This is a genomic window from Ruegeria sp. HKCCD8929 (assembly GCF_013031405.1).
GTDB lineage: Bacteria > Pseudomonadota > Alphaproteobacteria > Rhodobacterales > Rhodobacteraceae > Ruegeria.
This window is the reverse complement of the sequence record NZ_WPZY01000015.1, coordinates 55,561-111,356: the sequence shown is the minus strand read 5'-3', so window position 1 is coordinate 111,356 and position 55,796 is coordinate 55,561. Positions and strand designations below refer to the sequence as shown.

The 55,796-nt window shown below is 62.6% G+C and carries 56 protein-coding genes and 3 tRNA genes (2 of these 59 only partly in view); 23 read left to right on the top strand and 36 right to left on the bottom strand.

Annotated elements, in window-relative coordinates; all coding sequences use genetic code 11:
• Nucleotides 1-3,374: the 5' portion of a DUF3971 domain-containing protein gene (locus GOX53_RS20005; protein WP_254446650.1), read on the bottom strand. Its footprint begins 16 nt before the window's first position; only the first 3,374 of its 3,390 coding nucleotides appear in the window; its start codon is at nucleotides 3,372-3,374; its stop codon lies off the left edge, out of view.
• A 60-nt stretch (nucleotides 3,375-3,434) separates the two neighbouring features.
• On the opposite strand from GOX53_RS20005, the gene GOX53_RS20000 reads away from it, so the two are divergent.
• The 7 genes from GOX53_RS20000 to GOX53_RS19970 all read left to right on the top strand — a co-directional run bounded on the left by GOX53_RS20000 (nucleotide 3,435) and on the right by GOX53_RS19970 (nucleotide 8,298).
• Nucleotides 3,435-3,899, top strand: coding sequence for a peroxiredoxin (locus GOX53_RS20000; protein ID WP_171179481.1), 465 nt, complete (start codon nucleotides 3,435-3,437; stop codon nucleotides 3,897-3,899).
• 90 nt (nucleotides 3,900-3,989) lie between these two features.
• Nucleotides 3,990-4,808, top strand: a complete 819-nt coding sequence (locus tag GOX53_RS19995; RefSeq protein WP_171179499.1) for a ferritin-like domain-containing protein — start codon at nucleotides 3,990-3,992, stop codon at nucleotides 4,806-4,808.
• Nucleotides 4,809-4,992: 184 nt separating this feature from the next.
• The gene (locus GOX53_RS19990; RefSeq protein WP_171179479.1) at nucleotides 4,993-6,321 is read left to right on the top strand and encodes a DUF5930 domain-containing protein; all 1,329 of its coding nucleotides are present in this window, start codon (nucleotides 4,993-4,995) and stop codon (nucleotides 6,319-6,321) included.
• Entirely contained in the window at nucleotides 6,311-6,817 is a 507-nt protein-coding gene (locus GOX53_RS19985) for a polymer-forming cytoskeletal protein (RefSeq protein ID WP_171179477.1), read from the top strand. Before GOX53_RS19990 ends, GOX53_RS19985 begins: the two co-directional genes overlap by 11 nt.
• Before the next feature lie 279 nt (nucleotides 6,818-7,096).
• Nucleotides 7,097-7,555, top strand: a complete 459-nt coding sequence (locus GOX53_RS19980) for a MarR family winged helix-turn-helix transcriptional regulator (RefSeq protein WP_171179475.1) — start codon at nucleotides 7,097-7,099, stop codon at nucleotides 7,553-7,555.
• Complete coding sequence (locus tag GOX53_RS19975) at nucleotides 7,552-7,929, top strand: hypothetical protein (protein WP_171179473.1); 378 nt, start codon at nucleotides 7,552-7,554, stop codon at nucleotides 7,927-7,929. The genes GOX53_RS19980 and GOX53_RS19975 overlap by 4 nt, the downstream gene beginning before the upstream one ends.
• 51 nt (nucleotides 7,930-7,980) lie before the next feature.
• Complete coding sequence (locus tag GOX53_RS19970; RefSeq protein WP_171179471.1) at nucleotides 7,981-8,298, top strand: monooxygenase; 318 nt, start codon at nucleotides 7,981-7,983, stop codon at nucleotides 8,296-8,298.
• Between the two features lie 58 nt (nucleotides 8,299-8,356).
• On the opposite strand, the gene GOX53_RS19965 is transcribed toward GOX53_RS19970, so the two are convergent.
• Entirely contained in the window at nucleotides 8,357-9,331 is a 975-nt protein-coding gene (locus GOX53_RS19965; RefSeq protein WP_171179469.1) for a DUF3179 domain-containing protein, read from the bottom strand.
• A 464-nt stretch (nucleotides 9,332-9,795) separates the two neighbouring features.
• Here GOX53_RS19965 and GOX53_RS19960 point away from each other — a divergent pair, with 464 nt between their 5' ends.
• Nucleotides 9,796-10,650, top strand: coding sequence for a sulfotransferase family 2 domain-containing protein (locus tag GOX53_RS19960; RefSeq protein WP_171179466.1), 855 nt, complete (start codon nucleotides 9,796-9,798; stop codon nucleotides 10,648-10,650).
• Nucleotides 10,651-10,698: 48 nt separating this feature from the next.
• Here the strand turns inward: GOX53_RS19960 and GOX53_RS19955 are convergent, their stop codons facing one another.
• From GOX53_RS19955 to GOX53_RS19945, 3 genes are all read right to left on the bottom strand, one after another.
• The gene (locus GOX53_RS19955; protein WP_171179465.1) at nucleotides 10,699-12,375 is read right to left on the bottom strand and encodes a Hint domain-containing protein; all 1,677 of its coding nucleotides are present in this window, start codon (nucleotides 12,373-12,375) and stop codon (nucleotides 10,699-10,701) included.
• Nucleotides 12,376-12,576: 201 nt separating this feature from the next.
• Nucleotides 12,577-13,152 (bottom strand): peptidylprolyl isomerase, encoded by a 576-nt coding sequence (locus GOX53_RS19950; protein WP_171179463.1) that lies wholly within the window; start codon nucleotides 13,150-13,152, stop codon nucleotides 12,577-12,579.
• Nucleotides 13,145-13,651, bottom strand: coding sequence for a peptidylprolyl isomerase (locus GOX53_RS19945; protein ID WP_171179461.1), 507 nt, complete (start codon nucleotides 13,649-13,651; stop codon nucleotides 13,145-13,147). Before GOX53_RS19945 ends, GOX53_RS19950 begins: the two co-directional genes overlap by 8 nt.
• A 135-nt stretch (nucleotides 13,652-13,786) precedes the next feature.
• On the opposite strand from GOX53_RS19945, the gene pgk reads away from it, so the two are divergent.
• The 6 genes from pgk (at nucleotide 13,787) to GOX53_RS19915 (ending at nucleotide 19,621) form a co-directional block, all read left to right on the top strand.
• Entirely contained in the window at nucleotides 13,787-14,983 is a 1,197-nt protein-coding gene (gene pgk, locus GOX53_RS19940; protein WP_171179460.1) for a phosphoglycerate kinase, read from the top strand.
• A gap of 202 nt (nucleotides 14,984-15,185) precedes the next feature.
• The gene (locus GOX53_RS19935) at nucleotides 15,186-15,485 is read left to right on the top strand and encodes a septum formation initiator family protein (protein ID WP_171179458.1); all 300 of its coding nucleotides are present in this window, start codon (nucleotides 15,186-15,188) and stop codon (nucleotides 15,483-15,485) included.
• Nucleotides 15,486-15,662: 177 nt separating this feature from the next.
• Nucleotides 15,663-16,652, top strand: a complete 990-nt coding sequence (gene pdhA, locus GOX53_RS19930; protein ID WP_171179456.1) for a pyruvate dehydrogenase (acetyl-transferring) E1 component subunit alpha — start codon at nucleotides 15,663-15,665, stop codon at nucleotides 16,650-16,652.
• A gap of 15 nt (nucleotides 16,653-16,667) precedes the next feature.
• The gene (locus tag GOX53_RS19925; RefSeq protein ID WP_171179454.1) at nucleotides 16,668-18,044 is read left to right on the top strand and encodes a pyruvate dehydrogenase complex E1 component subunit beta; all 1,377 of its coding nucleotides are present in this window, start codon (nucleotides 16,668-16,670) and stop codon (nucleotides 18,042-18,044) included.
• 4 nt (nucleotides 18,045-18,048) lie between these two features.
• Nucleotides 18,049-18,309 carry a hypothetical protein gene (locus GOX53_RS19920; RefSeq protein WP_171179452.1) on the top strand — a complete coding sequence of 87 codons (261 nt, stop codon included), beginning with the start codon at nucleotides 18,049-18,051 and terminating at the stop codon, nucleotides 18,307-18,309.
• A 1-nt stretch (nucleotide 18,310) separates the two neighbouring features.
• Nucleotides 18,311-19,621, top strand: a complete 1,311-nt coding sequence (locus GOX53_RS19915; RefSeq protein WP_171179451.1) for a pyruvate dehydrogenase complex dihydrolipoamide acetyltransferase — start codon at nucleotides 18,311-18,313, stop codon at nucleotides 19,619-19,621.
• A 45-nt stretch (nucleotides 19,622-19,666) separates the two neighbouring features.
• Here the strand turns inward: GOX53_RS19915 and GOX53_RS19910 are convergent, their stop codons facing one another.
• Nucleotides 19,667-20,356, bottom strand: coding sequence for a winged helix-turn-helix transcriptional regulator (locus tag GOX53_RS19910; protein WP_171179449.1), 690 nt, complete (start codon nucleotides 20,354-20,356; stop codon nucleotides 19,667-19,669).
• Between the two features lie 96 nt (nucleotides 20,357-20,452).
• Here GOX53_RS19910 and GOX53_RS19905 point away from each other — a divergent pair, with 96 nt between their 5' ends.
• On the top strand, nucleotides 20,453-21,259 hold the full coding sequence (locus GOX53_RS19905; RefSeq protein ID WP_171179447.1) for a class I SAM-dependent methyltransferase: 807 nt from the start codon (nucleotides 20,453-20,455) through the stop codon (nucleotides 21,257-21,259).
• Between the two features lie 48 nt (nucleotides 21,260-21,307).
• Here GOX53_RS19905 and cysE read toward each other — a convergent pair whose 3' ends face one another.
• Nucleotides 21,308-22,117, bottom strand: coding sequence for a serine O-acetyltransferase (gene cysE / locus GOX53_RS19900; RefSeq protein ID WP_171179445.1), 810 nt, complete (start codon nucleotides 22,115-22,117; stop codon nucleotides 21,308-21,310).
• Between the two features lie 85 nt (nucleotides 22,118-22,202).
• Between cysE and GOX53_RS19895 the strand changes: the two genes are divergently transcribed.
• Nucleotides 22,203-22,541, top strand: a complete 339-nt coding sequence (locus GOX53_RS19895; protein ID WP_171179443.1) for a TraR/DksA C4-type zinc finger protein — start codon at nucleotides 22,203-22,205, stop codon at nucleotides 22,539-22,541.
• Here GOX53_RS19895 and GOX53_RS30320 read toward each other — a convergent pair.
• The 20 genes from GOX53_RS30320 to hemA all read right to left on the bottom strand — a co-directional run bounded on the left by GOX53_RS30320 (nucleotide 22,522) and on the right by hemA (nucleotide 39,658).
• Nucleotides 22,522-22,710: a hypothetical protein gene (locus GOX53_RS30320; protein WP_371810368.1), complete on the bottom strand. Its 189-nt coding sequence runs from the start codon at nucleotides 22,708-22,710 to the stop codon at nucleotides 22,522-22,524. The two genes, GOX53_RS19895 and GOX53_RS30320, sit on opposite strands and share 20 nt — an antisense overlap.
• A gap of 115 nt (nucleotides 22,711-22,825) precedes the next feature.
• Nucleotides 22,826-26,764 carry a glycoside hydrolase/phage tail family protein gene (locus GOX53_RS19885; RefSeq protein ID WP_171179441.1) on the bottom strand — a complete coding sequence of 1,313 codons (3,939 nt, stop codon included), beginning with the start codon at nucleotides 26,762-26,764 and terminating at the stop codon, nucleotides 22,826-22,828.
• Nucleotides 26,764-27,207, bottom strand: coding sequence for an NlpC/P60 family protein (locus GOX53_RS19880; RefSeq protein WP_171179439.1), 444 nt, complete (start codon nucleotides 27,205-27,207; stop codon nucleotides 26,764-26,766). The genes GOX53_RS19885 and GOX53_RS19880 overlap by 1 nt, the downstream gene beginning before the upstream one ends.
• Nucleotides 27,207-28,094 (bottom strand): DUF2163 domain-containing protein, encoded by an 888-nt coding sequence (locus GOX53_RS19875; protein WP_171179437.1) that lies wholly within the window; start codon nucleotides 28,092-28,094, stop codon nucleotides 27,207-27,209. The genes GOX53_RS19880 and GOX53_RS19875 overlap by 1 nt, the downstream gene beginning before the upstream one ends.
• A complete protein-coding gene (locus GOX53_RS19870) occupies nucleotides 28,094-28,726 on the bottom strand; it encodes a DUF2460 domain-containing protein (protein ID WP_171179435.1) in 633 nt (210 codons plus the stop codon). The genes GOX53_RS19875 and GOX53_RS19870 overlap by 1 nt, the downstream gene beginning before the upstream one ends.
• Before the next feature lie 15 nt (nucleotides 28,727-28,741).
• Nucleotides 28,742-29,404, bottom strand: a complete 663-nt coding sequence (locus GOX53_RS19865; protein ID WP_171179433.1) for a phage tail tape measure protein — start codon at nucleotides 29,402-29,404, stop codon at nucleotides 28,742-28,744.
• Nucleotides 29,391-29,600 (bottom strand): rcc01693 family protein, encoded by a 210-nt coding sequence (locus GOX53_RS19860; RefSeq protein ID WP_171179431.1) that lies wholly within the window; start codon nucleotides 29,598-29,600, stop codon nucleotides 29,391-29,393. The genes GOX53_RS19865 and GOX53_RS19860 overlap by 14 nt, the downstream gene beginning before the upstream one ends.
• A complete protein-coding gene (locus tag GOX53_RS19855; protein WP_171179429.1) occupies nucleotides 29,597-29,917 on the bottom strand; it encodes a gene transfer agent family protein in 321 nt (106 codons plus the stop codon). The genes GOX53_RS19860 and GOX53_RS19855 overlap by 4 nt, the downstream gene beginning before the upstream one ends.
• 6 nt (nucleotides 29,918-29,923) lie before the next feature.
• A complete protein-coding gene (locus GOX53_RS19850; RefSeq protein WP_171179427.1) occupies nucleotides 29,924-30,337 on the bottom strand; it encodes a phage major tail protein, TP901-1 family in 414 nt (137 codons plus the stop codon).
• 24 nt (nucleotides 30,338-30,361) lie between these two features.
• Complete coding sequence (locus GOX53_RS19845) at nucleotides 30,362-30,775, bottom strand: DUF3168 domain-containing protein (RefSeq protein ID WP_171179425.1); 414 nt, start codon at nucleotides 30,773-30,775, stop codon at nucleotides 30,362-30,364.
• Nucleotides 30,772-31,110, bottom strand: coding sequence for a phage head closure protein (locus GOX53_RS19840; protein ID WP_171179424.1), 339 nt, complete (start codon nucleotides 31,108-31,110; stop codon nucleotides 30,772-30,774). The genes GOX53_RS19845 and GOX53_RS19840 overlap by 4 nt, the downstream gene beginning before the upstream one ends.
• Nucleotides 31,107-31,706 (bottom strand): head-tail connector protein, encoded by a 600-nt coding sequence (locus tag GOX53_RS19835; RefSeq protein ID WP_171179423.1) that lies wholly within the window; start codon nucleotides 31,704-31,706, stop codon nucleotides 31,107-31,109. The genes GOX53_RS19840 and GOX53_RS19835 overlap by 4 nt, the downstream gene beginning before the upstream one ends.
• A gap of 174 nt (nucleotides 31,707-31,880) precedes the next feature.
• On the bottom strand, nucleotides 31,881-33,059 hold the full coding sequence (locus GOX53_RS19830; RefSeq protein ID WP_171179422.1) for a phage major capsid protein: 1,179 nt from the start codon (nucleotides 33,057-33,059) through the stop codon (nucleotides 31,881-31,883).
• Nucleotides 33,060-33,094: 35 nt separating this feature from the next.
• Nucleotides 33,095-33,652 carry an HK97 family phage prohead protease gene (locus GOX53_RS19825; protein WP_171179421.1) on the bottom strand — a complete coding sequence of 186 codons (558 nt, stop codon included), beginning with the start codon at nucleotides 33,650-33,652 and terminating at the stop codon, nucleotides 33,095-33,097.
• A gap of 28 nt (nucleotides 33,653-33,680) precedes the next feature.
• Nucleotides 33,681-33,905 (bottom strand): hypothetical protein, encoded by a 225-nt coding sequence (locus tag GOX53_RS19820; RefSeq protein WP_171179420.1) that lies wholly within the window; start codon nucleotides 33,903-33,905, stop codon nucleotides 33,681-33,683.
• On the bottom strand, nucleotides 33,898-35,070 hold the full coding sequence (locus GOX53_RS19815) for a phage portal protein (protein ID WP_171179419.1): 1,173 nt from the start codon (nucleotides 35,068-35,070) through the stop codon (nucleotides 33,898-33,900). Before GOX53_RS19815 ends, GOX53_RS19820 begins: the two co-directional genes overlap by 8 nt.
• A gap of 343 nt (nucleotides 35,071-35,413) precedes the next feature.
• A complete protein-coding gene (locus GOX53_RS19810; RefSeq protein WP_171179417.1) occupies nucleotides 35,414-35,881 on the bottom strand; it encodes a GNAT family N-acetyltransferase in 468 nt (155 codons plus the stop codon).
• Nucleotides 35,882-35,884: 3 nt separating this feature from the next.
• Entirely contained in the window at nucleotides 35,885-37,018 is a 1,134-nt protein-coding gene (ispG, locus tag GOX53_RS19805) for a flavodoxin-dependent (E)-4-hydroxy-3-methylbut-2-enyl-diphosphate synthase (protein WP_171179415.1), read from the bottom strand.
• 70 nt (nucleotides 37,019-37,088) lie between these two features.
• Nucleotides 37,089-38,303, bottom strand: coding sequence for a RodZ domain-containing protein (locus tag GOX53_RS19800; protein ID WP_171179413.1), 1,215 nt, complete (start codon nucleotides 38,301-38,303; stop codon nucleotides 37,089-37,091).
• Between the two features lie 131 nt (nucleotides 38,304-38,434).
• Nucleotides 38,435-39,658 (bottom strand): 5-aminolevulinate synthase, encoded by a 1,224-nt coding sequence (gene hemA, locus GOX53_RS19795; protein WP_171179497.1) that lies wholly within the window; start codon nucleotides 39,656-39,658, stop codon nucleotides 38,435-38,437.
• Between the two features lie 346 nt (nucleotides 39,659-40,004).
• On the opposite strand from hemA, the gene GOX53_RS19790 reads away from it, so the two are divergent.
• Nucleotides 40,005-41,390: a M20/M25/M40 family metallo-hydrolase gene (locus GOX53_RS19790; RefSeq protein ID WP_171179411.1), complete on the top strand. Its 1,386-nt coding sequence runs from the start codon at nucleotides 40,005-40,007 to the stop codon at nucleotides 41,388-41,390.
• 35 nt (nucleotides 41,391-41,425) lie between these two features.
• On the opposite strand, the gene GOX53_RS19785 is transcribed toward GOX53_RS19790, so the two are convergent.
• The 3 genes from GOX53_RS19785 to GOX53_RS19775 all read right to left on the bottom strand — a co-directional run bounded on the left by GOX53_RS19785 (nucleotide 41,426) and on the right by GOX53_RS19775 (nucleotide 42,781).
• Nucleotides 41,426-42,451 carry a hypothetical protein gene (locus GOX53_RS19785; RefSeq protein ID WP_171179409.1) on the bottom strand — a complete coding sequence of 342 codons (1,026 nt, stop codon included), beginning with the start codon at nucleotides 42,449-42,451 and terminating at the stop codon, nucleotides 41,426-41,428.
• Between the two features lie 124 nt (nucleotides 42,452-42,575).
• Nucleotides 42,576-42,652: transfer RNA gene (locus tag GOX53_RS19780), tRNA-Asp, on the bottom strand.
• Between the two features lie 52 nt (nucleotides 42,653-42,704).
• Nucleotides 42,705-42,781, bottom strand: a tRNA-Asp gene (locus GOX53_RS19775).
• 453 nt (nucleotides 42,782-43,234) lie between these two features.
• On the opposite strand from GOX53_RS19775, the gene GOX53_RS19770 reads away from it, so the two are divergent.
• Nucleotides 43,235-43,765, top strand: a complete 531-nt coding sequence (locus GOX53_RS19770) for a hypothetical protein (RefSeq protein ID WP_171179407.1) — start codon at nucleotides 43,235-43,237, stop codon at nucleotides 43,763-43,765.
• 90 nt (nucleotides 43,766-43,855) lie between these two features.
• Here the strand turns inward: GOX53_RS19770 and GOX53_RS19765 are convergent, their stop codons facing one another.
• Entirely contained in the window at nucleotides 43,856-44,323 is a 468-nt protein-coding gene (locus tag GOX53_RS19765) for a hypothetical protein (RefSeq protein ID WP_171179406.1), read from the bottom strand.
• A gap of 246 nt (nucleotides 44,324-44,569) precedes the next feature.
• Complete coding sequence (locus GOX53_RS19760) at nucleotides 44,570-45,412, bottom strand: MurR/RpiR family transcriptional regulator (RefSeq protein ID WP_171179495.1); 843 nt, start codon at nucleotides 45,410-45,412, stop codon at nucleotides 44,570-44,572.
• 211 nt (nucleotides 45,413-45,623) lie between these two features.
• Between GOX53_RS19760 and GOX53_RS19755 the strand changes: the two genes are divergently transcribed.
• From GOX53_RS19755 to GOX53_RS19735, 5 genes are all read left to right on the top strand, one after another.
• Complete coding sequence (locus tag GOX53_RS19755) at nucleotides 45,624-46,142, top strand: TRAP transporter small permease subunit (RefSeq protein WP_171179404.1); 519 nt, start codon at nucleotides 45,624-45,626, stop codon at nucleotides 46,140-46,142.
• On the top strand, nucleotides 46,142-47,467 hold the full coding sequence (locus GOX53_RS19750) for a TRAP transporter large permease subunit (protein WP_171179402.1): 1,326 nt from the start codon (nucleotides 46,142-46,144) through the stop codon (nucleotides 47,465-47,467). The genes GOX53_RS19755 and GOX53_RS19750 overlap by 1 nt, the downstream gene beginning before the upstream one ends.
• A 61-nt stretch (nucleotides 47,468-47,528) precedes the next feature.
• The gene (locus GOX53_RS19745) at nucleotides 47,529-48,560 is read left to right on the top strand and encodes a TRAP transporter substrate-binding protein (protein WP_171179400.1); all 1,032 of its coding nucleotides are present in this window, start codon (nucleotides 47,529-47,531) and stop codon (nucleotides 48,558-48,560) included.
• 247 nt (nucleotides 48,561-48,807) lie between these two features.
• A complete protein-coding gene (locus tag GOX53_RS19740) occupies nucleotides 48,808-49,530 on the top strand; it encodes a porin (RefSeq protein WP_171179398.1) in 723 nt (240 codons plus the stop codon).
• Nucleotides 49,531-49,669: 139 nt separating this feature from the next.
• Nucleotides 49,670-49,744 (top strand) — tRNA-Val (locus GOX53_RS19735).
• A gap of 319 nt (nucleotides 49,745-50,063) precedes the next feature.
• On the opposite strand, the gene GOX53_RS19730 is transcribed toward GOX53_RS19735, so the two are convergent.
• The 4 genes from GOX53_RS19730 to GOX53_RS19715 all read right to left on the bottom strand — a co-directional run.
• Nucleotides 50,064-51,161, bottom strand: a complete 1,098-nt coding sequence (locus tag GOX53_RS19730; RefSeq protein WP_171179395.1) for a hypothetical protein — start codon at nucleotides 51,159-51,161, stop codon at nucleotides 50,064-50,066.
• Nucleotides 51,162-51,464: 303 nt separating this feature from the next.
• A complete protein-coding gene (lon, locus tag GOX53_RS19725) occupies nucleotides 51,465-53,876 on the bottom strand; it encodes an endopeptidase La (protein WP_171179393.1) in 2,412 nt (803 codons plus the stop codon).
• A 260-nt stretch (nucleotides 53,877-54,136) separates the two neighbouring features.
• Entirely contained in the window at nucleotides 54,137-55,267 is a 1,131-nt protein-coding gene (gene tgt / locus GOX53_RS19720; protein ID WP_171179391.1) for a tRNA guanosine(34) transglycosylase Tgt, read from the bottom strand.
• Between the two features lie 72 nt (nucleotides 55,268-55,339).
• Nucleotides 55,340-55,796, bottom strand: partial view of a nucleoside hydrolase gene (locus GOX53_RS19715; protein WP_171179389.1) — the 3' portion only. The gene runs 455 nt beyond the window's last position; only the last 457 of its 912 coding nucleotides appear in the window; the start codon falls outside the window, past its right edge — the gene reads right to left on this strand; it ends in the stop codon at nucleotides 55,340-55,342.

Genomic DNA, 55,796 nt, shown 5'->3' with positions numbered 1-55,796 from the left:
CTCGGGGTCACTCTGGGTTTCTCGCGTGGCGCGTCAGGGATGATGATGTCCGTTGTCCCTCCCGGCACCTTCGGCGGCGGCGCGCGCAGCAGGTTGCGCAAGAAAGCGGGCGCCAGCCCAGACAGCGGATTGACGTTGACCTGCGGATTATCGAGCGGCCCTGTCAGCGTATAGTTGAAACCGATGATCCCCTCGCCTTTGCGCGTAAGCACCGCACCGATGGCGTTGACCAGATAGATCGGCGACACCACCCCGCGCAGGTTCAGCCAATGCCGCTCGGTATCCACGCGCCCATCCACCGACAGCCCGATAGAGGGGCCAACCGCGCTGCCGCTCAGCACGGTGATCTCGCTGGGCGACACCCGCATGCGGCTTTCGATCTCGTTAAAGACAATGCCCTGCCCCGACATCTCGTCGAGCAGCCCGACCAAGCTGATCGCATTCAACAACGCAGCCATTGCAGGCGCGTCCCGCACCCGGGTGTCGCGGATTTTCAACAGCGCGTCATAGTTCCCCGGTCCGCCCACCGGTTCCAGCGCCAGCCGGAAATCGCCGCCGCGCGCCTGATTCAGCACTCGGGCCGAGCGCAACACGCCGCCCGCATCATCGGATTGCAAAAAGACCCGGCTGCGATTGCCGCGCGGCGACACCTCGCCATTGATCGCCGTCGCACCGTTGACGCGCCCGGTGAACGTCCCCTTCAGGCCGCCCGTCGTCGTAAAGCCGCCCTGCACACCAGTCAGCGCCACAGTGTCGGTGATCTGCAACCGATCCAGCCGCATGTCGATTCGGGGGCTGCCACCGCCGCCGCCTCCACCGCCGGCCCCGAAGGTCGACTGACGCATATCCAGCACGCCGCCCAGCACCCGGATATCCGGCACCGCAGCACCGCGCCCGACCAGTTCGGCGGGCACCGCCAGCCAGTTGCCCAGCTCGAACGAGGAAAACCGCAGCCGCTCAAGATTTTCGTCAGCGGTGAAACTGGCCGAACCCTGTGCCCGCAGGCCTGCAGCGTCGATGGAAAGCGCGTCTATCCGACCGGGCTTGCCCAGCGTCGCCTCCATCTCAAACGTTCCGGGGGTTGAGGCACCCTTGCTCCAGCCCAGCTCGGGCACGGAAAGGCGCACACCGGTCAGGTCGGAACGTGCGACAAGCGCCGGTGGGTTCCCACCGCCGAGATCCACCGTCACGTCGGCCACGCCCTCGCCGGTGACCATTCCCCGCGGCAGCCCGGCGCGGATTTCCTGCAGCAGCCGCGGCGACAGCTCGATCTGCCCGGTCAGGCGGCTGCGGACCGGCTGCGGACCACCAATCGGTTGGCGCCAGCTTGCCTGCATTGGCACTGCCCCGAACAGCCCCTCACCGCTGAGCGTGAGCTGCTTCTGATCCCCGACGACCCGCAATCGCTCGGCACTGACCGTGACATCGGGCACCAGCCCGTCGCTGCGCAGGTTGCTGAGATTTCCGGTCAGATGGAACGTCATATCCTCCAGCTTGACCTTGTCGCGCAGAGGCAGCGCCAATGTGCCCTCGATCCGCGCCGCGCCCTCGGCGACATCAACCGGCAGGTTCGCCTTGGTCAGCAATTGCAGCGGCGGTCGGTCCAGCAACGACAAGGCCGCCGTCACGCTGCCCTTGGCCCGGATGCGGGCGATGCCGGGCGCGGCCTTGGGGATACCGATATCGGGAATGATGAACGAGGTGCCAGTCGCGTCGACCGGCCCGCCGGCCTCCGGAAAAATCTGCCCACTTTGTGCGACGACGGCAAAGCGGCGGTCGATCAGGCTGGCTTGCCCTTGCGCGTCAACCAGCGGCGGCAGGGTCTTGGCAAACTTGATCCGTGCCTTGTCGAAATCGAAATCGGCGTAGAGGTCGGGCGTACTGCCCGGTTGCAAACGCAACGCCAGATCGAGATCGGTCAGTTCCCCTTCGGTCAGGTTATCGCTGACCCACTCGCGGGGTTTGATTGCCGCCCCCTCGGGCCAATACTGCAACAACTGCGCCGGGGTCAGCCGGTCCATCTGCGCATCCAGGCTGACACCCCAGCCCTCGGGCAGCCCGGTCAGATTGCCCGACAGGCGCAGCCTGCGGTCCTCGTGCTCGACCACCATCTGCCCCAGTTGCAGGCGGAACGGAACCAGCTTCATCTGGAAATCCACCTCGGCCCCCGAGAGTGCCAGAGGTTCGGGATAGGCATCTGCCGGGTTCACCCGCAGCCCCGACAGGCGGAACTGCGCGGCCAGGTTCTGCAACCGCCCGGTCTCGACCCCGTCCAGATAGGCCCGCCCCTCAGCCGTGGCCGAGCCCCAGGCGGAATCGATAGAGACCTCGTTGAAATCCAGAAGCTGCTGCGCCGGATCATAGGTGAAGTAGGTCCGCGCCGAGTGGAACGGAACCGGGCGGGTTTCCAGGTTGGGCTGCAGCACACCTTCGTCAATCTGCAAGGTGGCAAAAACCGGCCCCAGCGCGCCCTCGGCATCGATGCCGCCGCGCAAAGCACCCGAGATCGGCGCGCGCAGCACCTGCAGCCAGGCCAGTGCCGGGCTTTGACCGGCGATATCCTCGGCGGCCAGATCCGACACGGTGATGCCGAACTGCGCAGCAGGCGAGCCCAGCTGGCTGGTGTAATTGGCCTCAATCGTGCTGGCAAAGTCCCGCCCGCCCAGCAGCGAAAACCCGGTGGCGATGCGGATCTCGTCCTGGCTGCGGGTGACCTGAAGATGGCCGCCATCCAGCGTCCAGGACCGGCCCTGTCGCTGGTCCTGGTAGTCCAGCGTGATGGCGTCCAGCTCGAACGATGTCAGCGCCGACAGCAACGGTGCCAGAAACAGACCGTCGGCGCTTTCGATCAGGCGGGCCATGTTAGGCGCCTGCTCGACCGGTGCGCTTTCCGGGCCGACCGCCAGGGAAAACGCCCCGTCCTCGCCCCGGCGCAGGGTCACATAGGCCCCGCTGAGCATGATACGCTTGGGCCGGACCTGCCCCCGCAATAGCGGGCGCATCGCAAGACTGGCGCGCATCTCGGAGAGCTGGGCAATCGCGCGCCCCTCGGCATCGCCCAGCGTCACATCCTGCAGCCGCAGACGGGGCCGCCAGCCCTCATGAATGATAAAACTGACCTCACCGAAATCCAGCTGCAGCCCGCCCAACGAGCGCTCCAGCCGCGCCTCGATCCGGTCGCGCAGCCAGGCCGGCGCGTGCAGCCTCTGGCCGATCACCATCAGCGCCGTGAGTGCGGCCATAAACAGCAGGATCAGCGTCCCCCGCATCGCCCACAGGCTGGCCCTGCGGCGGCGCGAGCGGCGCGGCGGCGCATCCTTGACCGGGTCTTCCCCGGCCCCCTGCGCCTGGTTTTTTTCCTGTGCGTCTTTCAACTTGCCGGTCCCGGCCTATGTTGCGGTTCGTCTGATTTCAAACTTCGCCGGAGTAAGCCCATGCCCGAGATTTCCGATACTGCCCCCGACTTTACCCTGCCCCGCGATGGCGGCGGCGAAGTCACCTTGTCGGACCTGCGCGGTGGTGCGGTTGTTCTGTTTTTCTATCCCCGCGATGATACTCCGGGCTGCACCAAGGAATCCATCGGATTTTCCGAACAGTTGCCAGCCTTTGCCGATGCCGGGGCGCAGGTCTTTGGCATTTCGCGCGACAGCGTGGCCAAGCACGACAAGTTCGTGGCAAAGCACGGGCTGACCACACCGCTTCTGTCCGACGAAGGCTCGACCGTGTGTGAGGATTATGGCGTGTGGGTGGAAAAAAACATGTATGGCCGCAAGTCCATGGGGATTGAGCGCTCGACCTTCCTGATCGACACTGACGGCAAAATCGCGCGCGTCTGGCGCAAGGTGAAGGTGCCCGGCCATGTGGATGAGGTGCTCGAGGCGGCGCGTGCGCTGACCTGAACCGTCCCTCGACGCCCGGCAACAACCGGTCTATGACCCACACGGACGACATCCGAACGGAGCAAACGTGTGAGCCAGACCCTGACCCAGATGGCGACCGAAGTGCTGGAAACCGCCGACGGGCGCGCCAAAACCGCGCTGTCGCGAAGGCACGCCGCCACCTGGTTTGCCGCGCGCAAGGGTGAGGCGCCTGCTATCGAGATCGGCATCGCTCGGCCACCGATGCATCCCGCCCGCCCCGACCAGCCTGAGCTGTTGTCGCCGCGCGACGTGCCCAAACGCCGCCCGGGCTCTGAGGCTGGGCGGATCGCTTTGCTGCATGCAGTGGCGCATATCGAGCTGAATGCGGTCGATCTGCACTGGGACATCATCGCGCGGTTCGGTCATGTGCCGATGCCCATCGGGTTCTACGACGATTGGGTGAAATGCGCCGAAGAGGAATCGCGCCATTTCGAGATGGTCTGCGATTGCCTTCAATCCATGGGCAGCCACTATGGCGCCCTGCCCGCCCATGCGGGTATGTGGCGCGCCGCCGAGGATACCGCCGAGGACCTGATGGGCCGTCTGGCCGTGGTGCCCATGGTGCTTGAGGCGCGCGGGCTGGATGTAACCCCGGGCATGATCGACATCTTCCGCAAGGCCAAGGCCGAGCAGGCGGTCGCCGCGCTTGAGGTGATTTACGCCGAAGAGGTCGGTCATGTGGCCTACGGCTCGAAATGGTTCCACTTTCTGTGCGGGCGCGAAAACGCGGACCCAAAGGATGTGTTCCACACGCTGGTGCGCCGCTATTTCCACAGCGCGCTGAAACCGCCTTTCAACGAGGAGAAGCGCGCCGAAGCCGGGCTGCCGCCGGATTTCTACTGGCCGCTGGCCGAGGATTTGCCCCCGCCGGGCACGGCTGGACGGTGACCGTAACTCCGCTGGCCGCCGTAACGTAATCGGCAATTTCTTGCTCAAGTTGCGTGCAAATCTCCGTGAAATCCCGATGCGCTGTTAACAAACTTGCCCAAAACGCCCGCCAAAGGTATGCAAACGCCCCAAGGGACGGCACGCCACTCATGGCCTGTCTCGGTATGGGGAAAAGGAAAGACGCGTGAGAACACGTCTGGCGATTAAACTGCACGCTCTGCTCGAGAAGCGTTTTCCTGAACGCAGGGTGTTTCTAAAATCCGACAGTGATACGCGATTCATCCGGTTGCGACCTGAAACACAACTTCTGGCCTTTGCCGGAGTTGCGGTGACGGTCGGCTGGACCATCGTGGCCACCGCGATCATCCTTATGGACAGCATCGGCTCGGGCAATTTCCGCGAACAGGCGAAACGGGATCAGGCCACCTATCAGGAACGCCTGAACATTCTGTCCGGCGAACGCGACATGCGGGCCGAGGAAGCGCTGGCCGCGCACGAACGCTTTAACGCGGCGCTGGAGCAGATCTCGATGATGCAGTCCGAACTGCTGGACTCGGAGAATCGCCGCCGCGAGCTGGAAACCGGAATCGAGGTGATCCAGACCACCCTGCGCTCGGTCATGGATCAGCGCAAAGAGGCGCGCATGGCACTGGCCAAGCTGGAACAGGAAACCGGCGACGAGACGGCGACCTATAAAATGGCCATGTCGGCCCCCGCTCAGATGACCTTCATGTCCGAAGCCCTGGGCCGCACCGCACAGGAGCGCGATCAGATCCTGGCCGATGCGCAATCGGCGTTGGATGAGCGCGACGAGCTGGAGCTGGAGATTCAGCTTATGCGCGAGCGCAGCGACCAGATATTCCGCCAGTTGGAAGAGGCGATGGTGATCTCGGTCGAGCCTCTGGACAAGATGTTCCGCAGCGCGGGCATGCCCACCGACCGCATCATCGAACAGGTGCGGCGCGGCTATAGCGGTCAGGGCGGTCCGCTGACCCCTTTATCCTTCAGCACGCGCGGTGAAGAACCGTCTCCGGACGAGATCCGCGCGAACCGTCTGTTGCAACAGATGGATCAGCTGAACCTTTACCGTATCGCTGCACAAAAGGCGCCCTTTGCCAGCCCGGTTCATGCGGCCGTGCGCTTTACCAGCGGATACGGCACACGCCGGGACCCAAAAACCGGTGGTCGGCGCATGCATAACGGCGCGGATTTTGCAGGGGCGCACGGCACCGATATCTTTGCCACCGCCGATGGCGTCGTGACACATGCCGGGTGGCAATCGGGCTTCGGGCGCCTGGTCAAAATCAAGCACGCCTTCGGGATTGAGACACTTTATGCTCATAACACGAGCATTCGCGTCAAGGTTGGTCAAAGGGTCTCGCGCGGGGATCATATTGCTGATATGGGTAGCACCGGACGGTCTACCGGCACGCATCTGCACTACGAGGTGCGCGTGAACGGCAAACCCGTGAACCCAATGACTTACATCAAGGCTGCGAGAAATGTTTTCTAAGAGCAAAATCAACGAGCCCGGTTCCAAGGCGCCCGAAGCGGCCAAGCCCGCTGCGCCTGCAACTCCTGCGGCACCCGCCCCGAGCGAGCAGAAACCCGCCGCACCCAAGCCCAAGCCGCCGGCATCGGTGCTGTCCTCGGACCTGCACATCACCGGCAACATCAAGACCACCGGCGACATCCAGGTCGAAGGCACGGTCGAGGGCGACATCCGCGCGCATCTGCTGACCATCGGCGAGACCGCCACCATCAAGGGCGAAGTCACCGCCGACGACGTGGTGGTCAACGGTCGTATCGTGGGCCGCGTGCGCGGTCTGAAAGTGCGTCTGACCTCGACCGCCCGGGTCGAGGGCGACATCATCCACAAGACCATCGCGATCGAAAGCGGCGCCCATTTCGAAGGGTCGGTGCAGCGTCAGGACGACCCGCTGAACCCGGGCCGCTCCAGCAAATCCTCGGGCAACCCGGCTGCGGCAACCGCCGAGGTCAGCCAGTAAGGCGGGCAAACCCGAAGCTCTCAAAGTCGAACGCGCCGCAGGTCCATGCGGCGCGTTTTGCTTTTTCAGGCCTGGTCCGTGCGGCGTGCGCGCTTCAGCTAAATCTCCGTCTTGGTCAATAGGTGGGGATGACGGCGAATCTCAGCCCCCTCGCGGATAGAGTTTACCGGCATGGGACAGCGCTTACTTTATAGATGTAGACCCGATCCGAATAGTCGCGCTGCAGGCAATCGCGGGGCGGGCCTTGAAATTATCCCTAACTAGAGATAAATACGCTCCATGAGCACACAGAACCAAGACAAAGAAAACCAAACCCTGGTGTTGGCACTGCTGCGCAGTCATCAGCTGTTCCAACGCGCAATGGGACCGTTCTTTCGGGATGCGGGCCTTACCGCATCGCAATGGGACACGCTGGAAACACTGAACAGCAAGAAAGCACTGTCCATCAACGACCTGATGCAGCAGACGCTCGGCACCTCGGGCAATCTTGACGTTGTGGTCAAGAACCTGATGCAAGCGGGTCTGGTCGAGAAGACCGTGGACGAAAAGGACCGAAGGGCACGGGTTCTGCGCCTGACCCCTGCCGGGCAACAGAAAGTCAAAGACTTCATGCCGGCGCATAACCGGGCCCTGGCCCAGATATTCGGCCAGCTCAGCCCCGAGGAAAAGCGCCACACGATCAAGACACTCATCCAGCTCCGAAAGAAGCTGCCCCAGACAAAGAAAGATCAAGGATGACAAACCGAACCTTCCTGACAGCACATGGCGCCGTCTACGCCTTTTTCGCATTGGCGCTGTTCTTCATCCCAACAGTTCTCTGGCCGAACTACGGCCTGCAACTGAATGACAGGTACGCGGTCTTCCTGTCGCAGCACAACTCGATCTTTCTCGGTGGTATCGGGATCATCAGCCTGCTGTTTCGCGACGCGGATCACGGGAGCGACACGGCCCAACGGATTCTGACGGGCCTGATGTGGACCAATATCCTTGGGGTCGTCATCACCCTTTACGCCTGCCTGACCGGCGTCTTTACCGGGTTTGGCTGGTCCGATCCGATCTTCTTTGCACTGCTGGCCGTTCTCAGCTTCATCCAGATCGGCAAGAACCGCTGAGCTTCACCGGGCGCATCAACCACACTCACGACCAATCGAAGGCACACTGCAATGAGCACACTGAAAATCTGGGACCTTCACATGACCTATGATGGTCCGATCACCGAGGAGTTTCTGGCCGGGACAAAGCAGCTCGCCGAGAGTATCGCCAAGGAGCCGGGGATCATCTGGAAGATCTGGACCGCCGAAGAGGGAACGAACCACTACGGCTCGACCTATCTGTTCAGGAACAGCGACTATCTCGAAAAGTACAAGGCGATGCACATGAAGCGACTCAGCTCGATCGGCATCACCGTCACTGCAGATCATGTGTTTGACATCATGGAGGATGTCAGCGCGATCAACAACGCGCCTTTGGGAGATGATTGACCGCGCCAGATATGCGGTTGAACTGGCAGCGTCCGGATAAAAGCCCGCTGGCAAACGCTTAGTTTGCCAGCATCCACCTACCCTCCGGCCAGAATGCGTGGAAGGCAAAGGCGAACATCACATCATGGGACACGTCCCGCCCCTGCCCGTCCTTCACGCGGATGGACCCCACGTCGCGCCCTTTGCCGATCCGCCCGCTATCAAGCGCCGAGGCTTGACCCTCGGTCCAGCTGATCGTCACCCCCGCCTCTTTAACCACCCCGGCGCGCGCAAGGCGGCTCATTGGCCATGCCTTGTTGCCCACCCGCACGACGCGTTCCAGAGGGTTGATGCCATGGGGCGGCATCTCGCCGGAATAGAGGAACGGACGACGGGAGGTATCGTACCCGCGATACGGATTGCGCCCGTAGTCGCGGTTGTGGCGCGGCTCGGCCATGACCAGCCCCTCCGGGTTGCGGGTGCGGAACTCATCCCAGCTTTCCATCCAGGCCGGCAGGGTTTTCAGTTGCGTGCCGGTCAGATCACCGACAATGGCCTCGCCAACCGCCTGTTGCCACCAGCTCTGGGTTTCACGGTCATACATGACCATGTCGGAGTGGCGCAGCTTGCCTGAGACGCCAAAGTTCAGCACCCCGTGGCGGGTGCGCCGGTCAAAGGTGATGGCCGAATTGCAGAGTGGGCAATAGGTGACGGCGATGGGGATGCCGCCGACCCGGTCATTCACGATCTCATGCCAGATCAGGTAGCGGATCGGATAGGCGCGCGGCTCGGCGCCCCCAATCTCAACCGTAATCACCGGCTCGCGCTGGTCGATGCCACGCTTGCCCGAGGCGCGCACGAAACTTGGATCGCTCAACGCGGGAATGCCATCCTTTGGAGGGCCACCGGACAGGATCTCCCCCCAGTTCGCAACACTGGTTTTGTCGAAATTGGTCTCAGGCCACTCATTGCGCCAAAAGTCCGGGCTGGCGTGCAAGGCACCGGCCAAAAGAGCGGCGAGGAGAACGGCGAGGAGAACGGCGAGGATACGCATGGCTCTGCTCCGGTCTGATGCACAATCGTGACCCGCAGCGCGCGCAGGAAACAGCCCTTCACACGCAGACGTGAAAGGAGTTTAGGGGCTGCGCGCAGATTTGAGTGATCAAGTCCCATCCGCCTTGAGCAGAAAATCCCAATCCCGCCGAGCCCAAGGGAATCCGGGACGCATGAGAGAACCCCTACGGGTCGACCTTTGGCAAAGAGACAACCCACGAGCAGCGCCGTTCCGGCTTTACGTACCGGTCGGACCTGACGGCAATGCTCAGGCATACACAAAGAAAAGGTCCCTAAAGCCGGGCTTTGTTGCTTGTCAGTTTCAGCAACACTGAGGTAGGTACTGCCACTAAGAACCGCGATTGCGGCCTGTCATCGGGACTCAGTACAAAACCCTCTCGACGCAAACGAAAATTGACGGGACTGCCCCGGTGGTATCCCCTTTCCCTGCTCAGGAGCCTGAATATGCAGAGCGAGCGCGACCAGCTTCGGCTATTCGACGAACCGGTCCCCGTCTCCCGGCGCAATGCCGCCATACAAGCGTCGCGCAAGGCCTTTCCTGAGGAGCTTTCGACAGTACACGCGGCGCGGCGTTTTCTGTCGCAGGTGATCATACCGCCCTCGATGCGCTGGGGCTTTACCTCCGTGGGCAAGAATGCGTCGACATCGACCCTTCGTTTTCTCTTTCAGGCGGAGTTCGGCTACGATCTGACCGTTGATGTCACCCCGTTGCACGACATCAACCCTTCGGCCTCTGTACATATGATTGCCGATCACGACGTGTTCTCCCGCGCCCTTTTGCGCGGCATGGCAGCACAAGAACTGTCTGGCCCGCAAGGCCCAAAGGAGCGTATCTGCATAGTGCGAAACCCCTTGTCGCGAGCGGTCTCAGCTTATCGCTATCTTTGCAAAAGCCATCATATGGCCAGCCGGTGGTTCGCGCGTGACAGGTTTCGGATGAATGCTGTCACCGGATTCGACTGGGCGCATCATACCGATACCGAAGAAGGCTTCGTGCGGTTCCTCGATTACGTTGCATGGCAAGTCAACACGGAGGGCGCCGATAAGGTGAATGCTCACTGGTGTCCTCAGGCAAGCTTCATCAAGCCAACCGTTTTTAAGCCCACGATTATCGGGAAAATGGAGGATCTGGATCATTTTTTCCGGATGCTTTCTTCGCGTCTTGGCACTCCTCCGACCGACACGGCACCGTGGGAGAACCGTCAGTCAGGCAGAGTAGATGCCCTGCTCGAATGCCAGCGAGCCCGGGCTTTATGCGAAAAAATCTACGCTGAGGATTATGGGGCGTTTGGATACTGAGTTTTGAGCATGCCACAGTTTGGCCTAGAGACGTCTCTGACTGCTCTGCTATGCAATCTGAGCGGTCCGCACGAGCCTTGCTTGATCGGCCGTATCACCAGTGCGGATCAAAGGTTTACCATTCTTTAGATGCCGCTCGATCAGCCGCTTCTGCCGTTTAGCGGGCGGGATCGGACGGGCCGGCACCGGTACATGGTCCGGGCGCCGGATCTCGGGAAACAGCGCAATGATCTCCGCCCGCGCCTCCGGAGTAAGGGCTTTCAGGGCTTGCGGGCCGGTGTAGAGGCTTTCGGTCGGCGCCCCTTCGGCAAAAATGACCTGATGCTCGTCAAACAGCAGGTGGTAATAGGTCACGCTCTCGACATCCTGCTCGACGGATATTCCCGGCAGTCGGGTCAGTTTGATCGCGGGAACCAGAACCTCGGCACTGCCGAACATGCGGGTGGCGATGGCCGAGTCCACAACCATCCTGTGCTGGCGCGAAACCAGCAGATCGTTTTCCGGCAGACCTCGGCCCAGAGACCCTTTCGAAAAGCGCACAGGCAGGAATTCGGGCCGTTGGCGCAATTCGTCCACCCCCACCGTCCGGCTGAACACGCGCCGCAGGACGGCATGAGAAGGCCCTTTGCTGTCGGAGCAAGGGCACACTTCGACCAGATCGCCCTGCTGCAGCTCTTCAATCGGTTTAAGCCCTGCTGCCGTCGCAACCTCTGTCCCTCCAGCCAGACAGGGAATACCAACCGCGCGCAGTTCGGGTTTCGTGTCCAGTTCTGACGGCGGCACGTCCCGCAATATAACCTGTTCGCCGTTGGGGAAGGTCAGGATCGAACCGCCCTGCCCGTCCGAGGTGATAACCACATCCTTCAGACCGATCGGATTTCCGTTTGCGTCGGTCAGGCCCGAGACGTCCAGCAGGTCCTCACCAATGGTGAAATCGCCGACGATATCGGTGCCACCACCGTCGGTCAGGGCAATGGTGTCGTCGCCGATGCCGCCTTCGATGTAATCATTCCCGGTTCCACCGGTGATGACATCGTCGCCCTCCTGACCATAGATGCGGTCATCGCCTGCACCGCCGTTCAGCGTGTCGTCGAAACTGAACGCGCTCGCGGCAGCGGACGCCTCGGTCAGAGTGATCTGAACATTGTCCAGCAACGGCCCGAGGCTGTTGTCCTGACTGGGTAGTTCGCGGAAACCGATGGTGTCGGTTCCCGAAACACCGGTAATCGTCAGTGTGGTGGTGGTGAAAGTCGTGGTCGAGGACGGTGAGATCGTGGCGATCACCACCCCGTTATGGGTGATCTGGAAATCGTCGTTCACGGACGATCCGGCTCGCGCCGCGTGATCAAAACTGAGCGTGTACGTCACGCCGGTATCCAACTCGACATTGGTTTGAACGTGGTCGATACCGGCCCGGTTGCCATCCAGTTCGATAAAGGTGCCGCCGTCATCTGTCGGCAGCCCGAGGAACCCGTCCCCCCAGCGCTCGATGGTCCCGTTTGATCCCGGGTTAAACCAGCCATCGACGGCACCGGGCGACCAGCTATTGTCGGGCTGATCCGAATCGAGCCCGCCATTGGTCAGATAGGTGACGTCGCCATAGATGATGTCGGCGCCACCGCCGCCATCAATGACATCGTTGCCCTCTTCACCGGCAATCACGTCGTCGGCGTTATCGCCGACAAGCGTGTCGTCGCCCGAAGTTGGTGTTCCAAAGACCGCCATGGCCCATCCGCTCGCGAAACTGGGCCCATTCAGCCCTCATTTGACGCATCGGATATCTTGGGTACGGGTCGGATTTAAGGCCAAATTGGGGCCAATGGCGTCAAAAACAGAATATTATGTCAGAATCTGCCTCAAATGACCGATCCGTGAGCCAGTCGGCAAGCGACTGGACCCGGCACGCAAACGCGCCGGGTCCAAAGGTCACTCTGTTACCGTAACCTTCTTCATCACATCAGGCTGGCCGATCACCGCCCCGTTCGGGCCGTCACCGCGCTTGATCACATCCACCACGTCCATCCCGCCGGTCACCTTGCCGACGACGGTATATTGACCGTCCAGAAACGGACCCGGCTCGAACATGATGAAGAACTGCGAATTGGCGCTGTCGGGGTCTTGCGCCCGCGCCATGCCAACCACGCCGCGGTCATAGGTGATGTCCGAAAACTCGGCAGGCAGGTCGGGACGGTCCGACGCACCTGTGCCCGCCCGACGCATGTCGCCACCCAGCTTGCCGAACTGCACATCCCCGGTCTGGGCCATGAAGCCTTCGATCACCCGGTGGAACACCACCCCGTCATATTTGCCTTCGGCGGCCAACGCAGCGATCTGCTCGACATGTTTGGGGGCCACATCTTCCAGCAGGTCGATGGTGACGGTGCCGTTGGCGCCTTCGCCCTCGATCTCGATCTCCAGGCCCGTCGCGCCCGCAGGCGCGCCACTGAACGCGACCAGCGCCGGGCTGGCCATCACGGCAAAGATGGCGGCCAGCTTACGCATCGGCGGCCACCTTGACGCTGATCATGCGGTCAGGGGTCGCGGGCGGCTCACCCCGGGTGATCGCATCCACATGCTCCATCCCTTCGATCACGCGGCCGTATACGGTGTACTGGCCGTTCAGGAAATGGTTGTCCTTGAAGTTGATGAAGAACTGCGAGTTGGCCGAGTTCGGGTTCTGCGACCGCGCCGCGCCCAGCGTGCCCCGGTCATGCGGCAGCTTCGAAAACTCCGCCGGCAGATCCGGCAGCGAAGAACCACCGGTGCCCGCCATGCGCAGGTTGAACCCGTCTTCCATATCCCCGTGCTGCACGTCGCCGGTCTGCGCCATGAAGCCGTCGATCACCCGGTGAAAGGCCACGTTGTCATATTCGCCCCCGCGCGCCAGTTCCTTCATCCGCTCGCTGTGCTGGGGTGCCACATCCGGCAGCAGCTCGATGACGACATTGCCGTCCTTCAGCTCGATGATGATGGTGTTTTCGGGATCCTTGATCTCGGCCATTGGGCCCTCCTGTCTTTGGATATTGGCCGAATACCTAAGCCGGGCCCGCGCGAATGCCAAGTGACGCATTGACCTGAGCGCGGATTCCGGGGAAAGAGCGCGCAGTTTTGCGAAATTTCAGGCGGAGTGTCTCTGATGGGCTGGAAAAACCTCGACGACATGGATCTCGGCGGCAAGCGCGTTCTGGTGCGGGTGGACATCAACGTCCCGGTCGAGGATGGCAAGGTGACCGACGACACCCGCATCCGCCGCGTGCAGCCTACCATTCAGGATATCCTTGCCGCCGGTGGCCGCCCGATCCTGCTGGCTCATTTCGGCCGCCCCAAGGGCAAGGTGGTGCCCGAGATGTCGCTGCGCCCGCTGGTGCCCGCGCTTGAGGCTGCGTTCGGCACGCCCGTCACCTTCTGTGCCGACTGCCGTGGGCCGGCCGCGCAGGCCGCCGTGGACAGCCTCGCCGAGGGTGCGATCCTGCTGCTGGAGAACACGCGCTTTCACGCAGGTGAAGAAAAAAACGACGGCGGTCTCGCCGCCGAGATGGCCGAGCTGGGCGATATCTATTGCAACGACGCGTTTTCCGCGGCCCACCGCGCCCATGCCTCGACCGAAGGCCTCGCGCGCCTGCTGCCCACCTGCGCGGGCCGGTTGATGCAGGCGGAACTGGAGGCGCTGGAAAGTGCCCTTGGCCAGCCCCAACGCCCGGTCGTGGCCGTGGTGGGCGGCGCCAAGGTCTCCACCAAGCTGGAATTGCTGGGCAATCTGGTGGAAAAGGTCGACCATCTGGTGATCGGCGGTGGCATGGCCAACACCTTCCTCGCGGCGCAAGGCATCGACGTCGGCAAATCGCTCTGCGAGCATGAGATGACCGGGACGGCGCAGGACATCCTCGCCAAGGCAGACACCACCGGATGCAAGATCCTGCTGCCCTCGGACGTGGTCGTGGCGCGGGAATTCAAGGCCGGGGCCGAGAACGAGACTGTTGCGGCCGACGCCTGCCCCGCCGACGCGATGATCCTCGACGCAGGCCCCGACACCGTGGCCCGTGTGGCCGAGGTGATGGAGGGCGCAAAAACCCTGATCTGGAACGGCCCCATGGGCGCCTTCGAGATCGCCCCATTCGACGCCGCCACCAACGCGGCAGCGAAGCAAGCCGCCGCCCTGACCAAAGCCGGACAGCTGATCACCGTCGCCGGGGGTGGCGATACCGTCGCCGCACTGAACCAAGCCGGAGCCGCAGCGGACTTCACCTATATCTCCACGGCAGGCGGCGCCTTTCTGGAATGGATGGAGGGCAAGACCCTGCCCGGCGTCGCAGCACTGACCCCGCAGGCCTGAGCCCCCCGGGGTTTTATCCCTGCCCCAAAGACGCAAGCCGAAGGCAGCCCCGCTATGGGGCGCTTTTTCGCCAGCCCTTTGGAATCACGCGCGGATTTTTTGTGTCAAGGGGGATTCACATCGCGAATCACCTATGACATAGTGCGCTGAGATGCCCGCAAAGGGCACGGATTTTGAGGCAGTTCATACGGCGGTAAACAGAGTGTCCCGTTCCCATCGGCCCAGTCTGGGCGCAGTGTTGTTCTTCGCAGTGGCGTTCGCGCTGGGTGTTTATTTCACCTTCGCGGCCGTGCAGGGCGATTTCGGCCTGTTCCGGCGAGTCGAAATTGCGGCGGAGCGGGACGCCCTGTCGCGCGACCTCGCCCGGCTTGAGGATGAGATCGCAGAGATGGAAAACCTCACCCGCCGCCTCTCGGACACCTATCTCGATCTCGACCTGCTCGACCAGCAGGCCCGTTCGGTTCTGGGCCTGCTGCGCGCCGATGAGATCGTGATCCGTTAGCCCGAGCTCAAAAAAACGCGGTATTGCACCCTCTTTCCTCGTTCAAACCGGCTTCTACCTGAGCGGTCTCCGGCCCGCTCCGACGCTGCGTCACATTTCCCCTCGCCAGACAGCACGAAATGCATTATGAGATAGTTTAACGCTAAACTATCTTGCCGAAAGGGAGAGGTCGCCACTATGGCTGCGCGAAAAACCACAAAGAAACCAAACGTTTCCGCAGATGAGCTGAAACACTTTTACCGCGAAATGCTGCTGATCCGCCGATTCGAGGAAAAAGCAGGCCAGCTGTACGGCATGGGTCTCATCGGCGGTTTCTGCCATCTCTACATCGGACAAGAGGCGGTTGTGGTCGGGCTCGAAGCCGCCGCCGAAGAGGGCGACAAGCGCATCACCTCCTATCGCGATCACGGCCACATGCTGGCCTGCGGCATGGACCCGGGCGGCGTGATGGCCGAACTCACCGGACGCGAGGGTGGTCTGTCCAAGGGTAAGGGCGGCTCGATGCACATGTTCTCGAAAGAGAAGCATTTCTATGGCGGCCACGGCATCGTCGCTGCGCAGGTGCCACTGGGTGCCGGTCTGGCCTTTGCCGACCGCTACAAGGAGAATGGCCGGGTGACCTTCGCCTATTTCGGCGACGGCGCCTCGAACCAGGGTCAGGTCTATGAGACCTTCAATATGGCGGCACTCTGGAACCTGCCGGTGATCTTCGTGATCGAGAACAACCAATACGCCATGGGCACCGCCCAGAAACGCTCAACCTCGACCCCGGATATCTACACCCGTGGCGAGGCTTTTGGCATTCCGGGCGAAACCGTGGACGGCATGAACGTGCTTTCGGTCAAGGAAGCCAGCGAAAAGGCCGTCGCCCACTGCCGCGCGGGCAAGGGCCCCTACATCCTTGAGGTCAAGACCTACCGCTATCGCGGCCACTCGATGTCCGACCCCGCCAAATACCGCACCCGCGAAGAGGTGCAGAAGATGCGCGAGGAACGCGACCCGATCGAGCAGGTCCGCGAGATGCTGCTGACCGGCAAACACGCCTCCGAAGACGACCTCAAGGCGATCGACAAGGAGATCAAGGAGATCGTCAACAAGGCCGCCGATTTCTCGAAAGAAAGCCCCGAGCCGTCCATGGACGAGCTCTGGACCGACATTTACGCCTGAGAGGACGATCAAGACATGGCAACCGAAATTCTCATGCCTGCACTCTCGCCCACGATGGAAGAGGGCACATTGGCCAAATGGCTGGTCAAGGAAGGCGACACCGTAAACTCCGGCGACATCATGGCCGAGATCGAAACCGACAAGGCGACGATGGAGTTCGAGGCGGTGGATGAAGGCATCGTCGGCAAGATCCTGATTGCCGAGGGCACCGAAGCCGTCCGCGTCAACACCCCCATCGCGATCCTGGTCGAAGAGGGCGAAAGCGTCGACGCCATCCTGTCGGCACCAGCCGACGCGGGCAACGAGGCGGCCCCCGCAGGGGGCGCCGAGGCGCCCGCAACCCCTGCCCCGTCAACCGCCCCCGCGGCACCCAAGGTAGATCTCTCCCCCGACTGGCCCGCGGATGTCGAGATGAAGGCACAGACCGTGCGTGAAGCCCTGCGCGACGCGATGGCCGAAGAAATGCGCGCCGACGAGGATGTCTACCTGATGGGCGAGGAGGTCGCCGAATATCAGGGCGCCTATAAGGTCAGCCAGGGCCTGCTGGATGAGTTCGGCTCTAAGCGCGTCATCGACACCCCGATCACCGAGCACGGCTTTGCCGGGATCGCCGTGGGCTCGGCCTTTGGCGGGCTGAAACCCATTGTCGAGTTCATGACCTTCAACTTCGCCATGCAGGCGATCGACCAGATCATCAACTCGGCGGCCAAGACGCTCTACATGTCCGGCGGTCAGATGGGCGCACCGATGGTCTTCCGCGGCCCCAATGGCGCCGCGGCCCGGGTGGCGGCCCAGCACAGCCAGGACTATGCCGCCTGGTACATGCAGATTCCGGGGCTGAAAGTGGCGATGCCCTACTCCGCCGCCGACGCCAAGGGCCTGCTGAAATCCGCGATCCGCGATCCCAACCCGGTGATCTTCCTGGAAAACGAAATCCTCTACGGCCGCAGCTTCGACGTGCCGGTCGTGGATGACCTCACCATCCCCTTCGGCAAGGCCCGGATCTGGCGCGAAGGCTCGGACGTCACCATCGTCAGCTTCGGCATCGGCATGCAATACGCGCTCGAAGCCGCCGACAAGCTGGCCGAAGAAGGCATCAATGCCGAGGTGATCGACCTACGCACGCTCAGACCCATGGACACCGGCACCATCATCAACTCGGTGATGAAAACCAACCGTCTGGTCACGGTCGAGGAAGGCTGGCCACAAGGCTCGGTCGGCAGCTACATCTCGTCGGTGGTGATGCAGGAGGCGTTCGACTATCTCGACGCCCCCGTCATCAACTGTACGGGCAAGGACGTGCCGATGCCCTACGCGGCGAACCTGGAAAAACTCGCACTGGTCACCACCGATGAGGTGATCGCGGCGGTGAAACAGGTGACCTACCGGTAAGACGATGGAGATCAGGGGCCGCGATCCAGCAACGGAATGCTACCGCGTCGATTTGGACGTCGACGGTCGCACCGTCACCGCGCTCGTGCCCGAGCGTCTGGCGGAGGATATGCGGCTGATCGGCGCGCGCCCCTCCCATCAGACGGCTTATGTCTGGATGGCTGAAAACAAAGAGAAAATCGAGGCCGCGATCGCCATGCTCGCACGCGGTACCGGGCGCCCCAGGGCGCCTTTTGACCAAATTACTCTGATTGAGGAGCGCTGAGATGCCCACCGAAATCCTGATGCCTGCCCTCTCTCCCACGATGGAGGAAGGCACGCTCGCCAAATGGCTTGTCAAAGAGGGCGACACCGTCTCCTCCGGCGACCTGCTGGCCGAAATTGAAACCGACAAGGCCACGATGGAGTTCGAGGCCGTCGACGAAGGCGTGGTCGGCAAGATCCTGATCCCCGAAGGAACCGAGGCGGTCAAGGTCAACACCCCCATCGCAGTGCTGCTGGAAGACGGTGAAAGCGCCGATGATATCGCCGCCACCCCGGCCAAGGCGCCGGAGGCTGCGCCCGCAGCCGACGCGGAAACCGAGGCGGCCCCCACAGGGGGCTCCGAGGCGCCCGCCGCCCCTGCCCCGGCGGCGCCCCAAACAGCAGATGGCAACCGCATCTTCGCCTCGCCGCTGGCCCGCCGCATCGCCGCCCAGAAAGGCCTGGACCTGAGCCAGATCGCCGGCTCCGGCCCGCATGGCCGCATCGTCAAGGCGGATGTGGAAGGCGTGACCGCAACCGCCCCGGCCCCGGCTGCCGCCCCCGCGGCAGCAGCGCCGACACCTGCCGCAGCCCCGGCAACCGGCCCCTCGGCGGACATGGTCGCCCGCATGTACGAGGGCCGCGACTACGAGGAAATCAAGCTCGACGGCATGCGCAAGACCATCGCCGCGCGGCTGGGCGAAGCCAAACAGACCATCCCACATTTCTACCTCCGCCGCGACATCAAGCTCGACGCGCTGCTGAAATTCCGCAGCCAGCTCAACAAGCAGCTTGAGGCGCGCGGGGTCAAACTCAGCGTCAATGACTTCATCATCAAGGCGGTTGCCAACGCCCTGCAACAGGTCCCGGAATGCAACGCCGTCTGGGCCGGAGACCGGGTGCTGCAACTGAAACCCTCGGATGTGGCAGTGGCCGTCGCTATCGAGGGCGGCCTCTTCACCCCGGTCCTGCAGGATGCCGACACCAAGTCGCTCTCGGCGCTTTCGACCGAAATGAAGGACCTTGCGGCCCGCGCCCGCGAGCGCAAGCTGGCCCCACATGAATATCAGGGCGGTACCTTCGCGGTCTCGAACCTCGGCATGTTCGGCATCGACAATTTCGATGCCATCGTGAACCCGCCCCATGCCGGTATCCTGGCCGTCGGTACCGGCGCCAAGAAACCTGTCGTGGGCGAGGATGGCGAACTGACCGTCGCCACCGTGATGTCCGTCACCATGTCGGTCGATCACCGCGTCATCGACGGCGCGCTGGGGGCGCAACTGCTGCAGGCCATCGTCGACAATCTGGAAAACCCGATGGTCATGCTGGCTTGATCCAGTCTGAAATATCCAAAGCCGGTCCTTAGGGCCGGCTTTGCACTATCCGGCGACGCGACGGGACCCCACTTTGGTCAAAGGACTTAGGTTGAGCCAGCGCGTGAATGCCCGGTGCGCCCATACATCACCCAGAAGTTCCAGACGCCGGGTTTCGATCGCCATGTCAGGCGTCAGATCGCCCCTGACGATGTAGATCGCATCCGCAAGCGTACAGGCCAGATACAGATTCACCTCCCCCCCGGGGTCGTCCACGCACAGCTCACACTTTTCTTCGTGGTTCAGAAACCACCAGAACTGTTTGGACGGAATCTGATCGGTCAGTTCCAAGCGGATCAGACACCTTTTTCCGTCGAAGGCGCCCGGATCGCAGGAACTCTCAAGGCTCCACACCAGCAGCCCCACATCCATTTCCTGCTCTTCGAGTTCACGACGCGTCCACCGCTGTCCCCAGATGCCAAGCGCCTCGACAAGGGGAACGAATTCGCGCCCGGCCTCGGTCAGCACATACCCCTTGTGCTGACCATCCAACTCGCAGCGCTCAATCACACCCTCGCTGACAAGCCATTTCAGCCGCGCGGATAAAAGCGACGGAGACATAAGCGGAACGCCGCGCTGCAACGCACCGAACCGGCGCGGACCTGCGGCAAGATCCCGTATGATGAGCGCGTTCCATCGTTCACAAAACAACTCAGCCGCTTTCGCGACAGGGCAGAACTGACCGTAGGACTTCATGGCCTCGCCTTTCGTGCCACTACAAAATTCGAACTATACTTCGTGGCACGCAAAAGGTCACGCTGACCCAGGTGAACAACATCGACAGGTGATGACATGACGACGCAAGCTGCCATCGCGGGCCAGGTCTCGACCACCGCCGCTGAAATCTACGATGAATTCTTCGTTCCCGCGCTGTTTGGCGCGTGGGCGGGACCTCTATGCAACCGGGCCCAAGTTTCACCCGGCCAAGCCGTGTTGGACGTCGCCTGCGGAACCGGCGCGACAACCCGCGAAGCGGTGCGACGCGCATCGCCCGGTGACCGGGTGACCGGGCTTGACCGAAATGAAGGGATGCTCGCAGTTGCAGCAACCCATGCAGATGAAATCGAGTGGGTGGAGGGGCTTGCCGAAGCGCTGCCGTTTGCCGATGGAGAATTCGACACCGTACTGTGTCAGTTTGGCTTGATGTTCTTTGACAATCGGGCACAGGCCTTGAACGAGATGCGGCGCGTGGTCCGCCCGAATGGCCGGATCGCCCTGTCCGTCTGGGATCGGGCCGAAAACTCGCCGGGATATGCCGAGATGATCGGACTGATCGATTCGATGTTCGGAGCCCAGGCCGCTGACGCCCTGCGCGCACCCTTCAATCTGGGTGACCGGCATGAGTTTCAGAAGGTGCTTAACGCTGGCGGGTTGGACGCCGCGCACATAACAACCGAACCCGGCGTCGCCCGGTTCGCCTCAATTCGCGAGTGGGTTCGCATGGACGTTCGCGGCTGGACGCTATCCGATTTCATCGACGATGACGGTTTTGAGGCACTCGTTGCTGCGGCCGAAGAAACCTTCGGTCAGTTCACCAACCCGGAAGGAGCGGTCGAGTTTCCCGCCCCCGCCCATATCGCCGTTTGGGAACATCATTAACGAAAAAAGCCGCCCGGATTGGGCGGCTTTTCTATTTTTCGGCAATGGTTATTGGTCTTTGCCTAGCATGTGATCCATCGAGATCGCGGGCTGATCACACCCGGCCTCGCCGACGATCTTGGCGGGGATTCCAGCCACGGTCTTGCAGGCCGGCACTTCCTGCAACACCACCGAACCTGCGGCGATGCGGCTGCAATTACCGACCTTGATATTGCCCAGAACCTTCGCGCCCGCCCCGATCAGCACGCCGTTGCCGATCTTGGGATGCCGGTCCTCTTCCTCCTTGCCGGTGCCGCCCAACGTCACCGAATGCAGCATCGAGACATTGTCACCGACCACTGCTGTCTCACCGATCACGATGGAATGGGCATGGTCGATCATGATCCCCTTGCCGATCCGTGCCGCGGGATGGATGTCGATGCCGAAGATTTCGGATGAGCGCATCTGGAAGAAATAGGCCAGATCGTACCGGCCCTTACGCCACAGCCAATGCGCCACGCGATAGGCCTGCATCGCCTGATAGCCCTTGAAATACAGGATCGGCTGCAACAGGCGGTGGCAGGCCGGGTCACGCTCGAACACGGCCATCAGGTCGGCGCGCGCGGCCTCGACTACGTCGGCGTCATCCGCATAGGCCTCATCGACGATCTCACGCAGCACCATCATCGACATCTCATTCGAGCACAGCTTGGCCGAGATACGATAGGACAGCGCCCGCTCAAGGCTCTTGTGGTGCAGAATACAGGCGTGCACGAGCCCGCCCATCAGCGGCTCTTTCGCCACGGCGTCCTGCGCCTCGGATGAGATGCGGTCCCAGACAGGGTCTACGGGTGTCAGTTTTCTGCGCGTTTCGATCATGGCCAAACGTCCTTTGCTGCGCCTAGAATACCCATCTAAGGCGGAAAAGGCCAAACGCAAACCCATGATGTGCGGGATAACAGGAATGAATGAGACCGATCTCGACCATTTCAGGCAGATGATCCGCGATAAGCTGGCGGAACTGGACGAAAGTTCCGCCGCCGGTCTCGATGCGCAGGCCGTTGTCCAACTCGACCAGCAGGCGGTTGGCCGCCTGAGCCGGATGGACGCACTGCAGAATCAGGCCATGGCCAAGGCGCAACAGGCGCGCCGGGATGTCGAGGCGCAACGGCTCCGCGCCGCGCTACAGCGGATAGACGAGGGCGAATACGGCTATTGCGAGGAATGCGGCGAGGATATCCCGCGCGGCCGTCTGGAGCTTGACCTCGCCGCCAGCCGCTGCGTCAGTTGCGCCTCCGGCTGAGCCGGAACCGCACAAGCTGCCGCAACACCATCTCGAAACAGGCGCAATAGTTCGGGTCGTCAAACCCCGGCTCATCCGCCAGCATCCGCTTGCGCGCCGCTGCCATCAGTGAGCCGTTGCCGTAAAGCGGATGCAGCCTGCCGGTGGCCGCCACATGCCGATCCGCCATCTAGGCCTCGGCCACCAGACGCCTGCACAACCGGTCCCGCTGCGCGGGCGGCGCATACAGCAGCGCCCGCGCAGCCGAGCTGACATCACCGTGCAAAACCGGACGCATGGCCGCCTCAATCCACCGTGATGCGTGAGGCCGGGCCCGCGCCATATGAGGCGGAAACCTGCGCGACTTCGATCTCGAACGGGGCCGTGACCCCATCATCGCCCTGCATCGCCGCGCCATAAAGCCAACCGGGCGCGCCCACCGTCACCTCGCGCAGAACGCTGCCATTCTTACACACCCGCAGCAGGTAGGATTCGCTCTCTTCGCCCAGCGGCACCTCGACGCCGCTCCAATCGTCCCCGTCGATCCGGGTCCGTCTGATCCAGTTGATCTGGGTTCCGCCCCCCTTCGGCACCGCGCTCAGATGCGCGGGCGAATAGGGCCGCAGCCCGTTGCCATCGAAGGCCTCGACCAGATGCCCATAGGACGGGTCGTCATACCCACGGCGCGCGGGCCCGATGCGGTAATTCTTGACCACCCTGCGCTCGGACCGGGTCAGGCGGGTCTGCACCACTCGGCGATCCAGCAGGACGAAGGTCGACCCCGCAGGCCAGACATCCGGCATCAGCGCGTCGCTTCCCAACTGCCCCCGCAACCGTCCGGACAGAGAGTGAGTCCCTTCGGCCACCAGATCGGCATCGCTGAACTGAAACAGCTCCCACCGCCCGCTGCTGCCATCCCCGATCGCGGCCAGGTTGGCCCCGTTCAGCACCGCGTCCCGGGCGCGCGATTCCAGTGCCCCGCTGATCAGCTTCACCCGCAGCCCGGCACCGTCATCCCACAGCCCCACCGAGGCCCGGGGCAAGGCGGTTTCGGTCATGCCGACGACCGCCCGGGCCGCGATAATCTCCTGCAGCGCGTAATTGTCGTCGCTGGGCGAGGAATAGACCGCCACGCTGCCCGGCCAGGGCTCGGCCGTGACCGCCAGATGTGGCGCATGCGGCACCTCGTCCCCGGTCATCAACGGCAGATCCATGAACAGCGGCAGCACCGGCAAAGGCGGCACGAAACTCCGGACACCAGGCAGATCCTCCTCGATCTCCGATGGCACATAGGAGTTCGGCTCGATCCGCACCGCGTCCACCAACTTCAGCTCGGCCTGCTCGACCCGGTCGATGCGATAGCGCACCTTGTCGTCACCATCTGCTGCAGGCAGATCCACGATATCGCCCGCGCCCAGCGCCATCATCGATGGCGGCAGCGCAAACCGAGCCGTTTCGCGCGAGACGCGCGCCTCGGTCAGCCACCGCTCAACGGTCTGGCGACCCTCCGAACGGGTCATCGACAGCGGCATTTCATTCGTGGCCACCGCATGGGTCGCGGTATCGGGCAACACCGCCTCTTCCGCCACCACATCGTGATCGGCATCCGATTGCACGAATTTCAAACGCACCCGCCCGGTCATCTCGGCCTCGGCTTCGCGCCGATGCTCCACCGTCCCGTCCACCTCGGAACTCCGGGCAAACTGATCCGCCTCCAGCTCCAGCGGCCGCACCCCGTCACGCATCCGGAACTTTAGCACGCCATCCCGCTCGATCGCATCGAACCCATGGCGCAGCATCAGCGGCTGCAGGGCCGAGCGTGCATCTGAGACATCCTCGATCAGATAACCGCGCACCACGCCCCACAGCTCGGAAACGTCAATGTCGGTCACACCCGAGCGGAGGCATATCTCGGTCACCACCGAAGCCAGGGTACGATTGCCCGCCCGCCCGTTCAGCCAGTGACCGCGCGCATAGTTGCTGCCATCGCTCCACAGCTCTTGGTGGTTCGGAAACACCGGAAACGGACGCGCATCCCAGGCCCAGACATAGGCGTTCGACAGATCGATCATCCGCCCGCCATATTCCGGCGACATCGGGTTGTTCTTGGACTGCCCCCAATATCCGAGCATCGCCCGCAGGTACTGGATCTGGATCAGATCGTCCCGCACGCCGCTGGAATGTTTCGGCAGCTTCGATTCCGAGGATTTCGGGTCCAGAAACTTGTTCGGCTGGTTGGTCCCCTTGTCGATGGCCGCACAGCCCAGCTCGGTGAACCAGATCGACTTCGACTTCGGCTCCCAGGCTGTCTGGTTCGCCTGCCGCACACCCCCGATCCGCTCGTGATGGGGCCTGGACCACCAGTTGCGCAGGTCCTTGTAGCGCCACACCCACGGCTCGTCATGCTCGCCATCGGTGATGGGTGTGCGGATCTGCGCTTGCTCCGCCTCAGGCGAGTGATAATACCAGTCGTACCCCTCGCCACCCTCGATATTGCCTTGCAGGTAATCGAGCTCATAGATCGAGCGCGTACCGGCCCTGGCATCCACATGCTCATCCCCGTCGCGCCAGTCCGAGAGCGGCATGTAATTGTCGATGCCAACGAAATCGACATTGTCATCGGCCCAGAGCGGATCGAGATGGAAATACCGATCACCACTGCCATCCTCAGGCAGATAGCCGAAATACTCTGACCAGTCGGCGGCATAACCAATCTTGGTGCCCGGCCCCAAGAGCGCACGCACCTCCGCCGCCAGTTGCCGCAACGCCTCTACCGCCGGAAAGCCTGCCGCGCCCCGGATCTGGGTCAGCCCGCGCATTTCCGAGCTGATGCAGAACGAAGACACGCCGCCGGCTGCCGCACAGAGGGCCGCATTGTGCAGGATGAACCGGCGCAGGCTCCACTCATCCGGCCCCGAATAGGTCACCACCCCGTCGCCCACGGCAAAATCCGACGCCGAGGCCGTGCCGAAAAACGCAGCCACCTGCGCATCCGCCTGCGCCGTCCCGTCCGGAGAACCCTCCCGCCCCGGCGCCGCGCTCAGCGTGATCCGACCCCGCCACGGCAGATGCGCCTGATCATCCGCATCGCTCCACGGGTCCGGCAGGCCATTGCCCTCAAGCTGATCCATCAGGATGAACGGATAGAACATCACCCGCTTGCCGCTGCCGTTCAGATGCCGGATCGCCTCGACCACCGCCGCATCCGCGGGCGTGCCGCCATAGATCGGCCGGTCGTCGATCCGTACGATCTCCTGCGCCGTGGCCCGGGTCAGCCCCGAGACCCGCCACGGCATGTTGTGCCCATCGATATTGGCGCGCTCGATCTTGGGCCGGATCTCACAGGACCCGCAGCGCAAGTCGCCCCCGAACCACGACACGATCAGCGAGGCCGCCTCGCATCCCGGCATCTCCGCCTCCAGCGCGTCCATAGAGGTCAGGAAATCGGTCTTGCCCGAGGGCGAGTTCGTGTTCGCCGCCCAGTAGCTGCCCGGCCCGTTGGTATAATTCACCTGCGTGGTCGCCAAGGAATACTCCCCGGTGCCCGGCATCAACGCCACGCCCTTGACGATCTTGCTCAGCCGGTCCCCGTAATCGGGCTGCCCCGGCTGCTCCTGCCGGACCACCTCGAACGAGAACTGCGGCACCCGGTTGCCATAAGGTTCAAGCGGAAGATCCTCGATCACCACATATGCGGTGCCCCGATAGGCGGGCACCTGCCCGGCACTTTCGACCGCCTCCATCAGCGGATCGGGCAGCTGGGTCTTCGTCCCGCGATAGACGCGCAGGTTCAGGTCGGCATGGGGGACTTCCTCGCCATCCGCCCAGATCCGGCTGATCCCGGCAATCTCGCCCGCACCGACCGCAATCGCCAGCGACACCGAGTAGCTGTGGCTGGTCGTCGTCACCTCGGGCTGCCGGGGCGCACCCTTGCCGCCACCGCCGCTGGTGGTGGTCTGCGTGCTCTCCAGAAACTCCGAGGCCCAGATCACCTGCCCGCCCACGCGCATCCGCCCGTAGACATCCGCAATCGGAGAGCCTTCGCCCGATTGCGTCAGCCGGAATCGGTCGACCTTGCCGGTCTCGACCGCCTCGCTGCCGCCGCCCAGCAGGCGCTGGTCGATCAGCCGCCCCAGCGTGGCCCCAACCGCCCGGCCGATCACGGCGGTCGAGAGCCCCGCCACCGTGCCGCCGATTGAGCCGCCAATCGCGGCCCCCGCCGCAGACAGAAGTATCGTCGCCATCAGAGCACCTCCAAGGGAAATTCGAACCGAGCGACCACCCGTTTCAGCCAGGGCTCGCTCAGGGGGCTTTCGAGAACGCCACGCCCCGAATAGGCATGCACGAAACTGGGGCGCGTGCCGGTTCCGGCCACGATCCCCACATGTTTGGCCACCGCGCCCGCCCGCATCCGGAAAAGCAGCACGTTGCCGGGCTCCAACCCGTCCCGGGGCGCCTCGCTCAGATGCCGCCGGGCCGCGGCCCACATCCGCTCTTCACCCTGCGGCTCGGACCAGTCCATGCTGTAGGCCGGCACCGCCTCGGGTTCGGCCCCATAGAGCTCCCGCCACACCCCGCGCAGAAGCCCCAGACAATCCGTCCCGGCCCCCCGAACCGAGGCCTGATGTCTATAAGGCGTGCCCAGCCAACCCCGCGCCGCCTGCACTACATCCATCCGCGCGCCCATCACCTGCGGCTCCCGCCGGTATTGGCGCCGGTCTTCTTGGGCACCGCCATCACCCAATCCTCATTGGGCAGGTCCGGAAACCCCTGAAAATTCACCAGATTGTTGAACTTCAGCCGACAGGTCCCCATCCGCTTGTCGCAGCCCGCCACCAACTGCACCCGGTCCCCGGCCTGCACCCCGCCGCGCACCGGTTCCCACAGCTCGATGACCCGAAATCCACCGTCAAAGGCATCCCGCTTGATCGACCCCCACAGGTCCTTCGCCGACCCGCTCACAACCGTCAGCCGCCCGCGCTGGAACCACCCGGGCTCGAACCCGGTCATATCCGGCCAGCGAAAGATCCTCGCATCATCCACATGCGCGAGGGCCAACTCGGTCGAATAGCCAGGCGTGGAGGTCTTGAACCCGCACTGCGCGTCCCCCAGCACCGCAGTACACGGCTTCTGATAGATTCGTCCCAGCGGACGGTTCAGCGCATCGGTCAGCCCCCGGATCTCGGCGTGAAACGCGCCACCCGCCCTGCGCAGCTCACCAATCGAGCCCCGAAACTGCAGCCACCGCTGATCCGGTCTCGCCCAGTTGACCAGCCAGGCCCGCACCTCGGCCCCGTCGAACCGGCCCGCCTCGATATCCTCGTCGCGCACGGCGGCATCCGACAGAACCCCCATCGCCTCGCTGTTGTCGATCGACAAACCCGTCGCCTGCTCGACTGCCATCGCGGTTAGGCCGGTATCGGCCTTGAAGGTCATGCCCTCAAAGGACAACGCGCAATCGTGATCGGTAAAGCCGTACTCCACCCCATCCGCGCGGGTGATCGCCCAGCAGCGGCACAGCGTCGTCAGACCGCTCTCAACATGGGCGCGAAACGCATCGCTCATCCCCGCCATCAGATCCGCACCTCCACCACCGGCACGTTGGGCACATCACCGGCCTGAAAGCTGGCGACGCTGGTCTGAATTCGGTCGGTGTCGAACCGCACCGGCACGTCGAACTCGAATCCGGCGGTGATCTGCACACTCTCGGCAGGCGGTGTGGCAAATGTGACAAGGCCCGAGGTCAGATCGACCTCGAAATCCATCGCCTCCCTCATCTCATCCTGCTCGATGCCGATCCGCACGGTGCCCTGCACCGGCTTGACGATGGGCCGCGCATAGCTGAACTCGCCCGACCGATAGGTCTTGACCAGCGGAAAGACGGTCTTCATCCCGTCCCCCTGCGCAATCACCTGATCGCCGAAGGCAACATCGCCCGAGGCCAACCCGGATTTGAAATCCGACCAATCCTTCCAACGAAACCCGTACATCTGCCCCTGCCGCGCCTCGAAGAACGCAATCAGCGTCTCGATATCGTCCAGCGACCGCATGCCGAGCCCCGCATCATAGCGCCGCCGCGAATGCGCCCAGGGCGTGTTGCGCTCCTCAAAGCCATTGGCCAGCGTCACCACATCCGTGCGCCGCTCCGGACCGCCGACCGAGCCAAAGCTCAGATTGGCCGGAAATCTCACCTCGTGAAAATTCATGTCAGTCTTCCCCGATCAGCGATTGCGGTTGCCACGGCCCAGCACACGGCTCATCTGCGCCGCGATCTGCCCCTGGCTGCGGCGGAACCCCTGCACATCGGGGGTCGAAATGTTCATCACCACGCTCACAGGCCGCCCGCCACCGGAATTTCGCACCCCCAGCTTGCCATCCGCCCCGCGCGCCAGCGGCATTATCGCCTCGGGTCCCGCCTCACCCATCAAGCCCATACCGCCACGCATCGGAAAGGTGGTCGGGCCGCTGACAACACCGCCATTGGCAAAAGGCATCACGCGGCCCTGCGCGAAGCTGCCGCCATCGGCAAAGGGCAGCAGCCCGCCAACCAGATTACCGACACCCTTGGCCAGCATCCCGCCGAAATGATCCGTCACCGGCTTGATTGCCGCCGAATAAGTGGTCTGGATCATCGACCGCGCCACCGTTTCCAGCGCATCCGACAGTTTCATCCCGTCGAACACCACCCCGTCAAAGGCGCGCCGCAATCCCTTGGAAAGCCCCCGTTCCAGCGTCGCGACATCCTTGCCGGTCTCGGCAAAGGCCGAGCGCACCCGGCGCAGCTCGGCGTCGAACCCGGCGGCCATGGTCGCCGCATCGCCCAGAGTTTCCCCCAGCGTCTCGCCGGTGTCCTGAAGGTCGTCAAACCCCTCACGATCCGTCATCACTCTCTCCTCGTGTCTTGTCCGGATAGGCCGCCAGCAGGGCATCCAGCCCGGCCCGGTTCAGCGCGGGGTGCCCGGCGCCCTGCCCCAGCATCAGCCGCAGCTCGGCAGGCGTCAGACGCCAGAACTGCTCCGGCGTCAGCCGCAGCCCCACTAGCCCGGCCCGCATGAGCGCAGGCCAGTCGAACCCGCTCATGCCTCACCCGGCACCATGAAGGCCCGCGCCAGCAACTCCGCCGCCGCCCGCGCCGCCGCCATCGGCCCGCCCGCGATCTCGGCGCGCAGCAGATCGGCCCGCGCCACATCGGCGCCGCCGCCCCGCAGCCCGGCCACGACCAGCGCCAGCACATCCCGGCTGGAATACCCCCCCGCCTCGAACCGCTGCACCAGCTCGACCAGAGACCCCGTTTCCAGTTCCTGCTCCAACTCGGCCAATGCGCCCAAGGTCAGCTTGAGCACCCGCCGCTCCCCGTCGATGGTCAGCGCCACCTCGCCCGTCCACGGATTGGCCATGGCGGTTTACAGCGCGGTAAAGCTCAGCGCCCCGGCGCTGGCCATGCTCATCTCATAGGTCGCCTCGCCATTGTGCGAGCCCGCATACTCGATGCCGGTCACCTGAAACGGCCCCTCGACAATGCCGAAATCTGGGATGATCACCTGGAACGCAGGCGTCTCGCCATCAAAGAACAACTGCCGTGCGCGCTCATCGGTGCCGGCGTCCTTGAACACGCCCGAGCCCGAGATCGAGGCCGACTTGACCCCCGCCCCCGACAGCAGTTCGCGCCAGCCGCCCTGGCTCTCCAGGCTGGTCACATCCACACTTTCCGCGTTGAAACTCACCCGCGTGGCCCGCAGCCCCGCGATGGTCTCGAACAGACCCGTACCATTCATGTCCACTTTGACCAGCAGGTCCTTACCGTTCTGGGCACCCATATGCTCTCTCCAAAGATTGGTTGCTTAGTCGTCTTCCACGCGGGCGCGGAATCTCAGATCGATCTGGCGGATCGCGCCGCCGGTTCCGGTACGCCGGGCCGAAGCCCGCTCGAACCACAGCCCCACAACCCGCCCCCGGGCCAGCGTCAGCGGCGCCGCCTCCAGCGCGTCACACACGGCGCCCGCCAGCGTCTTGGCGGCGCCAAACCCGGCCGCCTCGGACACCACCGAGACCGTGAAGCGATGCACCGCCCCGGCGCCAGTCCCGTCGGAGGCCTCGCGCACCTCCTCGGGCCCAAGCGTCACATAGGTCTGCGGCACAGAACCCGACGGCACCGCGTCGTAAATCGCCCCATCAGCCAGTGCACTGACCTCCGCATCCGCAACAAGCTGCTGATACACCGACGCCTGCAGCGCGGCTGATACGCCATAACTCATGCCGCCACCTCCTCATCCGCGAAACAGGTCAGGTACTGGCCCGCCGGATCGCGCTCGGCCACCGCCCGGATCACGAAGCGGCGCGCACCATCGCGAAACCGCTGATCCGGCGCCGGGCGCATGCTCGACCCTTCCGGAGCCCCCCGCACGACGATGCGATAGCTCACCCGCGACACCGGCACCCCGGCAATCGATCTCTCAGACCCGCTGCGCGCACTCACCTCGGCCCAGAGCGTGCCCAGCACCGCCCAACTCTCGGTGTACCCCCCCGCGCCATCGGCACTGCGCACCGGTGCCTCCAGCACCAGACGCCGGTTCAGATGCGGCGCCTTCATTGCACTACCCCGGCACCAAACCGCACCATCCGATAACGCTGGATCAGACTGGTGACCCCAAAGGGCATGCAGCCATCGCCCAAGGCGGTCTCGTTACGATATTCGTAGTAATGCGCCGCCAGCAGCAGCACCGCCTGGCCCAGATCGGCCGGCAACCCGCCCCAATCCGCCGCCATCCCGGCGGTAAAGGCGATCTTCACCGACCCACCGGTCCCAACCGCAGGCAGCAACGCGCCTGCCGGACGCAAACGCGGCCGCTGGCTGTCGGGTTCCAACCGGTACGAACCAACCTCAACCACCGCTTCGACGCCCTCGGCATCCGCCAGCGTCACCGCGTCGACCCCGGTCACCGGCGCCACCGGCAGCACCTCGCCCCCGCGATCGCGCCAGCCGTTCAGGCTCCAGGAAAATTCCCGCGCGATCAGCACCTTGCCCGTCCGCGCCTCGATCGCCGCAATCGCCGCCCGCAGAAAGCTCTTCAGCACCTCGTCCTGCACATTGTCCTCGGCAAACCCGGTGCCCAGCCGCAAATGCGCCTTGAACTGGTCCACCGGCAGCGCGGCATCCGGAACCGAGGTCTCTTCGATCAACATCATCAATTCACTCCGCAAGCTCGAACCCCTCCGGGGGCCCTCATCTTCAGGAAAAGCGGGCACGTGCCGCCCCACGTTGCTCGGACGGAGGGGAGCAGCTAGACAACGCAGGGGATCTCACCCCGGCCCGCGCCCGCCACCCGGGGCGGGTCACCCCGCCCCGGCTCCGGCGCGCGCTCAGGCGGCGCCGAATTTCACCAGCTTGATCGCGGCAAAGTCGCTCACATCGCCGCCCACACGCTTGGTGGCGTAAAACAGCACATGCGGCTTGGCGCTGAACGGATCGCGCAGCACGCGCAGATCGGGACGCTCGGCGATGGTGTAACCGGCAGAAAAATCGCCGAAAGCAATCGAGAAACTGTCCGATCCTGCATCCGGCATATCTTCAGCGATCAGCACCGGATAACCCATCAGGCGAGCAGGCTCACCGGCGGCCAGACCGTCCGACCACAGAAAGCGACCATCGCTGTCCTTCAGCTTGCGGATCACACCGGCGGTTTTCGAGTTCATCACGAAGGTGCCGTTGACGCGGTACTGCGCGCCCAGCGCATAAACCACATCGACAATCGCATCCGCATCGACGCCACCGTCGATACCGGTCGGCACATAACCGATATTGCCCCAGGTCCAGACATCGTTGTCGACCTTGGCATGATCCAGAATGCCCTTGGGCTTGTCGGCCCCGTCGCCCGAGATAAATGCCGCCGCCTCGGCGCGGGCGAACTTGTCGGCGATACGACCGGCCAGCCAGCCCTCGACATCGAACGCACTGTCATCCAGCAGGCGTTGGGATGCCTTGGGCAGCGCGCTCAGTTCGTGCAGCGCAATCGAAATCCGGTCTATGGACGGCGTCGCCGTCTCGGTCGCCGCCGAATTCTCATCCGCCCAGCCCGCGCCCACATCGGTGTGGTCGATCAGCACATCGAACGAGTTCGCCTCGACATTCACCACCGACGCAATCGAGCGGATCGAGGCGGTGGATTTCAGCACCGACTTGATTATCTCGGCAGTCTGCGGATCGACCAGATAGCCACCATCGCTGTTGACCGCGCTCGACAGCGACTTGGCCTCCATCTCCAGCCCGCGCAAGCCATCGTCGTCGCCCGAACGCACATAGGCGTCAAAGGCTTTCTGATGCGGCGCGCCCTCGTCGGTAAAGGCCGCCAGGTGCGGACGCGCCGCGATGGTTGATTTACGATCCAGCATGGTCAGTCGCTCTTCTGTCTGTTGCAGTTTGGTTTGAACTTCAGCCTTCAGGCCCTTGAACTCATTCACGAAGCCAGTCATCGCCTGCTTCACCTCCTGAGCCAGGGGCACACCCTCTCCGGCCAAGGCCGGCACTTCGGTCTTGCTCATCAGCACTTCCTTCTTGGGGGTGAGTTTTCGGCGCGCTAGTTTCGCGCCAGCTCCCGCCGGGCGTCTCTGAACACCCCGGCAATCTCGCGCCAGATGTCCCCGGCCTCGGGGGTTGCCCCCTTGGCCGCCACCCGCGCACTGGGCAGCATCGGAAAGGTCACCAGCGACACCTCCCACAGCTCCAGTTCCGTCAAGAGCCGCTGGCCCTTCTCGTTCTTCACGGCGCGCCTGGTGCGATAGCCGATCGACAGCCCGTCAATCGCACCCGCCTTGATCAGCGCCGCCGCCTCGCGCCCGGTCTGGGTGCTCTCCAGCAGCCGCCCCTTGACCCACAGGCCGGTCTCGTCCTCGCGCACCTCGTCCCAGACGCCGATGGGCTGCGCCGGATCGTGCTGCCACAGCATCTTGACCCGCTGACCGGCGGCCTCCAGCCCCTTGAGCGAGGCGCGATACGCGCCCTTCTGCACATTGTCGCCGCCCTGATCGGTCTGGCCGAACAGGCTCGCATAGCCCTCGATCACCGCATCGTCCGTCACCGTCAGCCCGTCGCCGAACCGCGCGAACTTGTGTTCAAGCCCGGTGTCCATCTCCATGAAACACTCCTTGTAACCCTTTGAAATTCTAAGGTGTTGCAACCAAGACCGATTGGAACGCCTGCGCCAGGATCACCGCCACAACCCCGTAGACCGTCAGCCACAACCGCTTTTCCAGCCGCTCCATCATCTCTTCGATCTGATCCAGCCTGCGGCACAGATGCTCATGCTGGATCGCGGCCACCCGCTCATGCGCGGCCAGTTGCAACCCCGGAGCACACTCGAACGGCGGATATCCCGGCCCCTCAGCCATGCGCCTCGTCCGACAGCACCGGCAGCCCCAGCAGCGCCCGCTTCTCGGCATCGGTCAGGAAATCGGCATTCGTCACCCGCGCCCACTGCGCATCCCGCTCGGCGGACAAGGCGGGCACCTGATCCAGATCCGGCTTCAGCGCCAGCTCCTCTCCGGTGAACCCCGACAACCAGTCCGACAGCGCCGCCGCCACCCGCGTCACCAGGGGCAGCACCGTCAGGCGATAGAACGCCCGGTTGGCCTCCTGATAGTTCGAATAGGTCGCATCCCCCTGAATTCCCAGCAACATCGGCGGGACCCCAAAGGCCAGCGCGATCTCGCGGGCGGCGGCTTCCTTGGTCTTCTGAAACTCCATGTCCGAGGGCGAGAACCCCATCGGTTTCCAATCGAGCCCCCCCTCCAGCACCATCGGACGCCCCGCATTGCGCGCACCCCGATAGTTGGCCTCGATCTCGTCACTCAGACGCCGGAACTGATCCTCAGCCATCACGCCCTGCCCGTCGCCACCGTTCCAGACCAGCGCACCGGACGGCCGCGCCGCATTGTCCAAAAGCGATTTCGACCAGCGCGAGGCGCTGTTATGCACATCCACCGCCATCGCCGCCGCCTGCATCGGCGAGAACCCGTAATGATCATCCTGCGGATGAAACGACTTGATGTGACAGATCGCCGAGGCGTCAAAGCGGTGCTTTTTCGCCCCCACCGTATAATCATACCCCACCGGCCAACCATCGGCACCGGGCACCACACTCATCCGGTCCGAGCGCAGCACATGCAGCTCAACCGGCAGACCCTCTTCCGCCTGCACCGCCTCGACATAGGCATTGCCCGACAGCAGCAGCTGCCCGAACAGCGCCTCCAGCAGCTCCGCCTTGCCCTGCACCGCATTGGGCCGCCGCATCAGCGCCAGCAAGGGATGCACGTCATAGCGCTGCTCCCGGTCCTGCAGCACCAGCGGCAGCGCCGCCGCCGCCTCGGCGATCAGCTTGACCGAGCGGAACCCCACCGGGTTGCCCGAAAACCCCGTCCGCGTCAGCGACACGGTATCGCGCGGGCTCCACGCCACCCGGCCCGCATTGTGCCAGGCCACCACCGGCCCGGCAGCGCTCGCCTTGGCTTCCGGCGCCTCGCCAGCCGATCCACGACGCAAGAAATCGAATACCATATGTGATGCTCCTGTCTGCCCGCCGCGATGCCCGGCCTTTCGTTGCCAAGGGTTATCCCGCAGATAGGTTGAAGCCTTCGAAACCAACCGTGCGCCCCACCGGCAACACAGGCACCAAACAGGGGCGTGACAAAGATGAGCTGTCACTGATCAGGCCCGAACTGTCGTGTTCGGACGTTACTTTCCGTTGCCACTGTTTAGGGTCAAATGAGTTGGCAAAGCACCACCCGTTGGAGTGTTCCATTAGGAAGGGCCGAGGCGTTGTGAGCCAGAGATGCCAATAGATGCCGACGGACAATCGGCATCGAACCTTGCTCAGATAATCAGCCGACCAAAGGAGCCCTTAATCCAAAGGCTTCTCAAACGTGGCCCTGGCGAAATCTCCGGCCTCGGGGCCGTCGCGATGGGTCTCGACCCACCCGTTGCGCAGGTAGAACCCGATGGCCTGCGCGTTGCCGACAAAGGTCTGCAGTTGCCCCCGGTCATGGCCTGCCGCGCGCATCTGTGCCTCGACCCAGTTCAGGATCGCGGTGCCGACGCCACTGCGGTGCAGGCTGATCTCCACCATCATCAGATGCAGAAACCCCTCCCAGAAGATCGCAAAACCGACGATCCGGTCTTCGGCGCGGGCTACATAAAGGTTCGAGAGGTGATCCGAGATCTCGTCATCCGTCTGCCCGCTTTCGATCAGCACAGCCACCGTTTCTTCGCCCAGAAACACCGAGGCGGTCCGGCGCAGCGTCTCGCGCGCGATAACCTGAACCGGAGCAATATCCTCAGGCGTTGCGCGCGATATGACGAGGTCATCCATGGTCTACTCGGCAGCGTCCTGTGCAGCGTCTTCGGAGGCTTCGATCTGAGCGGCCTTCTTCTCGACCTCTGCCACGATATGGTCGATCATCTGCTCATTCGACATCTTGTGGCTGGCCTTGCCCGCCAGATAGACCATGCCGGACCCGGCCCCGCCGCCGGTAAAGCCCACATCGGTCATCAGCGCCTCACCGGGGCCGTTCACCACGCAGCCGATGATGGACAGGCTCATGGGCGTTTTCACGTGCTCCAGCCGCCGTTCAAGCGTCTCGACGGTCTTGATCACGTCGAATCCCTGACGCGCACAGGACGGGCACGAGATGATATTGACGCCGCGATGGCGCAGGCCCAGCGATTTCAGGATCTCGTAGCCGACCTTGACCTCTTCCACCGGATCGGCGGACAGGCTGACGCGGATCGTGTCGCCGATGCCCATCCACAACAGGTTGCCCAAACCGATCGCGGATTTGATGGTGCCGCTGACCAGGCCCCCAGCCTCGGTGATGCCCAGATGGATCGGTGCGTCCGTGGCCTCGGCAATGCCCTGATATGCGGCGGCGGCTAGGAACACGTCGCTGGCCTTCACGCTGATCTTGAATTCGTGGAAATCGTTGTCCTCGAGGATACGGATATGCTCCAGCCCGGACTCCACCATCGCCTCGGGGCACGGCTCGCCGTATTTTTCCAGCAGGTGCTTTTCCAGACTGCCTGCGTTGACCCCAATCCGGATTGAGCAGCCGTGGTCGCGGGCGGCCTTGATGACCTCTTTCACCCGGTTCTCGTCGCCGATGTTCCCCGGGTTAATCCGCAGACAGGCAGCCCCCGCCTCGGCAGCTTCAATCCCGCGTTTGTAGTGGAAATGGATATCCGCCACGATCGGCACCGGACATTCGGTCACAATCTCTTTCAAGGCGCGCGACGATGCCTCGTCGGGCACCGAAATCCGCACCAGGTCCGCCCCTGCCTCTGCCGCCGCCTGCACCTGTGCAACGGTCGCCGCAACATCGGTGGTCAGCGTGTTGGTCATGGTCTGGACCGAAATCGGCGCATCGCCCCCCACAGGGACGTTGCCAACCATGATCTGACGGGATTTACGGCGATAGATGTTGCGCCACGGGCGCACGTGATTCAGCGACATGAGGCGAGGTCCGTCTGCTCCGGGTCTGCCGGTTACATAAGCCGCGCGCGAAGGCCCTGCAATGGGCCTGTTAGTCGCTGGGGGTCTCGACGGGGTCTTCGGCGACGGTCTGCGCCTCGGCCACCATGCGGGCCAGATCGCCGTCCTGCTCCATATCCGCGACCTGATAGCGCTCTGTCACGGCGTCGATCGACAGCGGGATGTTCTTGGTCACCACACCACGTTCGCCCACTGGACCGAAATGCTCGCCATTGGTCGCGAAATAAATAGCACCACTCTCACCGGCCCGCAGCGTCGGCGGCTCTTCGGTCAGCGGCACCTCATAGGTTTCGCCGGGCTCCATGATCTTTTCGAAGATCGCTGTGCCGTCAGCGGCGGTCACCCGCACCCAGGACGGGCGCACGGCTACCATGACAAGCGATGGCGCAACTTCTTCCAGCACTTGCGGTATCGCAGGAAGATCCGCTGCCGGGCGCTGCGCCTCAGTGATCTGGATCTCGGGCAGGTCCGGCGTGCGGAAGGTGCCGACATTGCGCGGATCGAGGGTCGAGATCGGCGCGTCGCGCGCCACCAGAACCGGCACATCCAGCGCCTGCGGACGATAGAGACGGTCCAGGGCATCCGCGCTCGGCGTCACCAAACCGGCATTGGCCGTCACGGCCTCCCGGCCCCGCGCCTCATCGAGCGGGTCCAGATCCGAGAGCACCAGCGGCGCCTGCTCCACCGGGGTCACCTGCACCTGCTGCACTTCTTTCAGCACGGTCCAGCCGCCATAGCCGATCCCCGCGATCAGCGCCAACAGCACGAAGGACGAGCCGATGGCGCGCGGTTCGATATGGCTGAAGAACGATTCCTTACCGGGCACAAAGGGCGTGTTCGGCGACATGAACGGGTCGCGACCCATCGGGCCTTTGGAGGGCAGCGCACCGTCGGATTTCTTGACCACCGAGGCCTGCGCCGACATGCCGTGCGCCACCTGGAACCCGCTCTCCTGGCAGAAGGTCGAGAACGCCTCCTCGGGGTCCATGCCCAGATAACGGGCATAGGAACGCACATACCCGGCGATGAAGCCGGGTGTGTCAAAAGCGTCAGGGTCGGAATTTTCGATGGCGGCGATGTAGTTGGCCTTGATCCGAAGCTCGCGCTGTACGTCCAGAAGCGATTTGCCCATCGTCGCCCGCTCGCCGCGCATCACATCGCCGAGCCGCAACTCGAAGTCGTCAAAGCCCTTTGGCCGGACGACTTCCTCTTCGTCTGATTCGCGCTGAGTCCTGCGCCCAATCATTCCTGCTGCCCCATTTTAGCCTGCCGCGAGTTTTGCTGAGTCCAGCGAGTCGTCCCCATAACGATTCGACTGAACCTATTGTTAACAACACCATAACACGCGGCACACAAGTTGCACACTAAGCTGTGATGTTAACCTGCAAGTTCGGCGCGATTTAGCGCACAATGCGACCAAAGTGCGTCAAGAGCATGCACAAGCGCGTTCATCTCGTCCGGTCCATGCACCGGAGACGGGGTGAAACGCAACCGCTCTGTACCACGCGGGACAGTTGGGAAGTTGATCGGCTGGACATAGATGCCATAGCTCTCAAGCAGCATGTCGCTCAGCTTTTTGGTGTGGACCGGATCGCCGACGATGACCGGCACGATATGGCTGCCATGGTCGATCAGCGGTAGGCCCATACCCTTGAGACGAGTCTTGAGGATTTTCGCCTGGGTCTGATGCTGCTCGCGCAACTCCGGCGCGCGCTTGAGATGGGCAACCGAGGCTGCCGCCCCTGCCGCAACCGCTGGCGGCAGTGACGTGGTAAAGATGAAGCCCGGCGCGTAAGATCTTATGGCGTCACACATTTTCGCACTTGCCGCGATGTAGCCGCCCATCACGCCATAGGCCTTGGCCAGCGTGCCGTTGATAATGTCGATGCGATGGGCCAGACGGTCGCGCTCGGTCACGCCGCCGCCGCGCGGGCCGTACATGCCAACTGCATGCACCTCGTCGATATAGGTCAACGCGCCGAATTCCTCGGCCAGATCGCAAATCTCTTCGATGGGGCCGAAATCGCCATCCATCGAATACACGGATTCAAAGGCGATCAACTTGGGCGCCGCAGGATCGTCGGCCTCCAGCAACTCGCGCAGATGCGCCACGTCGTTGTGGCGGAAGATGCGCTTGGCACCGCCATTGCGGCGCACGCCTTCGATCATCGAGGCATGGTTCAGCGCGTCGGAATAAATGATCAGACCGGGAAACAGCTTGGGCAGCGTCGAAAGCGTCGCGTCATTGGCGATATAGGCGCTGGTGAACAGCAGTGCCGCTTCCTTGCCATGCAGATCGGCCAACTCGGCCTCGAGCCGCTTGTGATAGACCGTAGTGCCCGAGATGTTACGGGTCCCGCCCGAGCCGGCGCCCGCCGACTCGATGGCCTCCTGCATTGCCTCCAGCACCACCGGGTGCTGGCCCATGCCCAGATAGTCGTTGCCGCACCAGACGGTGATATCGCGCTCGGACCCGTCCGGACGGGTCCAGACCGCGTGCGGGAAATGCCCCTTGCGGCGTTCGATATCTATGAAGGTCCGGTACCGTCCTTCGTCATGCAGCCTGGCAATCGCTGAATCGAGCTGAGCAGTGTAGTCCACCGGGTCCTCCTTGGTCATCCGCCGCCGACCCCGATCGTGGCGGGCGGACCGAATTCACCAACGCAAACAAATTCACGTTTGTGAATGATTATCTTTTATGCACCTTCAATTCAACTGCCTATATCCGCGAACGGCATCACAGCATTGATTTGCATCAAATATAGCTTTGTCCCTTGTCCCACAAGTAAACTTACGGCGCTCGTGCGCGGGGAAACGACGCAGGGCTGCCCCGGCATACAATCGCCGTTTCCTATAATATACACCAGATTGCCCGGCGGCGCACTGGACTGTCGGCAAAGCGCTGCTAGGCTCCGCGCCGGAAACGAATAGGACTCAGGAGCCCACCATGTCGCTGGACGACGTTCTCACCCGCATCGATACAGATCTCTCAGCCGCCACCGACCGGCTGATGGAACTTCTGCGGATCCCCTCGATCTCGACCGACCCGGCCTATAAAGAGGCCTGCGACACCGCCGCCGACTGGCTGGTGGCTGACTTGCAAAGCATTGGAATAGCATCGGAAAAGCGGGCCACACCCGGTCACCCGATGGTGGTGGGCCATGTGGGCGAGGATGGCGACGAGCCGCATGTGCTGTTCTATGGACACTACGATGTGCAGCCGGTGGATCCGCTGAACCTGTGGACCCGCGACCCATTCGACCCGGCCATCGAGGACACCGAAAACGGCCCGGTGATCCGGGGCCGCGGCTCGTCCGACGACAAGGGCCAATTGATGACCTTCGTCGAGGCCTGCCGGGCCTGGAAGACCGTGCACGGCACCCTGCCCTGCCGCATCACCTTCTTCTTCGAGGGCGAAGAGGAATCGGGCTCGCCTTCGCTGGTGCCGTTCCTCGAAGAGAACGCCGCCGAGCTGAAGGCCGATCTGGCACTGGTCTGTGACACCTCGATGGTGTCGCGTGGCGTGCCCTCCATCGCCGCGCAACTGCGCGGCATGCTGAAGGATGAGTTCACAATTCAAGGCCCGCGCATCGACCTGCATTCCGGCCATTACGGCGGCCCCGGCCTGAACCCGCTGCGGGAAATCTCGCGCATCGTGGACTCGTTCTACGATCAGGAAACCGGCCGTGTCGCCGTCGAAGGCTTCTACGAAGGCGTTCACGAAGTCCCCGCCGAACAACTGCGCCAATGGGAAGGTTGCGGTTTCGACGAAGCCGAATACCTGAACTCGGTCGGCTACACGCAACCACATGGAGAAAAAGGATACTCCACGCTGGAACAGCAATGGGCACGCCCGACGCTCGAGGTAAACGGCCTCTGGGGCGGCTATAACGGCGCGGGTTCCAAAACGGTGATCCCGTCCGAGGCGCATTGCAAGATCACCTGCCGGTTGGTCGGCGACATGGACCCCGACGCGCTGCGTAGCAAGATCCGCAAACATGTCGAGGACCGCCTGTCGCCCGATGCCAAAGTGGTCTGGGACAACGATCTGGAAGGCTCGCGCGCATCGGTGATGAACATCACGCGCCCGGAATTCGAGGCCGCACGCGGCGCACTTTCGGACGAATGGGATCGCGAGGCGGTGTTCACCGGCATGGGCGGTTCGATCCCTGTGGTTGGGTACTTCAAATCGATCCTGGGGCTGGATTCGATGCTGGTGGGCTATGCTAACGACGATGACGCGATCCACTCACCCAACGAGAAGTACGACGTGAAGAGCTTTCACAAAGGCATCCGCTCTTGGGCACGGATTCTCGATGCGCTGAACAAGTAAGCCGGCGGGGCGCGGCAGAGACTGCCGCGCTCCCGTCACTGATATGCAAGCCGTTCGTCTGCGACCAGGTCCGCCGCACATTGAGACATCTCGGCGATCTGCGCCCGATCCGCCAGCAAGGTCAGATTCGTCTCCGCCCGCGCCAGCGCGGCCTTGCGCAGCACCATCAGACGGGCGCGCGGGCTGTTTAGAAAGCGCTCCTGTGGGACCAGCTTTTCCAGCGGGCTGTCAACGCGGATGACCTCGTAGTAGCCGCCGAGCAACGCCAGAAAGGCGAAGGCACAGCTTGGGGCCTCCGACCCGCACTGGCTGGTGCACAGGTCGGCAATCGGCCTTGTCGCCTGTGCCGACAACAACCAACCCTCGACTGCGGGGCGCCACCGGTTCGAAGCGGAGGTGTCACCATACCCGTAGCCAAGCGCCAGAATCCCGGCCATGCCAAGGGTCTCGGGGCCATCGGCACTGACCGGCTCCTGCCCCGCTGTGATGTGACGCAGGGCGGCTATCCCGTCACCTCGGGGTTCCGGCGGCCCGATGAGATAGTCCAGATAGGGCCGCAATTCAGGCAACAGATCGGGGCTCTGCCGAAAGGCCTCTTTCATCTCCTGGGACCCATAAAGCGCAATGATACGCGTGGGATAGTCGGTTGCCTGCCTCTCGCCCAACCGGTTCAGTTCCACGATCAGATCCGGGTCCGGCTCGGGGCGAACGGCCTGCATCAATGCCTGCGCCAACTCGTTCTCGACCGCCGCCTCCATGAACAGCCAAGTCCTTCCAAACACTGTACCTTTTGGTACATGGCGGAACAGCGCACGCGCCTCTGCGCTTGGCAGGGACACACGATAAGGGGATGGGCCGCGGTCGTTGGTTTCGATCCGGGCGAGCAGAAGACGGGCGTCGGCGTTGCCCGTCCGGGCGAGGCCGGCGAGCATCGGCAGGCTTTGCTGATCGTTGCCCTGCAGCCAGAGATCAACGGCCTGTTCGAGGTCTTCGTTGGCGTGCGCCAGCGTGGGTGCGCTGGCAGCCAGGATCAGAAACAGGAGCCGGGCGAGGAATGGCATCTCGGACCTCTCAGGGTTGTTTTCTGCAGGATACGGTCATGTCCGCAATCCACAAAGGGCTTACGGCACAGGCGAAACGCCGCACGTGAGGAACGAGGCTTAAATATTTGGATTTTCTGGGAAATGGCGCGGTTGACGGGGCTCGAACCCGCGACCCCCGGCGTGACAGGCCGGTACTCTAACCAACTGAGCTACAACCGCGCATCAGGTCCTTGTTTCAATCCCTTGGCCCGGATCGAAGGGCTGGCAGCAGTGGCGCGGTTGACGGGGCTCGAACCCGCGACCCCCGGCGTGACAGGCCGGTACTCTAACCAACTGAGCTACAACCGCCCGCTACCCGCTCATCGCTGAACGTTTGGGTGTATTATGGCCACGCCCGGGCAGCGTCAAGCGGCGTTTCGAACTTTTTTCATCTCAGGCGGATTTTTCCTGTAGCGGCCCTGCGGCAAGGCACGTCATCGGTTTCTTCCGGTTTGTACGCGGCCTGCGAGGGGATGAGCTCGGTTTGTACAAAATCAGAGCGTGCGGAGAGGGAGAGGAAACTGCCTAATCCGAAAACATGTGCGCACCCGCGCGTTTCCAGATATGCAGCTGATGGTCGGGTTCAGCCATGCCACCTCTGCGGCGTTCCGCTAATCGCGGTACGATCACCGCTCTGGCGGGTGGGTCCGACGATTGGCCTGTTATCCTGGGCGAAGAGCAGCGGGATGTGTTGCGGAAATTCGGGTGCCGTGCTCCCTCTCTGATACCTGGGCAAACTTGGCTCAAAGCGCAAAATATTGTATGTTTGCCGTCTTTATCGAAGAAACGGATTTCATGATGTTTTTACTTCACGCCAAATTACCGTCGACGTTTTTGAGACGACGTCTCAGAGATTTCATAGGAGCCGCCGCTTTCACGGCTGCGGCGTTTGCTGTTCATGCCGAAATGCTTCCCGGTTCGCCAGGCAAGGCCGCCGGTGGCACGGAACCAAACAGGTGGTGTGCGGCCTGGTGGGAGTTTCCGGTGTCAAAGAGCTTTCCGGCAGGCACGGAACTTTGCGTGCGCGTCGTGGGACAAAACAGCGTTCTTGTGCGCCTGTTGCCTGAAGGAAGCAATCCGTCGGACCTTGTCGGCATCGCAGGGGGCTTGCGGCAGGTGCCGCAAAACGGGGCAATTTCAGTCTCTCTCTCGCAAAAATACGATCGTGTCGTTCAAATCTCGGTGCATGGGTGCGATGTCGCCTGGGGCTATGTGCTGCCGGAAAATTCGAGCAGCAATTCCGTGTCCATCGCGAGTGTGGATCTTGTGTCCAATCAGACGCAGTGCCAATAAACACCGCTGGCTGAACCGCAATACTCCATCTCTTGTGCCGACGCTCCACAGGACGTTACGGGCGCGGTGAACAGGAAACTCGCCCGGGTGTCACCTGACCTCTATTCGTCCGGTTACCCAGTACCCATCGCCCGGTCTTACGCCAACCGGTTCGGGAAATCTGGTTCCCCTCAGGACATCTTCGATGCAGTCCGCATCCATAATATTGGTGTTCCTGATCGAGAAATTGTTGGCGAACCCGTTGCTTCCCCGGGAAATCAGAACGTCGAATTCACCCTTCAGAGATTTGGAACGCAAATCTTTGAAACACGTTTCGCTGAGGGTCCGGGAGACATCTTCATTAAGTATTCTTTCGACTTCCCTGACAGACGCTTGCGGCCCGCCCAGATCCGTGCCGTTCGGTTGAGCCGAAATGAGCAAGACCGATGTTCCCCTGGAAGTGGTTGATATACTTTGATGGATTTGGCTGCCGATCCATGAAATCAGGATAATTAGCAATGCGGCCAGTATCCCCATGAACCACTTTTTTCCATCGGACCAATCGACCCAGAAACTCATCGGCTCTCTCCAAAATGCCTTAATCAAATTCGGCAGCCAGAACGCACGGAATGCTGCGGATCAAACAACCGGTCCGGAGCTATGCGGGCGCGACACGGCACAACTGCTCAGGTCGCGGATTCTGCCGCTCCGGCGCTGCACATCCAACCCGATCCGGACTGATGATCCCTCAGACCGCCGGTCGTGCCAAGTCTGAAAGCCATACACTATGGCCCCCTTCTCGATCCGGCGCCAATCGGAAGGGTCTTACCCCTGCCCCCGGAACAGGCGGGTTGAGGAGAACATGGATTCGAGCTCCTCGATCCGTTCCTTGCTTTTCTCCCAGCGGGCCTCTTGCACCTGGGCGATCAGGGCCTCGGAGATCAGTTGCAGGGCGATGGTGGAATCCCAGCTTGAGGGCGCCTCGACCAGGCCGTGGAAGGTGAAATCGGCGCTGCGTCCGATGGGCGAGCCCCATTGGTCGGTGAAGAGGATCACGGTGGCGCCGCGCTCGGATGCGATCTGGGCGAGCTTTTCCAGATGCGCCTCGTACCGGCGAATGTCGAAGATCACCAGCACCGCAGCCCGGTCCATGTCGAGCAGGTATTGCGGCCAGACATTGGCCGAGTTGCCGAGCATCGTCACGCCCGGCCGGATGATCTGCATGTGGTTGAAGAGGTAATCGGCGTTCGAGCGGGTGATGCGGCCGCCGACCACGTAGAGGTGGCGCGAGGTGTCGGCCAGCAGCCGCGCGACCGTGTCGAACATCGCGGTGTCGATGCGTTCGAGCGTGTGGCGCATGTTGGTCCAGACCGCTTGGGCGAACCGGGTGAGCGCGTGTTCGGCGGCATCGTCCACCACCCAGGCATCGCGTTTCGAGATCGGTTTCTTGATCTGGGCGGCGACCTCATCCCTGAGCGCCTGTTGCAGGTCGGGAAAGCCGTCAAAACCCAGTTTGCGCGCCATGCGGATCACCGTGGGGGTCGAGACGCCGGCGGCGGCGGCCAGCTTGGTGATCGATTGCAGCCCGGCCATGGGGTAGTCCTGCAGCAGGATCGAGGCGAGTTGACGTTCCGACCGGGTCAGGCCGTCGATCTCATCCTGCAGCATCTGTTTGACCAGTTTGGCGGGCGGGGTCACGGGTGGGCAGCCCTCATTTTCTAGCTTTTGTTACAGAGTATGGATTAATGTAGTCATGTCTACAGAGATTTTGTTGACAAGCGGCGCCCGGCTGCTCCCAATGTGAGAGGAGCGCTGTGGCGCGACGATCAACGAACCGGCCCCGGAGATGAGGGCGGGTCGTAACAACAGGGAAACAGGCATGAACCTGATGCGGAGATATGTCCGGGTCATTGACGGGATGAACCGCTGGATCGGCCGGGTGGTGATGTACGGCATCTTCGTGATGATGGGAATCCTGCTGTGGTCGTCGATCTCGAAGACCTTCTTTCTGCCATCGCTGTGGACGCTGGAAATGGCGCAGTTCGCGATGGTGGCCTATTACATTCTGGGCGGGCCCTATTCGATCCAGATGGGATCGAATGTGCGGATGGATCTGCTCTATGGCGAGTGGTCGAACCGGCGCAAGGCGTGGACCGATGCGCTGACCGTATTGTTCCTGATCTTTTACCTTGCAGTGCTGATCTATGGCGGCTGGGATTCGTTGAGTTACTCGCTGCAATATGGCGAGCGCAGTCCGACGGCGTGGCGGCCATACCTCTGGCCAATCAAGACGATCATGCTGGTCGGGCTGGTGCTGATGCTGCTGCAGGCGGTGGCGGAGCTGTGCAAGGACATCCTGCGCATTCGCGGCGAAGATATCCCGCGCGAGGTGATCTGATGTCCTATGAACTGATCGCCACGGTGATGTTTTCCACGATGATGCTGATGCTGCTGACCGGGCAGCGGGTGTTCGGAGCCATCGGGTTCGTGGCCGTGGTGGCGGCACTGCTTTTGTGGGGGGATCGGGGCGGGTACGATATCGGTTTCGCCTCGGCGATGAAGCTGATGAAGTGGTATCCGCTGCTGACGCTGCCGATGTTCATTTTCATGGGCTATGTGCTGTCGGAATCGAAGATCGCCGATGATCTGTACCGGATGTTTCATGTCTGGATGGGCGGGCTGAACGGGGGGCTGGCCATCGGCACGATCGGGCTGATGGTGCTGATCTCGGCGATGAACGGGCTGAGCGTGGCGGGGATGGCGATCGGGGCGACCATCGCCCTGCCCGAGCTGTTGAAGCGCGGTTATGACAAGAAGATGGTGACCGGGGTGATACAGGCCGGGTCATCTTTGGGCATTCTGGTGCCGCCCTCGGTGGTGCTGGTGCTTTATGCGATGATCGCGCGGCAGCCGGTGGGGCAGCTGTGGCTGGCGGGGGTCATTCCGGGGTTGATGATGGCGACGATGTTCATCCTTTATATTGCCATCCGTTGCCGCATAAACCCCGATCTGGGCCGCGCCCTGCCGCCCGAAGAGCGCAACGTGCCGATGGCCGAGAAACTGGCGCTACTGCGCGCCGGGCTGCTGCCGCTGGGCATCTTTGCGGCGATGATGGTGCCGTTTGTCAACGGCTGGACCTCACTGGTGGAAAGCTCGGCCATCGGGGCGATGACCGCCTTTCTGGCCGCGGTGCTCAAGGGGAGGATGACGCGGCAGGTGTTCGAGACCTCGGTGCGCTCCACCTTGGGGATTTCCTGCATGTTCATGTGGATCATCCTTGCGGCCCTCGCCTTTGGCGCCGTGTTCGACGGCTTGGGCGCGGTCAAGGCCATCGAGAACCTGTTCACCGAACGCCTTGGGCTCGATCCGTGGATGATCCTGATCCTGATGCAGCTGAGTTTCATCCTGATGGGTACGTTCCTGGACGACACCGCCATGCTGGTGATCGTGGCGCCGCTTTATGTGCCGCTGGTCAAGGCGCTGGGGTTCGATCTGATCTGGTACGGGGTGCTCTATACCATCACCACCCAGATCGCCTATATGACGCCGCCCTTCGGCTATAACCTGTTCCTGATGCGCGCCATGGCACCGCTGGAGATCACGCTGCGCGACATCTACGGCTCGATCCTGCCGTTCGTGATGGTGATGACGCTGGCGCTGGCGATCATCATGACCTTTCCGCAGATCGCGCTGTGGCTGCCGGACTATGTCTACAACAAATGACCCCGGGCGAACCGGGGCTGAGGGGAGCACATTCGCAAGTTCAACAACCGGGAGAGAGAGAATGACATCAAGACGCAAGTTCATCAAAGGGGCCGCTATCGCGCCCGCCGCGGCACTGGCCACGCCGGCTCTGGCGCAATCGACCGTCAAGTGGCGGATGCAGACCTATGCGGGCCCGGCGCTGGCCGAGCATGTGATCGTGCCCGCCATCGACATGTTCAACAAGATCGCCGGCGACCGGATGCAGATCGAGCTGTTCTTTGCCGATCAGCTGGTGCCCACCGGCGAGCTGTTCCGCGCCATGCAGCGCGGCACCATCGACGCGGTGCAGTCGGATGACGACTCGATGGCCTCGCCCACCGAAGTGACCGTGTTCGGCGGCTATTTCCCGTTCGCCAGCCGCTACTCGCTGGACGTGCCGGTGCTGTTCAACCAGTACGGGCTGAACGAGATCTGGGATGCGGAATACTCCAAGGTCGGCGTCAAGCATATCAGCGCGGGCGCCTGGGACCCCTGCCACTTCGCCACCAAGGACCCGATCAACTCTCTGGCCGATCTGCAGGGGAAGCGCGTCTTTACCTTCCCCACCGCCGGACGCTTCCTGGCGCAGTTCGGCGTGGTGCCGGTGACGCTTCCGTGGGAGGATATCGAGGTCGCGGTGCAGACTGGTGAGCTGGACGGCATCGCCTGGTCGGGCATCACCGAGGATTACACCGTCGGCTGGGCGGATGTGACCAACTATTTCCTGACCAACAACATCTCGGGCGCCTGGGCGGGGTCGTTCTTTGCCAATATGGACCGCTGGAACGAGCTGCCCGAAGACCTGCAGACCCTGTTCCGCGTCTGCTGCGACCAGTCGCACTACTACCGCCAATGGTGGTATTGGGGCGGCGAGGCCAGCCTGCGGGTGAACGGCACCAAGATGGAGCTCACATCCATTCCGGACGAGGAATGGGCCACCGTCGAGGCGGCGGCCGTGCAGTTCTGGGACGAGATCGCCGCCGAGTCCGAGACCAAGGCGAAGGTGGTCGAGATCTTCAAGCAGTACAATGCGGATATGCTGAAGGCCGGGCGGCCCTATCGCTACGGCTGAGGCCAGCCGCGTATGGCCTGTCTTCGGAGGGGCCGACACGGAAAGCCGGGCGCAGTTTGTGCCCGGCTTTTTTTGATTCTGTCGCTGCATGACCCTGCTGCGGGATTGCAATATGTTAACGGCGCAACAGGCGGTGGGGAAAGACCATCCGCCCCTACTCCCGCGTGTCCTGCCGCGGTAAGGACGGCCTGCGCGGCGACTCTCATTTTGGGTCTTCGCGAAACAATGACAAAAATGGAGCAGGATCTTGAAAAACCTGATTATTTCCGGCGCGCTGGCGACCGGGCTGATTGCTGGTGCGGCCCATGCTGTCGAGGTGACGGGCGGTTATGTCGAGCTTGGATATTCGACCTTTACCGACACCGATATCGGCAGCCGGTACAATCTGAACGGTGCTGGCGAACTGGCGTTCTCGCGCAGTTTCAGCCTGCAGTTGGATGCGGGCACGTATCGCTTCAACGAAATCGACGAATCCGGAACGAACGTCACGCTGCACGGCAATTTCCATGCCAGCGACAACCTTTCGCTGGGGGCCTTTTACGGGCGTGACAGCATCGATGGTGACGATCTGGATTTCTATGGCGTCGAGGCGGGTTTTGACGCGGGCCAGGTGGACATCGAAGGATATCTGGGCCGGCACGAGGTCGACGGCGTTTCGGGACTGGACGGAAACATCTTTGGCCTGGCGATGAAAAGCTACGCCACCGACCAGCTGGAACTGACCGCCAATTACGATCTGGTCGACAATTTCGGCGGGCTGGTCGACGCGAATGTCTATTCCGTCGGCGCCAACTACGCGCTGAGCGACAACGCGGAAGTGTTCGGCACGCTGGGGGCCGCCCGGCTGGACGCGTTCGGGTTCAGCAACACCGAAGCCTTCGTGAGCTTTGGCGTTCGCATGAACCTGGGCAACGCCCGCGGCACCACCTTTGACCGTCGTGGCGTTCTCGACAAACTCCCCGGCCTCTGAAGGTCTTTGCCCCGGCCCGTGACGGCCGGGGCATTCCCACTGGGCGCAAACCGCCGCGCGTCCGGCTTGGCAAAAAAAGGCATGTCGCCTTGAATGCCCCTTGCAGAGCCCGAAAAGGCGCGGTAATACCCCGCCTCACGGGTGATTAGCTCAGTGGTAGAGCGCTTCGTTCACATCGAAGATGTCAGGAGTTCAAATCTCTTATCACCCACCATTTTTTTCCGCAGTTGAATCGGCCCGGGCTCTGGCGGCACGCGTCATTGAGATGTCGAAAAAGTCTGCCCCGGATTGTCGGCCAGCAGGCCTGACCAGCGGTCGTTCTTGAATCGGGACGCAAACATGAAATGTCAGTCAGCTTTTACCTGCGCCGCGCGTATCTGACCCAATGTTTGATGTAATGCCCTTATTACTGGGCACCGGCATTGGATATTAAACTGAAACTGTACTGCCGTCGGCGAATTAATGATGCAGTCGACCGCCTCATAGAGCCGGACTTTTGTACCGGATCATATTTCCATAACTGAAATCTGCCGTCATTCACCGGTTGCCATTTCTAGAATTCTGAGAAGGTTGTTTGTACCCTCCACAAGGGTAAGCCCAGCTTCCGCTTTTTCAGTCGCAGTCAGGTTCGACCAGTTGCGGCCAGAATAATCGCCATTGAGTATAACCGCGTCGGCTTGGCCGGTTTCGACGTCCAGTGTCATGCTCAGGTCTTCGGTTTCCATCTGTAGAGCGGCAGCCCCATGAGTGAGGCGCTTAAGAGCGGCAGATCTTTCTGCCTTCAGTTCGGCGATACGTTGCTGCCGTTCTATCTCATTGAGCGTGCTGGCCTTGTCCATTTCCTTTCGCCAGGTGCGCATAGCCGCAAGAACCGCACCACCGGCGGTCAAAGGCAATAATGGTGGGCACAAAACTCCGACAATTACGCCAAAACCCACACCTGTTCCAACGCCGTTTTCTAGCGCGCGACCACCGGCTTTTAGGCGCATCGAGATAGGCTTTGAAACGTTGTCTGAGAGGGCTCCCGATAGAGTCTTTCGGAGATTCTCGGCCAACAGCGGGACCGAAGCGGCACGAGAAACGGTGTCGGAAACACCATCTTGAAGGCTGCCAATTAGGCCGGGAACGGATGAGGCGCTTGATTTGGCTCCGCCCCACGCGCTTTCCGACACCGAAGCAATGCTGTCGAATGCAAGGGTCAGCTTTGAAGCCTTCTGAAAACGCTTTGCCGGTGGCGGTGCGTATTCGGCGAGTACTTCAAGCTCGACCTTAACCTCAGTCAAATTCGCCTGCTCGATACGCCGTCTGGCATCCTTGGCCAGTAACGCGGCTTGGTTGATAGATGAATATATCTGATGGGTCTCGTCTTCCGTGACTGACGTCATACGCTCGATGTCGTCGAGCATCGAGATTACCGCTATTAGGCTGGGCGCATGGACGGCATGAAAAGCCCGATTCAAGCGCCATGTTAGAGGGTCGCGACGAAGCGCTTCGTCAACATACTTCAAATCTTCAAATAGTGTGCCAACAGCTCGGCGGAATTCCCGGCTTGACGAAGAGCGCCTTTCAACAAGTTCGGAAAGATGGGCCAGATTCTCCAGCCGTTCGCGTGCGGCAATATCTTGGTTCAATTCGATTGCGCTCCTCTAAACAAGTTCTGCGTAGAGAGCTTACCGCTAGGAAACCCTGCGTTCTAGCGACAATCAACCAGCCGTTTCATTCTGTAGGAAACCAAACTTCTGAGACTTGTGCAAAAAACCAGTAATACACAGCCGACAACGAGCCGGATTTAAGGGTCGCTTGGCCGGAAACTGCAAGGCGCCATGACAACTTCCCTGACTTAGAGCTTTGGCCGAAACAAAGGTTCGCAACATTCCCTCACAAACGAAAAATGGTGGGTCCCTGGACCCGCCATTCTGTTCGATTACCGATGATCAGTGCGCTGTCGCGGACGCGCCGCTGTCGCCTGCGGTTTTGGCTGCGGCTGCGGCGGCGGCCTCTTCGGCGGCCTCATCCCATTCGATGGGCTCGGGCTCACCAACAAGCGCGTGTTTCAGCACTTCGGAGACATGGGCCACCGGGATGATCTCGAGCCCTTCTTTCACGTTGTCGGGGATCTCGGGCAGGTCCTTTTCGTTTTCCTGCGGGATCAGCACGGTCTTGACGCCGCCGCGCAGAGCCGCCAGCAGCTTTTCCTTGAGACCGCCGATGGCGCTGGCATTGCCGCGCAGGGTGACCTCGCCGGTCATGGCGATGTCCTTGCGCACCGGGATGCCGGTCAGCACCGAGACGATGGCCGTGACCATGGCCAGACCCGCGCTAGGGCCGTCCTTGGGCGTGGCGCCGTCGGGCACGTGGACATGGATGTCCAGCTTGTCGAACTGCGGCGGCTTGATACCGAGCTGCGGGCTGATCGAGCGGACGTAGCTCGACGCCGCCTCGATCGATTCCTTCATCACGTCGCCCAGCTTGCCGGTGGTCTTCATCCGGCCCTTGCCCGGCAGGCGCAACGCCTCGATGGAGAGCAGCTCGCCCCCGACCGAGGTATAGGCCAGACCGGTGACGACGCCCACCTGATCCTCAAGCTCGGCCAGACCGTAGCGGAATTTCGGCACGCCCAGGAACTCATCTAGGTTGTCGGGCGTCACGGTGATGCTGTCGGCCTCTTTCTTGATGATCTTGGTCAGCGATTTCCGCGCCACCTTGGCAATTTCGCGTTCAAGGTTCCGCACCCCCGCCTCGCGGGTATAGATGCGGATCATCTCGGTCAGCGCCTCATCGGTCAGTTCGAACTCCTTGGCCTTGAGCCCGTGGTTCTTGACCTGTTTCGAAATCAGGTGCTGCTTGGCGATCTCGCGCTTTTCATCCTCGGTGTAGCCCGCCAGCGGAATGATCTCCATCCGATCCAAGAGCGGCCCGGGCATGTTGTAGCTGTTCGACGTGGTCAGGAACATCACGTTCGAGAGGTCGTATTCGACCTCCAAGTAGTGGTCCATGAACGTGTTGTTCTGTTCCGGATCCAGCACTTCGAGCATGGCCGAGGCCGGATCGCCACGGAAGTCCTGCCCCATCTTGTCGATCTCGTCGAGCAGGATCAGCGGGTTCGTGGTCTTGGCCTTTTTCAGCGACTGGATGATTTTGCCGGGCATCGAGCCGATATAGGTGCGGCGGTGGCCGCGGATCTCGGATTCGTCGCGCACGCCACCCAGCGAGATACGGATGAACTCGCGCCCCGTCGCGCGCGCAACCGATTTGCCCAGCGAGGTCTTGCCCACGCCCGGGGGGCCGACAAGGCAGAGGATCGGGCCTTTCAGCTTTTTCGAACGCTGCTGCACGGCGAGATATTCGACGATCCGCTCCTTGACCTTTTCCAGGCCATAGTGATCGGCATCGAGGATTTCCTGCGCCTTGCCCAGATCCTTTTTGACCCGGGATTTGGTGCCCCAGGGCAGCGCCAGGATCCAGTCGAGGTAGTTGCGCACCACCGTGGCCTCGGCCGACATCGGTGACATGTTGCGCAGCTTCTTCAGCTCGCCCTCAGCCTTTTCACGGGCCTCTTTCGACAGCTTGGTCTCGGCGATCTTCTGTTCCAGCTCGGCAACTTCGTTCTTGCCGTCCTCGCCATCGCCCAGCTCCTGCTGAATGGCCTTCATCTGCTCATTCAGGTAATATTCGCGCTGGGTCTTCTCCATCTGGGATTTAACGCGGGTCTTGATCTTTTTCTCGACCTGCAGGACCGACATTTCGCCCTGCATCAGGCCATAGACCTTTTCCAGCCGCTCGCTGACGGAAAGCGTCTCCAGCAGATCCTGTTTCTGTTCCACCTCGATGCCCAGATGCCCCGCGACCAGATCGGCCAGCTTGGCGGGTTCGGTGGTTTCACCGACGGCGGCCAGCGCTTCTTCGGGGATGTTCTTGCGCACCTTCGCATAGCGCTCGAACTCGTCGCCGACGGTGCGCTGCAGGGCCTGGGTGGTGGTCACGTCGCCCGGGATCTCGGTCAGGTATTCGGCGCGGGCCTCGAAAAACTCCTCGTTTTCGAGGTACTCGGTGATGCGCACGCGCGCCTGCCCCTCGACCAGCACCTTGACGGTGCCGTCGGGCAGTTTCAGCAGTTGCAGCACATTGGCCAGCACACCTGCGTCATAGATGCCGTCGGTGCCGGGATCGTCGACGCCGGGGTCGATCTGGCTGGACAGCAGGATCTGCTTGTCGTCCTGCATCACCTCTTCCAGCGCGCGGACCGACTTTTCGCGGCCCACGAACAGCGGCACGATCATGTGGGGGAACACCACGATGTCGCGCAGCGGCAGGACGGGGTATGAGGAATTCAGAGGCTCTTGCATGCTCTATCCTTATCATTGGCAAGACGGCACCGGTCCCAATTTAGGCGACCATCGGCCATCTCCGGTCATGGGTTAACAACGTGGGGCAAGGACCCGGCTATTTCAACCGCACCGGCGAATTCGTGGAGCGCACAATGGCGCGAGTGCGCAGCGACCGCAAGGCGTCAAAACCACGTCTCCGCGCTTTTCTGGGCCGGTGCGCGGACGGGACGGCGGGCGGGGCGATCCGCGCCCTGCGCGGGAGCGGCGCGCCGGACCGGTTACAGCGGTTCGATATCGCCCTGTGCGCGCTGATCGTGGAACTGCGTTTGCCAGGCATCGAACGTGCCCGCGGCGATAGCCTCGCGCATGCCACCCATGATCTCCTGAAAATAATGCAGGTTGTGCCAGGTCAGCAGCATGCCCGAGATCATCTCATTGGCGCGGAACACATGATGCAGATAGGCGCGGGAATAGTTCGAACAGGCCGGGCAGGAGCAGTGCTCGTCCAGCGGGCGCGGGTCGTCGGCGTGGCGGGCGTTCTTGATGTTGACCACACCATGGCGGGTGAACACCTGCCCGGTGCGGCCCGAGCGGGATGGCAGCACGCAATCCATCATGTCGATGCCGCGCGCCACGGCGCCGACGATATCGTCGGGTTTGCCGACGCCCATCAGGTAACGCGGCTTATCTTCGGGCAGGAAGTCCGGGGCGTAGTCGAGGCAGCCAAACATGGCCTCCTGCCCCTCACCCACGGCCAGACCGCCCACGGCATAGCCTTCGAAGCCGATCTGCTTCAGCGCCTCGGCGCTTTCCTCGCGCAGGTCACGCTCCAACCCGCCCTGCATGATGCCAAAGAGAGCGTGGCCGGGGCGGTCACCGAAGGCCGCGCGCGAGCGGTCTGCCCATCGCATCGACAGCCGCATGCTCTCGGCGATGCGAGCGCGGTCGGCGGGCAGAGCCGGGCATTCGTCGAAACACATCACGATATCCGAGCCCAGGAGCCGCTGGATCTCCATCGACCGTTCCGGGGTCAGTTTGTGTTTCGAGCCGTCGATATGGGATTTGAAGGTCACGCCCGTCTCGGTCAGCTTGCGCAGCCCCGCCAGCGACATGACCTGAAACCCGCCCGAGTCGGTCAGGATGGGCCGGTCCCAGTTCATGAACTTGTGCAGACCGCCTAAGCGGTCGATACGCTCGGCGGTGGGGCGCAGCATCAGGTGATAGGTGTTGCCCAGCAGGATATCGGCGCCGGTGGCGCGCACGCTTTCCGGCATCATCGCCTTGACCGTCGCCGCCGTGCCCACCGGCATGAAAGCGGGCGTGCGCACCTCACCGCGCGGCGTGTGGATCACGCCGGTGCGGGCCTTGCCGTCGGTGGCGTGCAGATCGAATGAGAAACGCTGGGTCATGGGAATGCTCAGAGCTATTGGGGTCGGTGGACCGCGCAGGCTTTGCCCGATCGGTCCGCCCGATGCAACCCGTCAGCGCAGCGTGGTGACCCGGTCGGTGAAGAGCCGTACCACCCCTGCCCCGTCGACGCCGGTGCAGACGCGCACCGGAGGGCGGCTGGTATCGGGGCGGGTGGCGCCCATGCCGTCGCCGTGACGGTCCACGCGGATGCCGGTTTCGACGGTCTCGAACATCGGTTCATGCGTGCAGGCGATGACGGCGGTGGAATCGTGCAGGCCGCAGCCGTCGAGCCCCCCGGCCTGCTTGTAGAAGTTCAGGTAGAATTGCGAGATTTGCCGCAGGAAGCCGCCCATATCGGGCGAGATACTGGCCAGCGCCTCGAAATCGCCTGGCGCATAGAGCGTCTTGAGCGTCACGTCGAGCCCGACCAGCACCGTCTCGGGCGGGGTGGCAAAGACCTCATCGGCGGCTAGCGCGTCGTGATAGATATTGGCCTCGGCCTGCGCGGTAATGTTGCCGGGGCAATAA

Bases quoted from the DNA above. Each gene is read 5' to 3' on its own strand.
- GOX53_RS30320 (WP_371810368.1), bottom strand. From the start codon at position 22,710: ATGGCGGATCGGCATGTGGCGGCCACCGGCAGGCTGCATCCGCTTTAC.
- GOX53_RS19920 (WP_171179452.1), top strand. From the start codon at position 18,049: ATGGAGATCAGGGGCCGCGATCCAGCAACGGAATGCTACCGCGTCGAT.
- GOX53_RS19855 (WP_171179429.1), bottom strand. From the start codon at position 29,917: ATGGCCAATCCGTGGACGGGCGAGGTGGCGCTGACCATCGACGGGGAG.
- GOX53_RS19965 (WP_171179469.1), bottom strand. From the start codon at position 9,331: ATGCGTATCCTCGCCGTTCTCCTCGCCGTTCTCCTCGCCGCTCTTTTG.
- GOX53_RS19755 (WP_171179404.1), top strand. From the start codon at position 45,624: ATGAACCTGATGCGGAGATATGTCCGGGTCATTGACGGGATGAACCGC.
- GOX53_RS19895 (WP_171179443.1), top strand. From the start codon at position 22,203: ATGAATGAGACCGATCTCGACCATTTCAGGCAGATGATCCGCGATAAG.
- GOX53_RS19875 (WP_171179437.1), bottom strand. From the start codon at position 28,094: ATGGCGGGGATGAGCGATGCGTTTCGCGCCCATGTTGAGAGCGGTCTG.
- GOX53_RS19995 (WP_171179499.1), top strand. From the start codon at position 3,990: ATGGCGACCGAAGTGCTGGAAACCGCCGACGGGCGCGCCAAAACCGCG.
- GOX53_RS19980 (WP_171179475.1), top strand. From the start codon at position 7,097: ATGAGCACACAGAACCAAGACAAAGAAAACCAAACCCTGGTGTTGGCA.
- GOX53_RS19870 (WP_171179435.1), bottom strand. From the start codon at position 28,726: ATGAATTTTCACGAGGTGAGATTTCCGGCCAATCTGAGCTTTGGCTCG.
- GOX53_RS19950 (WP_171179463.1), bottom strand. From the start codon at position 13,152: ATGCGTAAGCTGGCCGCCATCTTTGCCGTGATGGCCAGCCCGGCGCTG.
- GOX53_RS19970 (WP_171179471.1), top strand. From the start codon at position 7,981: ATGAGCACACTGAAAATCTGGGACCTTCACATGACCTATGATGGTCCG.
- GOX53_RS19845 (WP_171179425.1), bottom strand. From the start codon at position 30,775: ATGAGTTATGGCGTATCAGCCGCGCTGCAGGCGTCGGTGTATCAGCAG.
- GOX53_RS19745 (WP_171179400.1), top strand. From the start codon at position 47,529: ATGACATCAAGACGCAAGTTCATCAAAGGGGCCGCTATCGCGCCCGCC.
- GOX53_RS19975 (WP_171179473.1), top strand. From the start codon at position 7,552: ATGACAAACCGAACCTTCCTGACAGCACATGGCGCCGTCTACGCCTTT.
- GOX53_RS19865 (WP_171179433.1), bottom strand. From the start codon at position 29,404: ATGACGGATCGTGAGGGGTTTGACGACCTTCAGGACACCGGCGAGACG.
- GOX53_RS20000 (WP_171179481.1), top strand. From the start codon at position 3,435: ATGCCCGAGATTTCCGATACTGCCCCCGACTTTACCCTGCCCCGCGAT.
- GOX53_RS19985 (WP_171179477.1), top strand. From the start codon at position 6,311: ATGTTTTCTAAGAGCAAAATCAACGAGCCCGGTTCCAAGGCGCCCGAA.
- ispG (WP_171179415.1), bottom strand. From the start codon at position 37,018: ATGTCGCTGAATCACGTGCGCCCGTGGCGCAACATCTATCGCCGTAAA.
- GOX53_RS19815 (WP_171179419.1), bottom strand. From the start codon at position 35,070: ATGGTATTCGATTTCTTGCGTCGTGGATCGGCTGGCGAGGCGCCGGAA.
- GOX53_RS19785 (WP_171179409.1), bottom strand. From the start codon at position 42,451: ATGCCATTCCTCGCCCGGCTCCTGTTTCTGATCCTGGCTGCCAGCGCA.
- GOX53_RS19835 (WP_171179423.1), bottom strand. From the start codon at position 31,706: ATGATGTTGATCGAAGAGACCTCGGTTCCGGATGCCGCGCTGCCGGTG.
- GOX53_RS19850 (WP_171179427.1), bottom strand. From the start codon at position 30,337: ATGGGTGCCCAGAACGGTAAGGACCTGCTGGTCAAAGTGGACATGAAT.
- GOX53_RS19945 (WP_171179461.1), bottom strand. From the start codon at position 13,651: ATGGCCGAGATCAAGGATCCCGAAAACACCATCATCATCGAGCTGAAG.
- lon (WP_171179393.1), bottom strand. From the start codon at position 53,876: ATGCAAGAGCCTCTGAATTCCTCATACCCCGTCCTGCCGCTGCGCGAC.
- GOX53_RS19885 (WP_171179441.1), bottom strand. From the start codon at position 26,764: ATGGCGACGATACTTCTGTCTGCGGCGGGGGCCGCGATTGGCGGCTCA.
- GOX53_RS19820 (WP_171179420.1), bottom strand. From the start codon at position 33,905: ATGGCTGAGGGGCCGGGATATCCGCCGTTCGAGTGTGCTCCGGGGTTG.
- GOX53_RS19770 (WP_171179407.1), top strand. From the start codon at position 43,235: ATGTTTGCCGTCTTTATCGAAGAAACGGATTTCATGATGTTTTTACTT.
- GOX53_RS19760 (WP_171179495.1), bottom strand. From the start codon at position 45,412: ATGCTGCAGGATGAGATCGACGGCCTGACCCGGTCGGAACGTCAACTC.
- cysE (WP_171179445.1), bottom strand. From the start codon at position 22,117: ATGATCGAAACGCGCAGAAAACTGACACCCGTAGACCCTGTCTGGGAC.
- GOX53_RS19790 (WP_171179411.1), top strand. From the start codon at position 40,005: ATGTCGCTGGACGACGTTCTCACCCGCATCGATACAGATCTCTCAGCC.
- GOX53_RS19955 (WP_171179465.1), bottom strand. From the start codon at position 12,375: ATGGCGGTCTTTGGAACACCAACTTCGGGCGACGACACGCTTGTCGGC.
- GOX53_RS19840 (WP_171179424.1), bottom strand. From the start codon at position 31,110: ATGAAGGCGCCGCATCTGAACCGGCGTCTGGTGCTGGAGGCACCGGTG.
- GOX53_RS19800 (WP_171179413.1), bottom strand. From the start codon at position 38,303: ATGATTGGGCGCAGGACTCAGCGCGAATCAGACGAAGAGGAAGTCGTC.
- GOX53_RS19925 (WP_171179454.1), top strand. From the start codon at position 16,668: ATGGCAACCGAAATTCTCATGCCTGCACTCTCGCCCACGATGGAAGAG.
- tgt (WP_171179391.1), bottom strand. From the start codon at position 55,267: ATGACCCAGCGTTTCTCATTCGATCTGCACGCCACCGACGGCAAGGCC.
- GOX53_RS19960 (WP_171179466.1), top strand. From the start codon at position 9,796: ATGCAGAGCGAGCGCGACCAGCTTCGGCTATTCGACGAACCGGTCCCC.
- GOX53_RS19905 (WP_171179447.1), top strand. From the start codon at position 20,453: ATGACGACGCAAGCTGCCATCGCGGGCCAGGTCTCGACCACCGCCGCT.
- GOX53_RS19830 (WP_171179422.1), bottom strand. From the start codon at position 33,059: ATGAGCAAGACCGAAGTGCCGGCCTTGGCCGGAGAGGGTGTGCCCCTG.
- GOX53_RS19915 (WP_171179451.1), top strand. From the start codon at position 18,311: ATGCCCACCGAAATCCTGATGCCTGCCCTCTCTCCCACGATGGAGGAA.
- GOX53_RS19810 (WP_171179417.1), bottom strand. From the start codon at position 35,881: ATGGATGACCTCGTCATATCGCGCGCAACGCCTGAGGATATTGCTCCG.
- pdhA (WP_171179456.1), top strand. From the start codon at position 15,663: ATGGCTGCGCGAAAAACCACAAAGAAACCAAACGTTTCCGCAGATGAG.
- pgk (WP_171179460.1), top strand. From the start codon at position 13,787: ATGGGCTGGAAAAACCTCGACGACATGGATCTCGGCGGCAAGCGCGTT.
- GOX53_RS19860 (WP_171179431.1), bottom strand. From the start codon at position 29,600: ATGAGCGGGTTCGACTGGCCTGCGCTCATGCGGGCCGGGCTAGTGGGG.
- GOX53_RS19880 (WP_171179439.1), bottom strand. From the start codon at position 27,207: ATGGGCGCGCGGATGGATGTAGTGCAGGCGGCGCGGGGTTGGCTGGGC.
- GOX53_RS19825 (WP_171179421.1), bottom strand. From the start codon at position 33,652: ATGGAGATGGACACCGGGCTTGAACACAAGTTCGCGCGGTTCGGCGAC.
- GOX53_RS19910 (WP_171179449.1), bottom strand. From the start codon at position 20,356: ATGAAGTCCTACGGTCAGTTCTGCCCTGTCGCGAAAGCGGCTGAGTTG.
- GOX53_RS19750 (WP_171179402.1), top strand. From the start codon at position 46,142: ATGTCCTATGAACTGATCGCCACGGTGATGTTTTCCACGATGATGCTG.
- GOX53_RS19765 (WP_171179406.1), bottom strand. From the start codon at position 44,323: ATGAGTTTCTGGGTCGATTGGTCCGATGGAAAAAAGTGGTTCATGGGG.